35 protein-coding genes are annotated in these 44,165 nt (G+C 70.5%); 13 read left to right on the top strand and 22 right to left on the bottom strand.

Translation table 11 applies throughout. The features are described from left to right. Positions 1-460 (bottom strand): transglycosylase domain-containing protein (locus tag ABD194_RS01310; protein ID WP_343986327.1); only part of this gene is annotated, 460 nt, incomplete at its 3' end. A 307-nt stretch (positions 461-767) separates the two neighbouring features. On the opposite strand from ABD194_RS01310, the gene ABD194_RS01315 reads away from it, so the two are divergent. Further along, the gene (locus ABD194_RS01315) at positions 768-1,067 is read left to right on the top strand and encodes a WhiB family transcriptional regulator (protein WP_425579927.1); all 300 of its coding nucleotides are present in this window, start codon (positions 768-770) and stop codon (positions 1,065-1,067) included. 91 nt (positions 1,068-1,158) lie between these two features. Here ABD194_RS01315 and bagB read toward each other — a convergent pair whose 3' ends face one another. The 3 genes from bagB to ABD194_RS01330 form a co-directional block, all read right to left on the bottom strand. Next, the gene (gene bagB, locus ABD194_RS01320) at positions 1,159-2,334 is read right to left on the bottom strand and encodes an ArsA family ATPase (protein WP_343986330.1); all 1,176 of its coding nucleotides are present in this window, start codon (positions 2,332-2,334) and stop codon (positions 1,159-1,161) included. Continuing rightward, entirely contained in the window at positions 2,331-3,395 is a 1,065-nt protein-coding gene (bagA, locus tag ABD194_RS01325) for an ATPase BagA (protein WP_343986333.1), read from the bottom strand. Before bagA ends, bagB begins: the two co-directional genes overlap by 4 nt. A gap of 167 nt (positions 3,396-3,562) precedes the next feature. Further along, on the bottom strand, positions 3,563-4,309 hold the full coding sequence (locus tag ABD194_RS01330; protein ID WP_343986337.1) for an alpha/beta hydrolase: 747 nt from the start codon (positions 4,307-4,309) through the stop codon (positions 3,563-3,565). 72 nt (positions 4,310-4,381) lie between these two features. Between ABD194_RS01330 and sp36 the strand changes: the two genes are divergently transcribed. Genes sp36 through ABD194_RS01355 form a run of 5 tightly spaced genes read left to right on the top strand, consistent with a single transcriptional unit; the run spans position 4,382 to position 7,350 of the window. Beyond that, positions 4,382-4,537: a Sp36 family protein gene (gene sp36 / locus ABD194_RS01335; protein WP_142179199.1), complete on the top strand. Its 156-nt coding sequence runs from the start codon at positions 4,382-4,384 to the stop codon at positions 4,535-4,537. 26 nt (positions 4,538-4,563) lie between these two features. After that, a complete protein-coding gene (locus tag ABD194_RS01340) occupies positions 4,564-5,028 on the top strand; it encodes a RidA family protein (protein WP_343986347.1) in 465 nt (154 codons plus the stop codon). 5 nt (positions 5,029-5,033) lie between these two features. Next, the gene (locus ABD194_RS01345) at positions 5,034-5,873 is read left to right on the top strand and encodes an NUDIX hydrolase (RefSeq protein WP_343988154.1); all 840 of its coding nucleotides are present in this window, start codon (positions 5,034-5,036) and stop codon (positions 5,871-5,873) included. Between the two features lie 16 nt (positions 5,874-5,889). After that, positions 5,890-6,687 carry an MBL fold metallo-hydrolase gene (locus tag ABD194_RS01350; RefSeq protein ID WP_343986350.1) on the top strand — a complete coding sequence of 266 codons (798 nt, stop codon included), beginning with the start codon at positions 5,890-5,892 and terminating at the stop codon, positions 6,685-6,687. A 3-nt stretch (positions 6,688-6,690) separates the two neighbouring features. Further along, positions 6,691-7,350: a nucleoside/nucleotide kinase family protein gene (locus ABD194_RS01355; protein WP_343986353.1), complete on the top strand. Its 660-nt coding sequence runs from the start codon at positions 6,691-6,693 to the stop codon at positions 7,348-7,350. A gap of 61 nt (positions 7,351-7,411) precedes the next feature. Here the strand turns inward: ABD194_RS01355 and ABD194_RS01360 are convergent, their stop codons facing one another. The 3 genes from ABD194_RS01360 to gntA form a co-directional block, all read right to left on the bottom strand. Further along, on the bottom strand, positions 7,412-8,089 hold the full coding sequence (locus ABD194_RS01360) for a Crp/Fnr family transcriptional regulator (RefSeq protein WP_343986356.1): 678 nt from the start codon (positions 8,087-8,089) through the stop codon (positions 7,412-7,414). Between the two features lie 111 nt (positions 8,090-8,200). Beyond that, a complete protein-coding gene (locus tag ABD194_RS01365; RefSeq protein WP_343986359.1) occupies positions 8,201-8,887 on the bottom strand; it encodes a DUF1989 domain-containing protein in 687 nt (228 codons plus the stop codon). Next, entirely contained in the window at positions 8,884-9,810 is a 927-nt protein-coding gene (gntA, locus tag ABD194_RS01370; protein ID WP_343986362.1) for a guanitoxin biosynthesis heme-dependent pre-guanitoxin N-hydroxylase GntA, read from the bottom strand. The genes ABD194_RS01365 and gntA overlap by 4 nt, the downstream gene beginning before the upstream one ends. Positions 9,811-10,048: 238 nt before the next feature. Between gntA and nth the strand changes: the two genes are divergently transcribed. Genes nth through ABD194_RS01385 form a run of 3 tightly spaced genes read left to right on the top strand, consistent with a single transcriptional unit; the run spans position 10,049 to position 12,650 of the window. After that, positions 10,049-10,708, top strand: a complete 660-nt coding sequence (gene nth / locus ABD194_RS01375; protein ID WP_343988157.1) for an endonuclease III — start codon at positions 10,049-10,051, stop codon at positions 10,706-10,708. Beyond that, the gene (locus tag ABD194_RS01380) at positions 10,705-11,451 is read left to right on the top strand and encodes an NUDIX hydrolase (protein ID WP_343986366.1); all 747 of its coding nucleotides are present in this window, start codon (positions 10,705-10,707) and stop codon (positions 11,449-11,451) included. Before nth ends, ABD194_RS01380 begins: the two co-directional genes overlap by 4 nt. Beyond that, positions 11,448-12,650 (top strand): MarP family serine protease, encoded by a 1,203-nt coding sequence (locus ABD194_RS01385; RefSeq protein WP_343986369.1) that lies wholly within the window; start codon positions 11,448-11,450, stop codon positions 12,648-12,650. Before ABD194_RS01380 ends, ABD194_RS01385 begins: the two co-directional genes overlap by 4 nt. A gap of 257 nt (positions 12,651-12,907) precedes the next feature. Here the strand turns inward: ABD194_RS01385 and ABD194_RS01390 are convergent, their stop codons facing one another. From ABD194_RS01390 to ABD194_RS01405, 4 genes are read right to left on the bottom strand one after another with little or no spacing between them, the layout of a single operon-like run. Further along, on the bottom strand, positions 12,908-13,300 hold the full coding sequence (locus tag ABD194_RS01390; RefSeq protein WP_343986372.1) for a universal stress protein: 393 nt from the start codon (positions 13,298-13,300) through the stop codon (positions 12,908-12,910). Further along, a complete protein-coding gene (locus tag ABD194_RS01395) occupies positions 13,297-14,850 on the bottom strand; it encodes a tripartite tricarboxylate transporter permease (protein ID WP_343986375.1) in 1,554 nt (517 codons plus the stop codon). The genes ABD194_RS01390 and ABD194_RS01395 overlap by 4 nt, the downstream gene beginning before the upstream one ends. Further along, complete coding sequence (locus ABD194_RS01400) at positions 14,850-15,395, bottom strand: tripartite tricarboxylate transporter TctB family protein (RefSeq protein WP_343986378.1); 546 nt, start codon at positions 15,393-15,395, stop codon at positions 14,850-14,852. Before ABD194_RS01400 ends, ABD194_RS01395 begins: the two co-directional genes overlap by 1 nt. A 1-nt stretch (position 15,396) precedes the next feature. After that, complete coding sequence (locus ABD194_RS01405) at positions 15,397-16,464, bottom strand: Bug family tripartite tricarboxylate transporter substrate binding protein (RefSeq protein WP_343986381.1); 1,068 nt, start codon at positions 16,462-16,464, stop codon at positions 15,397-15,399. A gap of 100 nt (positions 16,465-16,564) precedes the next feature. Between ABD194_RS01405 and ABD194_RS01410 the strand changes: the two genes are divergently transcribed. Beyond that, positions 16,565-18,286: a sensor histidine kinase gene (locus ABD194_RS01410; RefSeq protein ID WP_343986384.1), complete on the top strand. Its 1,722-nt coding sequence runs from the start codon at positions 16,565-16,567 to the stop codon at positions 18,284-18,286. Beyond that, complete coding sequence (locus ABD194_RS01415) at positions 18,283-18,954, top strand: response regulator (protein WP_343986390.1); 672 nt, start codon at positions 18,283-18,285, stop codon at positions 18,952-18,954. The genes ABD194_RS01410 and ABD194_RS01415 overlap by 4 nt, the downstream gene beginning before the upstream one ends. Before the next feature lie 12 nt (positions 18,955-18,966). Here ABD194_RS01415 and ABD194_RS01420 read toward each other — a convergent pair whose 3' ends face one another. The 4 genes from ABD194_RS01420 to ABD194_RS01435 all read right to left on the bottom strand — a co-directional run bounded on the left by ABD194_RS01420 (position 18,967) and on the right by ABD194_RS01435 (position 26,066). Further along, positions 18,967-19,878, bottom strand: a complete 912-nt coding sequence (locus ABD194_RS01420; RefSeq protein ID WP_343986393.1) for a patatin-like phospholipase family protein — start codon at positions 19,876-19,878, stop codon at positions 18,967-18,969. 19 nt (positions 19,879-19,897) lie between these two features. Next, on the bottom strand, positions 19,898-23,836 hold the full coding sequence (locus ABD194_RS01425) for a S8 family serine peptidase (protein ID WP_343986396.1): 3,939 nt from the start codon (positions 23,834-23,836) through the stop codon (positions 19,898-19,900). A 281-nt stretch (positions 23,837-24,117) separates the two neighbouring features. After that, positions 24,118-24,603: an FMN-binding protein gene (locus ABD194_RS01430; RefSeq protein ID WP_343986399.1), complete on the bottom strand. Its 486-nt coding sequence runs from the start codon at positions 24,601-24,603 to the stop codon at positions 24,118-24,120. Beyond that, the gene (locus ABD194_RS01435) at positions 24,600-26,066 is read right to left on the bottom strand and encodes a ferredoxin reductase family protein (protein WP_343986402.1); all 1,467 of its coding nucleotides are present in this window, start codon (positions 26,064-26,066) and stop codon (positions 24,600-24,602) included. Before ABD194_RS01435 ends, ABD194_RS01430 begins: the two co-directional genes overlap by 4 nt. Before the next feature lie 61 nt (positions 26,067-26,127). Between ABD194_RS01435 and ABD194_RS01440 the strand changes: the two genes are divergently transcribed. Both ABD194_RS01440 and ABD194_RS01445 read left to right on the top strand, forming a co-directional pair. After that, positions 26,128-26,799, top strand: coding sequence for a response regulator transcription factor (locus tag ABD194_RS01440; protein WP_343986405.1), 672 nt, complete (start codon positions 26,128-26,130; stop codon positions 26,797-26,799). 23 nt (positions 26,800-26,822) lie between these two features. Continuing rightward, positions 26,823-28,046: a sensor histidine kinase gene (locus tag ABD194_RS01445; protein WP_343986407.1), complete on the top strand. Its 1,224-nt coding sequence runs from the start codon at positions 26,823-26,825 to the stop codon at positions 28,044-28,046. A 114-nt stretch (positions 28,047-28,160) separates the two neighbouring features. Here the strand turns inward: ABD194_RS01445 and ABD194_RS01450 are convergent, their stop codons facing one another. The 7 genes from ABD194_RS01450 to ABD194_RS01480 form a co-directional block, all read right to left on the bottom strand. After that, a complete protein-coding gene (locus tag ABD194_RS01450; RefSeq protein WP_343986410.1) occupies positions 28,161-30,521 on the bottom strand; it encodes a coiled-coil domain-containing protein in 2,361 nt (786 codons plus the stop codon). Positions 30,522-30,788: 267 nt separating this feature from the next. Further along, positions 30,789-37,694, bottom strand: coding sequence for an OmpL47-type beta-barrel domain-containing protein (locus tag ABD194_RS01455; RefSeq protein ID WP_343986413.1), 6,906 nt, complete (start codon positions 37,692-37,694; stop codon positions 30,789-30,791). Between the two features lie 170 nt (positions 37,695-37,864). Beyond that, on the bottom strand, positions 37,865-38,038 hold the full coding sequence (locus ABD194_RS01460) for a hypothetical protein (RefSeq protein WP_343986416.1): 174 nt from the start codon (positions 38,036-38,038) through the stop codon (positions 37,865-37,867). 294 nt (positions 38,039-38,332) lie between these two features. Then, complete coding sequence (locus ABD194_RS01465; protein WP_343986419.1) at positions 38,333-38,968, bottom strand: response regulator; 636 nt, start codon at positions 38,966-38,968, stop codon at positions 38,333-38,335. Then, on the bottom strand, positions 38,965-40,401 hold the full coding sequence (locus ABD194_RS01470) for a sensor histidine kinase (protein WP_343986422.1): 1,437 nt from the start codon (positions 40,399-40,401) through the stop codon (positions 38,965-38,967). The genes ABD194_RS01465 and ABD194_RS01470 overlap by 4 nt, the downstream gene beginning before the upstream one ends. Before the next feature lie 167 nt (positions 40,402-40,568). Then, the gene (locus ABD194_RS01475) at positions 40,569-43,310 is read right to left on the bottom strand and encodes an HYR domain-containing protein (RefSeq protein ID WP_343986425.1); all 2,742 of its coding nucleotides are present in this window, start codon (positions 43,308-43,310) and stop codon (positions 40,569-40,571) included. Between the two features lie 160 nt (positions 43,311-43,470). Continuing rightward, positions 43,471-44,165 (bottom strand): glycosyltransferase 87 family protein (locus tag ABD194_RS01480; RefSeq protein ID WP_343986428.1); only part of this gene is annotated, 695 nt, incomplete at its 5' end.

The raw sequence follows: 44,165 nt of genomic DNA on the forward strand, positions 1-44,165 counted from the left end.
GCGCGGAGTACTGGAGCGAGATCTTCACGTACTGCTGGGTGAGCGAGGAGGCGCCCGAGGTGGTGGCGCCGCTGCGCAGGTTGGAGATCGCTGCGCGCATCACGCCCTGCAGGTCCACGCCGCCGTGCTCGTAGAAGCGGTGGTCCTCGATCGCGACCTGGGCCTCGCGCATGATCGGCGCGATCTTGCTCAGCGGCACGATCGTGCGGTTCTGCTCCTGCGGCGTCGCGATGACGGTGCCGTCGGCAGCCAGGATGCGCGAGGTCTGTGCCAGCGGGTCGGTCGTGAACTCGCTGGGCAGCTCGTTGAACACGTCGACACCGCTGCGGGCGAGCGCTCCGGTGGCGCCCACCGCGGGCATGACCAGGCCGGCGGCGAGCAGTCCGAGCACCAGCGCGGACGCGAGGAACGCGCCGAGCAGGCTGACGACGCCACCGATCGAGGTTGTGCGTGAAGACATGGGCCCAAGGGTAACCGCACACCTTATGGCCACCGGTCCCCCGCGCGCAGTGGGTTCCCCGAACTGCGCGTCCCTGCGTGCACCGGGGTGGATGGCGCCCGCGGGAGTGCCCGGTGACCACCTCCGGGGCGATGGGGTGACTAGTCACCCCCTCAACTAAATGGTCCATAGAGGCTATGTCCGACCGAGGGTTCCCACTCCTAATGTCTCCTTTGGGCCTTGGGGGGCCCGATGGCCAGGACCGGTGGGACGGTCCGACGGTCAGCTCGGATGTCATGGGAGGCGCCGGGCGGGGAGGGGTAGTGCAATGAGTGCAGTCATCATGGTGGATCCGTGGGTGGACGAGTGGGCCAGTCAGGCCAAGTGCTCCGGCCAGGATCCTGATGCGCTGTTCGTACGGGGCAAGGCCCAGCACGACGCGAAGGCCGTCTGCAAGACGTGTCCGGTCCTCGCGCAGTGCCTGGCTGAGGCTCTCGACAACAGGACCGAGTTCGGCGTCTGGGGAGGGATGACCGAGCGCGAGCGTCGGGCCCTGCTGCGCAAGCGGCCCGACATCACGTCCTGGAAGTCCGCCCTCAAGGCGGGCATGGCCGCACAGGCCAGGTAGCACCCGGCGGCGGCAACCGGTCGAGCAGACTGCCGGTCGCGGCTTGCCACGATGTCGCAGGATCGCGGGGTCGTGACCACCTACGGGTGCGTCACGACCCCGCGAGCGCGTCACCGATCTCCCGCAGGCCCTCGAGGTCGTGGACGTCGCGCGCGAGCGCGGGCACCTGCACCACGGGTATGCCGGGGTGTGACCGTGAGAAGCGGTCGGCGAGCTCGCGCTGGCGCTCGCTCGTCGTCACGAGCGAGGCGTGCAGGCGCAGCAGCCCCGCGGCGTTGTCGGCCGACTTGGGCCCGCCGCTCTCCTCGAGGTGCTCGGCGGCCGCGAGCGCCCGGGACGGGGTGACCCCGGTCGCCGAGACGCGACCCATCCGGTTGACGACGAGGCCCGCGAGCGGCATACCGTCGGCCTCGAGGCGGTCGACGAAGTAGGACGCCTCGCGCAGCGCGTCGCGCTCGGGAGCCGCCACGACCAGGAATGCCGTGCCGCGCTCGGAGAGCAGGCGGTAGGTCTCGTCGGCGCGTTCACGGAAGCCGCCGAACATCGTGTCGAGGGCGTTGACGAACGTCTGCACGTCCGTGAGCATCTGCCCACCGAGGATCTTCGTCATCGTGGAGGTCACGAGCTGTATGCCGCCGGCGAAGACCTTGAGGCCCGCGCGGCCACCCGCCTTGGCCGGGGCGGTGAGCAGCCGGATGAAGCGGCCGTCGAGGAAGCTGCCGAGCCGGTTCGGCGCGTCGAGGAAGTCGAGGGCCGAGCGCGACGGGGGAGTGTCGACGACGATGAGGTCCCACGGCGCGTCCGGGCTGCCGGCGCTCGCCTTGAGCTGCCCGAGCTTCTCCATCGCCATGTACTCCTGCGTGCCCGCGAAGGAGCTGCTGACCGCCTGGTAGAACGGGTTGGCGAGGATCTGCTGGGCCTTGTCGGGGTCGGAGTGGGCGAGCACGACCTCGTCGAAGGTCCGTTTCATGTCCAGCATCATCGCGTGCAGGCTCCCGCCGGCACTCGTGTCGATGTCGGCGACGGGGCGCGGGGTGTTGTCGAGCTCGGTGAGGCCGAGGGACTGCGCGAGCCGGCGTGCCGGGTCGATGGTGAGCACGACGACCCTGCGCCCGGCCTCGGCCGCGCGAAGTCCCAGGGCGGCGGCCGTCGTGGTCTTGCCGACCCCGCCGGAGCCGCAGCAGACGACGATCGAGGTGGCGGGGTCGTCGATGAGGGCGTCGACGTCGAGCAGGGGCGGCGTCGGGGAGATGGGCGTCGGGCTCATGCCTGGACCGCCACCTCGACCGGGGGAGGAACCGAGGGCGGGACCGGGGAGGGGACGAAGAGCGGCATGAGGAGAGCGGCGAGCTCCCGGACGGAGCCGGCGTCGACGCCACCGGCGAGGGCGGGCAGCTGCACGATCGGCAGCCCGGTCGCCTCGAGGAGGGCGAGCTGCTCGCGCTCGAGGTCGATGCGCTGGGCGTGGTCGCGCGCCTCGTCGAGGAGGCCGTCGACGAGCTCGGGCGTCACGCGTACGCCCGCGTCGGCGAGCTGGGTGCGGATGGAGGCCTTGTGCAGCCGGCCGGCCCGGGCCTGCTCGAGTGCGAGGTCGTCGAGCAGCGGCTCACGGACCATGTTGACGAGGATCGCTCCCGGCCGCAGGGACTTGGCGCGCAGCTCGTCGATGGCGTCGAGGGTCTCCTGCACCGGCATCTCCTCCAGGAGCGTCACCAGGTGGACGACCGTCTGGTCCGACTCGAGCAGCCGGGTGATGGAGCCGGCCTGGGAGGCGATGGGGCCGACGCGCGCGAGGTCGGCGACCTCGGAGTTGACGGAGAGGAACCGGCCGATGCGCCCGGTCGGCGGCGCGTCGAGGACGATGCCGTCGTAGACGGGGGCGGCGTCGCCCTTGTGCCGGCCGTCGCGGCGGCGGCGGTTGGCCTCGTAGATCTTGCCGATGAGCAGCACGTCGCGCACGCCCGGCGCGATGGTGGTGGCGAAGTCGATGGCGCCGAACTTCTCGAGCAGCTTGCCGGCGCGGCCGAGCTTGTAGAACATCTGGAGGTACTCGAGCAGCGCGGCCTTGGCGTCGATCGAGAGGCCGACGATCTCGCCGCCGCCGGCGAGGCGCATGATCCGGGTCTCGTCGGTCCCGAGCGGCGGCACGTCGAAGGTCTGGCTGATGCCCTGGCGGCCCTCGACCTCGGCGATGAGCACGCGGGACGGCTCGGAGGCCAGGGCGAGGGCGATGGCGGAGGCGATCGTCGTCTTGCCGGTGCCGCCCTTGCCCGTGACGACGTGCAGACGCGGTCGCGCCCGGGGTGCGGCGTTCGGGTCCGTCGTCACGAGTCCCACCTTAGGCGGGGTGCGCTCGAAGGTCGCCGTCGCCCACGGTCCTCGCCGTACGCCGTACGTCACTGTTGCGCTGGGCGAAACAGTGTCGTAGCGGGTGGGTGGGTTTTGCGGGTGTTCGCTACGTCAGTGTTGCGGTGGCTGCAACAGTGACGCAGGGTTCAACGCGTCGGCATCAGGGAGCGGACCGCCTCGAGCACGGCCCCGAAAGCTGGGTGCGCCGGGTCGATGACCGCCATGTGGTCGGTGTTCGGCAGGACCTGCACCGTCACGTCGCCGCCGGCCACCGTCGCCTCGGAGACGTATGCGTCCGCAGCCTCCGGGGGCACCGTGTCGTCGTCGGCGCCGTTGACCAGGCGCACCGGCACCTTCGGCGGCAGGGTCGACATCGGGTCCGCCGCCGTCCACGACGGGGTCCCCGGGCCGGTGCCGACGAACTCCCGCGCCGCGTCCGACCCGAGGTGCAGCCGGTCGGAGGCGCCGAGGTCGACGACCCCGGCCAGCGACACGACGCCCGCGATCGCGCGCTCGACCGCCCACGGCTGTCCCGCCGCCCACGTGACCAGGTGGCCACCGGCCGAGTGGCCGACCAGGACCAGCGGCTTGGGGAGGTCCGCCTGCGAGGCGACGGACGCGAGGAGGTCGCGCACGTCCTCGAGCGTCCCGGGGACGCCGCCACCCGGCATACCTGCTCGGCGGTACTCGACGAGCGCCACGGGGAAGCCGGCCGCAGCGAAGGCGCGAGCCTCGGGCAGGGCGTGCTCGCGGTCGTAGCCTCTGCGCCAGAAGCCGCCGTGGACGACCACCACGGTCCCCGCGGCGGATGGCGCCTCCGGAGGAGGTAGCAGCACGTCGTAGACCTGCGCCGGGTCCTCGCCGTAGGAACGGGTCTCGGGGCTGCTCGTCATGCGCGTCATGGTGCCAGCCACGGCGGCCAGCGCACGTCAGGTGGGGCTCCTCCCGCTGAGTAGGGTGAGGCCATGACCCAGTGGGAATACCTCACCGCACCGCTCCTGATCCACAACACCAAGCAGATCCTCGACAACTTCGGGGCTGACGGGTGGGAGCTCGTCCAGATCGTCAACGGTCCCGACGGCACGAGCCTCGTCGCCTACTTCAAGCGCCCCAAGTCCTGAGCCAGTCCCTGAGGAGCCACCGCACCATGTCTGCTGTCGAAGACCGCCTGTCCGAGCTCGGCCACACCGTCCCGGAGGTCGTGCCGCCCGTCGCCGCCTACGTCCCCGTCGTCCGCGAGGGCGACCTCGTCTTCACCTCGGGCCAGCTGCCGATGGTCGACGGCGCGCTCGCCGCGACGGGCAAGGTGGGCGCCGAGGTCGACGCCGAAGCCGCGAAGGCGCTCGCCGAGACGTGCGCCCTCAACGCCATCGCCGCGATCAAGTCGGAGGTCGGCGACCTCGACTCGGTGACCCGCGTCGTCAAGGTCGTCGGCTTCGTCGCGTCCGACCCGTCGTTCACCGGCCAGCCCGGCGTCATCAACGGGGCGAGCGAGCTGTTCGTGAAGGCTTTCGGCGACAAGGGGATCCACGCCCGGTCTGCCGTCGGCGTCGCCGCCCTGCCGCTCGACGCACCGGTCGAGGTCGAGGTCATCGTCTCCGTCGCGAAGTGAGCTCCATGGGCCGCCGGTTCCCGCTGACCACGACGCCGGGCATCTCCGACGCGGCGACGCGCTGGCTCGCCGGCGAGCGCTGGGACGAGGCGACGCCACGGCGCGCGAGCACCGTGATGCTCGTGCGCGACGGGGCCGGCGGCCCGGAGGTCTTCATGCTGCGGCGCGTGCCCGCGATGGAGTTCGCGCCGAGCATGATGGTCTTCCCCGGCGGCGGGGTCGACGAGCGGGACGGTGACCCCACCCTGCCGTGGGTGGGTCCGTCGCCGACGGAGTGGGCCCGGCGGCTCGGCTGCTCGCCCGCCGAGGCGCAGATGTTCGTCGCCGCAGCGGTCCGCGAGGTGTTCGAGGAGTGCGGCGTGCTGCTCGCCGGCCCGTCAGCGGACGGGCCGCTCGCCACGGTCGACGGGCCCGAGTGGCTCGGGGTCCGCCGGGCGCTCGTGGAGCGCCGGGTCTCGCTCGACGACGTCCTGCACGACAAGGGGCTGGTGCTGCGCTCCGACCTCGTCGTCGCCAAGGCGCACTGGCTGACGCCGGTTTTCGAGCCCCGCCGCTACAACACGTGGTTCTTCGCCGCGCTCATGCCCGAGCAGCAGGTCGCCGACGGCGAGACCACCGAGGCCGACCACGCCGACTGGTTCGTCCCGTCGGAGCTGCTGAGGGCGTATGCCGCCGGGTCGGCCCTCATGCTGCCCCCGACCGTCGTGTGCGTGGAGGAGATCGCCGACGCCCGTTGCGCCGCAGACGTGGTGGTGCACAGCGATGTGCTCCCCCTCGTCATGCCACAGGTGGTCTCGGGGCCCGAGGGCGCGGCGATCGAGGTCGTCGAGGTGGTCGAGGCGTGAGCGCGGGTGAGGCAAGGTGAAGGGGACGGCGGCCGACCCGAGCTGGCACGGCGGGGTCACGAGCGAGCGCGCCGAGTGCGTGCTCTGCCGCAACCCCTCACCGATGACGCTCGACGGCACCAACACGTGGCTGCTCGCCGAGCCGGGGTCCGACGAGGTCGTCGTCGTCGACCCGGGACCGCTCGACGAGGAGCACCTGCAGAACGCCCTGCGCCGGGTGGCCGACTCCGGCCGCCGCGTGGCGCTCACCCTGCTGACCCACGGGCACGACGACCACGCCGAGAGCGCCGGCCGCTTCGCCGAGCTGACCGGCGCGCCGGTGCGGGGCTTCGGCCGCGGTCACGACGACCTCAGGGCGGGGGAGACCGTCCGCGTCGGCGGCCTCGAGATCCTGGCCGTCGAGACCCCGGGCCACACGAGCGACTCGTTCTCGTTCGTGCTCCCGGCCGACAACACGCTCCTGACCGGCGACACCGTGCTCGGCCGCGGCACGACGGTCGTCGCCTGGCCCGACGGCAGCCTCGAGGCCTACCTCGCCTCGCTCGAACGCATCGAGGCCCTCACCCGGGCCGGTGACGTCACGAGCCTGCTCCCCGGCCACGGGCCGTTCGTCGCCGACGCGGCGGCCACCGTCACCTTCTACCTGAAGCACCGCGCCGAACGGCTGGAGCAGGTGCGGGAGGCGGTCGCCCGAGGTGCGCACACGGCATACGCCGTCGTCGAGCAGGTCTACGCCGACGTGCCGCGCAGCGTGTGGCCGGCGGCCGAGCTCTCGGTGCAGGCACAGCTCGAGTACCTCCGCACCCACCCCTGACCCATGGATGCCGGCATCGAGCGCCTGGTCGAGGCGGCGGTCGCGCTCGTCGGTGCCCGCCGTCGGGTCGTCCTCGGCATCGCGGGCGCGCCGGGTGCGGGCAAGTCGACGCTCGCCGAGGCGCTCGTGCGCGCCGTCGGTGGCGCACAGGGTGAGGACTGGGTCGGGCACGTGCCGATGGACGGCTTCCATCTCGCCGACGCCCAGCTCGAGCGGCTGGGAGCCCTGTCCCGCAAGGGTGCTCCCGACACCTTCGACGCCGACGGCTACGCCCACCTGCTGCACCGCGTCGTCACGGACCCGGAGTCGTGGATCTATGCGCCCGGCTTCGACCGCACGCTCGAGCAGCCGCTGGCGGCAGCCGTGGTCGTGCCGCCGTCGGCCCGGCTCGTGGTCACCGAGGGCAACTACCTGCTGCTGCCGGAGCCGCGGTGGGAGCGGGCCCGGGCCCAGCTCGCCGAGGTGTGGTTCGTCGCCGGTGACGACGACGTGCGCCGCTCACGGCTGGTCGAGCGGCACGTGACCTTCGGCAAGAGCCCTGCAGCTGCGGTCGCGTGGGTCGAGCAGAGCGACGAGGCGAATGCCGTCGCGGTCGCGGCCACCGCCCACCGCGCGGACCGGGTCATCCTCAACGGCGCGGACGGCTGGTCGCTCGCGGGTTGACCTGATCCGCTGCCACCTCTCGCGGCGGGCCTACCTCAAACGGGTCGGAAGGCGGCGAGTGTCAGCGGGCGCGGCGCTTGAGCCGCTCGACGTCCTGGAGCAGGACGGCGCGGGCCTCGAGCCGCAGCCAGCCGCGGGTCGCGAAGTCGGCGAGCGCCTTGTTGACCGTCTCGCGGGAGGCGCCGACGAGCTGCGCCAGCTCCTCCTGGGTCAGGTCGTGGGAGACCATGATCCCGCCCTCGACGGGGCGGCCGAACCGCTCCGACAGGTCGAGCAGCGCCTTGGCGACGCGGCCGGGCACATCGGTGAAGACGAGGTCGGCGAGATGGGCGTTGGTGCGGCGCAGGCGCTGGGCGAGGGCCGCGAGCAGGGCCTTGGAGACCTCCGGGCGCCCGCTCAGGATGGCGGTGAGCGACTCGTTGCCCAGCCCGAGCAGCTGCGTCTCGGCGACGGCGGTGGCCGTCATCGTGCGGGGGCCCGGATCGAAGAGGCTGAGCTCGCCGAACATCTCGCCGGGGCCGAGGATGGCGACGAGGTTCTCGCGGCCGTCGGGGCTGCGGCGGCCGAGCTTGATCTTGCCCTCGGCGATGACGTAGAGCCGGTCCCCCCGGTCCCCCTCGTGGAAGAGCACGTCCCCGCGCTCCATGTGCGACCGGCTCATCTCGGACTGCAGGGCGGAGGCCGCCTCGTCGTCCAGAGCCTTGAACAGGGGCGCACGCCTCACCACGTCGAGATCCACGGGGTCAGTGTGCCACGTGGTGCGTGCCGATGCCCTGACAGCACAGGGCTTTCGGCACGGGCGTCGACGTGCTTGTCACCACACTGACCCCGTCGCCCGCCGAAATCGGGCTCAGTCGTCGATGCGGTAGTCGATGGGCTTGCAGACGCCGTTGTTGGACTTCTCGGCCGAGCAGGCGGTGAGGCCCACGACGAGGTCGGCCTCGGCGCGCAGGACGAAACGGTCACCGGCGCGCGACGTCGGCGGGTCGATGTGCAGCTCGCCGCCGCGCTCGTTCCACACGTTCATGAAGATGTTGAGCGTCGTGGAGATGCGGTCGGGGTCGACGCCGAACGCCGCCATGTTGGTGGCGAGGTTCTCGAAGCAGCTCGGGTGGTAGGCCCCGTGGAACTCCGGGTAGAGCAGGTCGAAGGTCTGCTGCGAGCAGGGGGTGAGCAGGATGTCGTGGTGTCCGCAGGTGTCCTCGACGACGGTCGCCATCGGCCGGCTGCGGTTGCTGTAGAGAACGCTGCCGGTCGTCACGGCGGTCGAGTTGGCGTAGTCGATGGTGCGGCCCGAGCTGAACCACTCGTCGCGGTCGTCGTCCATCACGGCGAAGAAGTCGCTGACCTGCTCGCCCGTGGGGTCGATCACCGTGAGGCGCTGGCCGGCACGCAGGAGGAAGGCGGTGCCGGTCTGCGGGGCCAGGCGGGTGAGCTCCATGCCGTCACCGTAGCCGCCGAGCGGCTGGAACACCGGGCCGCCGGGGCCGAACAGGCGGCCGAGCCTGGTGTGCTGAACGTCTTGCGAGATCGTCATCCCTCTTCCCCTGACTGGTCGGTCGCGCCGGAGCCGAACGGGCACCGGGTGGCATCGGTGGTCGTGCTGTCGCTGGGGGTCCGGCCGGTCCTGCCGCCGATGCGCGTGGTCCCGCTCGTCCCGCCCGTGCCGCTCGAACCGGCGGCTTCGGGCTCGCCGTGAACCTCGAGCGGCGGCTGCCAGCCGGCGGGATGCCGCCGTCCGGAGTACTGGAGGGCCTCGGTGCTGTCGCCGTGGTCGGCGACCATCGGGTTGACGAAACCCTGCAGGTCGATGTCGCGCCGGCGGATGGTCGACCGCATGTTCTCGAACCGGCCCTCGGCCCGCAGCTCCTCGAACTGGTCGTGCGGGTTGAAGACGAGCGTCGGCAGCGGCGCGCGTCGCGCCACGCGGGAGGCCGCGGGGTGCAGACCGACGATGAAGTATGCGGTGCCGCCCGCGCTGAAGGCGAAGTGCGGGTCGTTGGGGTCGGCTCCCACGCCGTCGGCCCAGGACTCCTCGTCCGCGTCGTGCAGCCGCTGGAGCAGCTGGAAGAGCGCCGCCTCGAAGCCGGCCTCGTCGCCCGGCACCGGCCCGCGGAAGGTCGCGATGAACGAGTGGAAGCCCTTCTCGCCCTCGATGTCGCTCGCGAAGGCCCGCAGCCGCTGCAGCAGGTCGGCGGCAACGTCGGGGTCGTTCATGTCGTCGAGCACCACGTGTGCCATGCCGCCGCGGCGGAAGACGGACTTGGCGCCGAGACAGGGGAACTCGGCATGCGTGACCATGAGGTCGAGGGCGCGGACGACGTCGCCCTCCGGAGCGCTCGCCAGGTCCATCCGGGCAAGGAGGTCGAGGGTCGACTCCAGGCCTCGTTGCTCCTCCACGGCAGGCAGAATCGTCGCCTCGGCCGGCGTGCGGGCATCGATGCTCGTATCCGTTGACATGTCGGACTCCCTCCGTGCGGGCACCACGTACCCACTCCGAGCGTCTTTGCTCGAAAGGCTTGACACGGGGGGCGGTTCGGCCACTCGCTCGCCGAGGTCGACGTGGGGCGGCTGCGGCCACCGGGCGGACGGTGGACCGCGCGACCCAGCGCGGCGGCATACAGTGTCGTGCGTGTCTCCCCGTGCCATCTCGACAGCCGACGAGAGCCCCGTGGCGCGGACCCGTCGTGCCCGGAAGATGTACCGCCTGCTGCACGAGCGCTACCCGTACGCCCACTGCGAGCTCGACTTCAGCAACCCGCTCGAGCTGCTCGTGGCGACGATCCTGTCCGCGCAGACGACCGACGTCGGTGTGAACAAGGTCACCCCGATCGTCTTCGCGAAGTACCGCACGGCCGCCGACTACGCGAACGCCGACCGCACCGAGCTGGAGACCATCGTCCAGCCGACCGGCTTCTACCGGGCCAAGACCGACTCGCTCATCAAGCTCGGCATCGCGCTCGTCGAGCGCTTCGACGGCGAGGTGCCGCCGCGCCTGAAGGACCTCGTGACGCTCCCCGGCGTGGGCCGCAAGACGGCGAACGTCGTGCTGGGCAACGCCTTCGACATCCCGGGCATCACGGTCGACACGCACTTCGGCCGCCTCGTGCGCCGCTTCGGCTGGACCGAGGAGGAGGACCCGGTCAAGGTCGAGCACGAGGTCGGGCGACTCTTCCTGCGCCGCGACTGGACGATGCTCAGCCACGTGCTGATCTTCCACGGCCGGCGCACCTGCCACGCGAAGAAGCCGGCCTGCGGCGCGTGCCCCGTCGCCCGGCTGTGCCCGAGCTACGGCGTCGGCGAGACCGACCCCGACAAGGCGGCGAAGCTGCTGAAGTACGAGCTGGCGCCGAAGTGACCAACGTCGTCAGTGGCATCGCGTATGCCGGCCCGTCGGGCGCCATCGACCCGTCCCCCGAGCTGGACGGCGGGACGGCGCCGCGCCCCGCCTGGCTGGACGAGGTGGCGGTGCGGCTCGAGAGCGTCGCGCCGCAGTACTTCTCCCGCTTCCTGCCCCCGGAGGAGGGCGGGCGCGAGTCGGCCGTCCTCATCCTCTTCGGGCCGCCGCCGGCGGGGGTCGAGGACGAGGGCGAACACGTCGTGCTCATCGAGCGTTCTCACACCATGCGCACCCAGCCGGCCCAGATCGCCTTCCCCGGCGGCTCGCGGGACCCCGGGGACGACGACCTCGTGGCGACCGCGCTGCGCGAGGCGCAGGAGGAGACCGGGGTCGACCCGGCGGGTGTCGAGGTCATCGCCCAGCTGCCCTCCCTCTTCTTGGCGCCGGCCCGGTTCGTCGTCGCCCCCGTGCTCGGCTGGTGGGCGAAGCCCTCGCCGATCGGCGTCCGCGACCCGGCCGAGGTGCACGACGTGCTGTCCGTGCCGGTCTCGCACCTCGTCGCCCCGTCGACGCGCTTCTCGGTGACGCACCCCTCGGGCTACGTCGGCCCCGGCTTCGACCTCGACCACCTCTTCCTCTGGGGCTTCACCGCCGGACTGCTGAGCAGCGTGCTCGAGCTCGCCGGTCTGTCCCAGCCGTGGGACGCCGACCTGATGCGGCCGCTGCCCGAGCGCTTCCTGCGGCAGGGGAGGCGCGCATGACCGGCAGCACCGTCCTCGACGTCGTGCTCGTGCTCCTGCTGCTCGCGTATGCCGTCTCGGGCTACCGCCAGGGGCTGGTCCAGAGCGTGTGCTCGCTCGTCGGCTTCTTCGCCTTCGCGATGCTCGCCGTCTGGCAGCTGCCCGGGATGCTCGCGCGGTGGCCGGCGGTGGCCGACGACGACCGCACCCGCGTCTTCGTGCTCGTGGTCGGTGTCGTCGGCTTCGGTTGGCTGGGGCAGTTCCTCGGCAGCCTGCTCGGCTCGCGCATCCGGCGGCGGATGGGGCAGACCTCGCTTCGCCGCCTCGACTCGGCGCTCGGCGCGGTCGTCGTCACCCTCGCTGCCAGCGTCATCATCTGGTTCGTCGGCGGCGCGCTGCGCACGGCCGGCAACCCGACGCTGTCGCGGGCGATGGCCGAGTCGAAGGTGCTCCAGGTCGTCAACACCGTGGTGCCGGAGCAGACCGGACAGGTCTTCGCCGGCTTCCGCGGCTTCCTCTCGAGCCAGGGTTTCCCGCAGGTCTTCGGCGGACTGGCGCCCGAGCCGATCACCCCGGTCCAGGGACCTGACCCCGGCGTCGCGCAGTCGCCGGCGATCCGCGCAGCCGGACGCTCGGTGGTCAAGGTGACGACCCAGTCCAGCTCGTGCCAGCGCGGGCAGGAGGGGACCGGCTGGGTCCTCACGCCCGGGCAGATCGTCACCAACGCGCACGTGGTGGCCGGTGCGGACGACGTCCAGGTCCAGAGCGGTGACCAGGTCCTGCGGGCCCGCGTCATCGTCTTCGACCCGCGCCGCGACCTGGCCGTGGTCAGCGTGCCGGGGCTGCTCGCACCGCCGCTGCAGCTCGGCGCGGAGCTGCAGCGCGGCGACTCGGCAGCGGTCCCGGGCTACCCGCTCGACGGCCCCTACCGCGCCGTCTCGGCCCGCATCCGCACCCAGCTCGAGGCGCGTGGCCTCGACATCTACGGCCGCGAGCACGTGGTGCGCCAGATCTACTCGCTGGCGACGACCGTCCAGCCCGGCAACTCCGGCGGTCCGCTCCTCGATACGAGCGGCCGGGTCGTCGGGGTCATCTTCGCCAAGTCTCTCGAGGACGCCGCCACCGGCTACGCGCTGACGCTCGCGGAGGCCAAGCCGGTGCTCGACGAGGCCACCTCGGCCGGCACGGAGGTCAGCACCGGCGCCTGCGTCGCCGGCTGACCCCACCCCCTTCAACCGTCGAGAGGCCACAAACCGGGCTCGCTTTTTCTTGAGCGGTCCCAGCTCGGCCCAGTTTGTGGCCTTTCGACGGGTGCTGAGACCCGGTTTGTGGCCTTTCGACGGTGAGGGGGTGGGGATGATCGGGGGCGTCTCGCGCCCTCTTGGCTGACCCCCGGAACGTCGAGTGGGCACTTTCCTGTGTTGGAAAGTGCCCACTCGACGTGGTGGTTCGGAGCCGCTGCCGTATGCCGTGTCGCTCAGTCCGCCTTGACGGCGAGGACCGGGCAGGTGGCGTCGAGCAGCAGGCGCTGGGCCGTCGAGCCCAGGAGCAGCTTGCCGACCGGGCTGCGGTGACGGATGCCGATGACGAGCATGCGGGGACGCTCGCGGTCGATGACCCCGAGGATCTGGTCGGCGGGGTCGGTGCCGTGCTCGATGCGCCGCACCTCGTGGGTCACGCCGGACTCGGCCAGGTCGTGGTCGAGCCGGTCGAGGTCCGAGCTCTCGGCGCGGTGGGCGTCGACGAGCTTGTCGTCCCGGCTCATGTTGAGCACGAGCACGGACTCGTCGTGCGCCTTGGCCTCGGCGATCGCCGCGGCGAGGGCCGCCTCGCCCTGCGGGGTGGGGATGTAGCCGACGAGGATGGTCATGCGGTCGCCTCCTCCTTGAGCTCGGCCATGATGCCCGCGCCGGTACCGCCGCGCCCGCCGTCGCCGCCGCGCGCCGCGCGGATGGCCTTGGCGATGAGCGGCCACAGGATGGTCAGAGCGATGATGCCGTAGCAGGCCCAGGCGACCGGGCCGCCCAGCAGGCCGCTGACCTCGCCGTGCGAGAGCTGCAGCGACCGGCGCAGGTGCAGCTCGGCGATCGGGGCCAGGATGACGCCGATGATGAGCGGCAGCACCGGGAACCCGAAGCGGCGGATCGCGAAGCCGAGGAGGCCGATGCCGAGCAGCAGGTACAGGTCGAAGGCCTGGCCGTTGACCGCCCACGCGCCCATCGTCGCGAAGAAGAGGATGCCCGCGTAGAGGTAGGGCCGGGGGATCTGGAGCAGCTTGGCCCAGAGCGGCGCCATCGGCAGGTTGAGCAGCAGCAGCAGCGTGTTGCCGACGAAGAGGCTGGCCACGAGCGTCCAGACGAGGACCGGCTCCTTCTCGATGAGCAGCGGGCCCGGCTCGAGGCCGCGACCCTGCAGGAAGGTGAGGATGATCGCGGCGGTCGCGTTGGTCGGCAGCCCGATCGCGAGCAGCGGCACGAGGGTGCCGGCGGCGGACGCGTTGTTGGCGGCCTCGGGGCCGGCCACGCCCTCGATGGCGCCGTGGCCGAACTCCTCGGGGTGCCGGGTCAGCTTGCGCTCGGCGACGTAGGACAGGAAGGTCGGGACCTCGGCACCGCCGGCGGGGATTGCGCCGAACGGGAACCCGAGGGCGGTGCCGCGCAGCCACGGCTTCCACGAGCGCCTCCAGTCCTGCCGACCCATCCACGGCTGGCCCACGGGGATGACGCCGGCGGCCTTGCGCCGGAGGTGGGCGGCGACCCACAGGGCCTCGCCGACGGCGAAGAGCCCGACCGCGACGACGACGATGTCGATGCCGTCGGCGAGCTGCGGGATGCCGAAGGTCATGCGCTGCTGGCCGGTGACCTTGTCGATGCCGATGATGCCGATGGACAGGCCGACGAGCAGGGACGCGAAGCCGCGCAGGCGGGAGGACCCGAGCACCATGCTCGCGCCGACGAAGGCCAGCAGGATGATGGCGAAGTACTCGGGGGAGCCGAGCTGGACGGCGAACGCGACGACCTGCGGCATGACGAGCACGAGCAGGGCCGTGGCGATGGTGCCGGCGACAAAGGAGCCGATGGCGGCGGTGGCGAGCGCCTGGGCGGCGCGTCCGGCCTTGGCCATCTTGTTGCCCTCGAGGGCGGTGACGACCGACGACGACTCACCCGGGGTGTTGAGCAGGATCGAGGTGGTGGACCCGCCGTACATGCCGCCGTAGAAGATGCCGGCGAACATGATCAGCGCCTGGGTCGTGTCCAGCGTGAAGGTGATCGGCAGGAGGAGGGCGACGGTCATGGCCGGGCCGATGCCGGGCAGGACGCCGACGGCCGTTCCGACGACGACGCCGATGAACGCGAACAGCAGGTTCAGCGGCGTCATGACGTTCGCGAAGCCGTCGATGAGGTGGTTGAGGTTGTCCATCAGAGGATTCCTTGGAGGATGCCGGCGGGCAGGTTGACCCCGAGCCCGATGGCGAATGCGTAGAAGGTGCCGAGCGAGATCGCGAGCCCGACGAGGACGCCACGGACGATGTGGCGGTTGCCGAGCGCGTACGCGCAGCCGGCGAACAGGAGCGTGCCGGCGATGACCCAGCCGAGCGGCTCCATCAGGGCGGCGCTCAGGGCGAAGATGACGACGAGCAGCCCGACGGTCTTCCAGTCCGCCTTGGCGCCGAGGTCGACGTCCTCGCCCTCGTCGGCGGCTCCGACGCCGCCGCGGTGGATGTCGACGGCGTAGAGGACGGAGACGACGAGCAGGAGGATCCCGAGGACGGTCGGGATGACCCTCGGGCCGAGCGAGTCGTTGCTGCTCGCCACGGGGGCGAGCTGGGCGGAGTTGACCAGCAGGACGATGCCGAGGCCGGCGAGGGCCGCGCACATGCCGTACTGTGCGCGGTCCCCGCCCCTGGTCTCGACGTCCTGGGCCGCGGGCTGTGGGTGCGTGCGGTCAGGGGTCACGTCAGACATGTCAGCTGGTCAGCCCCAGGCCCTTGAGGATGTCGGCGACGTCCTGGTCCTGCGCCTTGAGGAAGGTGCCGAACTGGTCACCGGTCTCGAAGGCGTCGGTCCAGCCGCGCTTCTCGAGCTCGGCCTTCCAGGCGTCCGACCCGTGCATCTTGGTCAGCGCGTCGACCCAGACCTGCTTGTCGCCGGCCGAGATCTCCGGCGGTGCGACGATGCCGCGCCAGTTGGTGAAGGTGAAGTCGATGCCCGACTCCTTGACGGTGGGCACGTCCGGCAGGGCGTCGATGCGCTTGTCGCTCGTGACGGCGAGGACGCGGACCGAGCCGGACTTGACCTGCTCGAGGAACTCGCCGAAGCCGCTGGCGCCGAAGCCGATCTTGTTGCCGAGGATGGCGGGGAGCAGCTCGCCGCCGCCGTCGTAGGAGATGTAGGACACCTTGGTCGGGTCGATCCCGACGGCCTTGGCCAGCTGCATCGGCAGGAGGTGGTCGGGGCCGCCCGGGCTGGAGCCGCCGCCGACGTTGATCTTCGAGGGGTCCTTCTTCCAGGCGTCGACGAGGCTCTTGAGGTCCTTGTAGGGCGAGTCCTTGGAGACGACGATGGCGCCGGCCTCCTCGATGAGCTTGGCGATCGGGGTGGTGTCGCCGAGGGTGGCCTTCGACTTCTGCGTGTAGGCCGCGCCGACGACGCCGAGGCCCATCTGCATGGCGAGCTTGCCGTTGCCCTTCTCGTTGACGACCCGCTGGAGGCCGACGGTGCCGCCGGCACCCGGCAGGTTGAAGACCTGCACCGAGCTGGTGATCTTCTGGTTGTCCATGACCTGGGCCACCGTGCGGGCGGTCGTGTCGTAGCCGCCGCCGGGGCTGTTGGGGACCATGATCTGCAGTCCCGTCGCCGGGCCGGCGGCGGCGCCGGTGGAGGCGGCGTCCTTCTTGGCGGTCGCGCCGCACGCCGACAGGGCGAGGGCTCCGGCGGCGGCCAGGGCCACGAGGGCGCCGACGCGGCGGCTGCGGGTGGGACGTGGGCTGCGGGCTCCGGGCGTGCCGGGACGGGCAGTGAGGTGGATGCTCATCGTTGAGATCTCTTTCGCGATCTTGGGCTGGAACGGCATGATCGTGCCCGCGTCCCGGACGGGTGTCGCCGTTGTGTCACCAATGAAGGTTGAGTTCGTTGTGGTCAAGCAGAGCAGGCGCCGGTGGTTCGGCCGGTGGTTCGGTGGGCTGACCCTCACGGGACAGCTGTTCGCCGTGCAGATGCTCATTCTCCTCGGCGTCCTCGTGGCGGTCGGTCTCGTCTCGCTGTCGCAGTCGGAGGCGACGTTCACGCGGACGGAGGGACGGCGCGTGTCGGCCATCGCCGAGCAGCTGGCGAGCACGCCGATCGTGCGCACCGAGATGGCGCCGGGCGGGGTGCCCAACGTCCTGCCGGGCCTGGTGCAGACGATCGTGACGCAGTACAACATCACGTCGATGAGCGTCGCCGACGCCGGCGAGGTCGTACGCGTGTCGTCCGACCCGACGCTCGAGCGGGCGCCGATGCCGCTCGGGTCGCCGAAGGTGGCCGACGGGGCGAGCTGGACCGGCGTCATGGAGCTCGGCGGCGAGCGGGTGATCGTCGCGCAGAGCCCGCTGCTGTCGGTGCCGGACCCGTCCGTCAAGGAGCCGCAGCTCCCGGTGGGCACCCAGCTGGGCACCGTCATGATCGCCGTGCGTATGCCGTCCGCCTGGGACCGCCTGCTCGGCAACTCCTCGTACCTGCCGACCTACCTCGGGATCGCGCTCCTGCTCGGTGGGGTCGGCTCGTGGCTCCTCGCCCGTCGCATCAAGCGCCAGACGCTCGGGCTCGAGCCGGCCGAGATCACGGGGCTCGCGGAGAGTCGTGAGGCGATGCTCTTCGGGCTCGCCGAGGGCGTGGTGGCGCTCGACACGAACGAACGGATCACCTTGGTGAACAACGTCGCCCAGCGACTGCTCGACCTGCCGGAGCACGCCGTCGGGATGCGGCTGGACGACCTGCCGATCGGCGCCAGGCTGCGGGACGTGCTGCGCGGCGTGACCGACGACGGCGTGACCGACGACGGCGAGCCCGAGCCCGACGCGACGGTTCCCCGGGACCAGGTCGTGCTGCGCCGGGGGCGGGTGCTCGTGATGAACCGCATGGAGGTCGACAAGGACGGCCGGCCGCTCGGCTCGGTGACGACGCTGCGCGACCGCACCGAGCTGGCCGACCTCGAGCGGGAGATCGGGTCCTTCCGCAGCACGACCGAGCTGCTGCGGGCGCAGGCGCACGAGTTCGCGAACCAGCTGCACACCATCTCGGGGCTGATCCAGCTCGAGGAGTACGACGAGGTGGTGGGTTACGTCGACTCCGTCAGCGAGCACCGGGCGCAGCTGGACCTGACCGTCTCGCGGCGCATCCGCGACACGGCCGTGACGGCCCTGGTCATGGCCAAGGCCGCGCAGGCGACGGAGCGCCGCGTCGATCTGCGGGTCTCCGACGACACCTCCCTCGGGCGCATCGGCTCGCGGGACTCCGCGGACGTCGCCGCCGTCGTGGGCAACCTCGTCGACAACGCGATCGATGCGGCCGCCTCGAGCGAGGGCGCCGACAAGTGGGTCGAGCTGTCGATCCGCCAGGACGCCAGCTCGCTGGAGATCAGCGTCGTCGACTCCGGGCCGGGGATCGCGCCGGAGGTGGTGACGGAGGTCTTCACCCATGGCTACACGACCAAGGCGGCGCGCGCGGGGGAGCGGGGCATCGGGCTGGCCCTGACCCGCCTCATCTGCCAGCGGCGAGGCGGCGAGGTCGAGGTCGAGAACAGCCCGACGGGGGCGAAGTTCGTCGCCCGCCTCACCGTCGAGGCGGCGCCGGTCCTGACGGAGGAGAAGCGATGATCCGCGTCCTCGTCGTCGACGACGACTTCATGGTGGCCCGCATACACCGCGGGTTCGTCGAGCGGGTCGACGGCTTCGAGGTCGTCGGCACGGCGCCGACGGGTGACGAGGCGCTCACGCTCGTCGGGTCGCTGCAGCCGGACCTCGTGCTGCTCGACCTCTACCTGCCCGACGCCTTCGGCCTCGACGTCGTGACACGGCTGCGTGCGGCCGGGCACACCTGCGACGTGCTCGTCATCACCGCGGCCAAGGAGGCCGACGCGGTGCGCGGGGCCGTGCGTCAGGGCGTCGTCGGCTACCTCCTCAAGCCGTTCACCTTCGCCGACCTCGAGCAGCGGCTGCAGACGTATGCCGCCGAGCGGGCTCGCGACCTCGGCGACGAGCTCACGCAGGAGCAGATCGACGCGGCGTTCGGGTCGCCGACGGTCGGACGCGCCGCCGTCGCGCTCCTGCCGAAGGGCCTCAGCACCGAGACGGCGGAGGCGGTGGGGACGGCTCTCCGCGAGGCGCCCGACACGCTCTCCGCCACGGAATGCGCTGAGGCCGTGGGGATCTCGCGCGTGAGTGCCCGGCGCTATCTCGAGTACTTCGTGGCGTCGGGCCGTGCGGACGTCACCCTGCGCTACGGCTCCACCGGCAGGCCCGAGCGCCGCTACCGCGCCCGCTGAGAGTCGCGCGGGTCAGCTCCAGAGTTCGGCGAGCCGGTCCGCGAGGGCGCGGCCCTGGGCGTAGCCCCCTCGCGCCGCCGGCGGACGAGTCGACGGGTCCAGGGCGTTGGCGTCGAACACCTCACCGGACCCGGCGTCGGGGAAGACCGTCATCACCCTGCTGCCTGCCGCCCTCAGCTCCTCCACCTGGGTGGCGAGGTCCATGCCCCAGCCCGACGGCATACGGGATCGGCCGCCGAAGGGTGACAGCACGAGCACGAACCCGTAGCCGGCGGCGAGGTCGGCGTTCTCGCTGCGGCGGTAGCCGCCGTTGAGGTAGCGGTTCTCACCGATGCGGTAGGGCGTCATGGCCGAGGTGCTGGCGGCGACGGCGTCGACGAGGTCGATCCCGCTGTGGCGGTCGAAGAGGACCGGAGCCCCGGTGCGGGCGTCGACGGCGGCGATGAGCACCCGCTGCTCCGGCCAGTCGTGCCCCGGAAGCCGTGCTGCGACGGTGTCGCGCCAGCGCGTCGAGAGCGAGCCGTCCGACCGGTCGAGGTCGAGTGCCGCGGCACCCATCCGCCGGCGCATGTCCGCCGCGTCGGCCGCTGAGGCGATGACCGCGTTCGACCACTCGAGGTAGCTCGGTCCGGAGATGGCGGGACGTGAGCCGGCGGGCCCGGCCGTGCCGGAAGGGCGCCGCGGCACCTCAGCCAGGATCGCGGCATACAGCTCGGCCGGCGTCCCGCCGCAGGTGATCTGGGCGGCGACCGTCGACCCGGCCGAGGTGCCCACGATGAGCTCCGCCCGGGTGAGGTCGACCCCGGCCGCGGCAAGCCCGGCGACGAGACCGATCTGCCAGGCGTTGCCGGCAGCGCCGCCGCCGGCGAGGACCAATGCGCGTTCGTCGGGGTGGGTGAGTGGAGCAGGTGGTGTGGTGTCCATGGAAGGTCCCCTCGGTGGGTCAGTAGGCCCTGACCGCGCGGCCCGGGCTGTAGGAGGCGGCGTGGTCGGAGTCCGCCGGCTTGTAGACCCGGTAGGTGAAGGTGCCGCGCGCCGACGGCTTGACCGAGAAGGCGTAGGCACTCGTCGTCCCCAACGCCTTGCTCGTCACCGTCGTCCACGTCCCACTGCCGGCATACCGCTGCAGGTAGACGCCCTGTCCGGCGTGGGTCGGGGAGACGGACCCCGACATCGTGAACGTCCCACCCAGCGCGAGCGAGCTGCGGCTGACGACGCCCGTGACCGCGGTGCGGACCGCGACCGCGCGCAGCGCGCTGCTCGAGCCCACGAAGCTCGTCGAGCCGCGGTAGATCCACAGGTACTCGACGGACGTCGCGGGCTTGTGGGCGAACGACACGGTGCCCGTCGAGCTGGAGGTCCGCGTCGTCAGGAGGTTCCACGTCGTGGTGCCGGGCTTGCGCCAGTAGAGCTGGACCGGGACGCCGACGACGGAGCCGCCGGTGTCGCGGTGGGTCAGCCGGCTGCTCACGGTGACGGAGCCGCCGTACGTCAGGGAGGTGACGTTGGAGGTCATCGTCTCCGCCGTCCCGACGAGCGTGCGCGATGAGGGCGCGCTGAGCTTGCCCGACCGGTCCTTCGCCCAGATGCGGAAGCTGTAGGTGGTGCCCTGGGTGAGGCCGGGAACGCTCGCGCTCGTGCCGGTGCCGGAGTAGGCGGCCGTGCCCGTGGTGACGCTGGCGGGAGGTGTCGAACCGGCCGCCATCCGCACGATGTAGCGGTCGAGGTCGTTGACCGTCGGGGCCTTCCACACGAGCGTGGCGGCGCGCAGCGCCCCGGTGGCCGTGAAGGAGCCCACGGCCGGGGGAGTGACGTCAACCGTCCGGAACGTGATGGAGTATGCCGTGGGCATCGTCGCGCCCGCCGTGTCCTTCACGCCTGAGACCGTGAGCCGGTAGGGCGCGTTGTCGTAGAGCGGCGTCGTGGGCTTCACCGTGGTGGTCCGCCGGGCCGCGTCGTACGTCACGGTGGCGGGGACGGCCGAGCCGGTGCGCCCGTTGAGCAGCCGCACGGTCGAGGCGCTCACCGTCGCGGCGTCGACGTCGCGGGCGAAGGTGACCGTCGGCGTGTAGGTCTGGGCGAGGGACGACGCGAAGTCGCTCGGCGTGGCGCTGCGCACCCACAGTGCCGGCCGGCCGGGCACGTTGGGCGTCGTCGCGTTGCGGAGCACCGCGACGCCGGTCCGCGTCATCAGGGCCACGTCAGGCAGGCCGTCCCCATCGAGGTCGCCGGTGGAGAGCTCGCCCTGGCGCGCCGGGAACAGGGAGTCACCCAGGCCGGTGGACGCGGGAGCGCCGAAGCCGCCGCCCGCCAGCCCCGGGAGGACCGACACCGTCGCGGGGTAGCCCGTCCCCGACGTGACGAGGTCGGGAATGCCGTCGCCGTTGAAGTCCGCGACGGCGAGCGTCTCGCTGTGGCTCGGCAGTGGCGTGGTGGTCGGGGGCTGCAGGGTGCCGTCGGCTGCCTGCAAGTACGTCGCGAACATGGACGTTCCGTCGTTGCTGCCCACGAGGGCCACGACGTCAATGCGTCCATCGCGGTTGACGTCGACGCTGCGGGCGGCGCCGACCCCCGAGGTGGAGGCCAGGTTCGTGCTGGCCGGATGCGTGGTCATGCGCCAGCCGGCCAGGTCATTGTGCAGGACGACCAGGTTTGCTCCGCTGGCTCCCAGGACGTCCGGCCGGCCGTCGCTGTCGACGTCGGCGATGGACAGGTCGGACATCGAGATCTGGGGGTGCGCGACCGTGGCGTACGAGCCGTCGGCCTGGTGGATCCTGACGTAGGGCGAGCCGTTGAGGGTGACCACGACGTCCGGGTGCCCGTCGCCGTCGAGGTCGCCCGTCGCGACGTTCTGCACCAGTGATCCCGAGACGCCGCTGAGGTACTGCGGCGCCGCGAGGGTCCCGTCCTGCAGCCGGTGGAAGACCTGCACACCGTCGTACGTGCCGGCCAGCACCTCGGCAGCCCCGTCCCCGTCGAGGTCGGCAACCGAGAGCCGCATCACCGGCGAGTCGCTCGCCGTCGGGTAGAAGGTGCCCTCATCGAGGTCGCCCGCCGTCGTCTGCGCGTACACGATGATCCCCCGCGGGGTCACGTCGTCGCTGTACTCGCCGAGTACGGTGACGACGTCGTCGCGGCCGTCGCCGGTGACGTCCCCGACGGCGGTGGAGCCGTCCTGCGGCGTCGGCTGGTCGAGCCAGGACGGTGAGTTGAGGAGCGCACCCGTGTGCCGAGCGAGCGAGACGGTGTAGGGGCGCGCGTCGCGGGCGCCGTTGAAGTTCTCGATCCTGACGTAGGAGGTGCCGGGAGGGGCGGTCCAGCCGACGAGCTCGGCGTCGCCGGGGCCGTGGTGGTCGGCGGCCGCGACCGACCGCAGGGCGGCGTCGTAGACCGACACCACCGGGTCGCTGTTCTGGGCGATGTTCGCGTCGTAGGCCGCCGGCGTGACGGTGACCGAGAGGGGCTGGGTGGTCGTGGTGTCGACGCGGTACCAGTCCACGTCGCCCTCGACCGAGAGCGTTCCCGTCGTCGTCCCGGTGAGCAGCGTGGCCCGGCTCGGCACGTCGTTCGGCTCGCCCGCGCCCATGGCGGGGAAGCCGAAGTCGGTGGCCCAGCCGCCACCGAGGGCGTTGGTGGCGTCCACGACCCCGGCGCCGTAGTAGGGGTCGAGCCCGCGAGGTCCGGCGTCGCGGGCGGTGGACTTCAGACGCGAGAGGACCTGTGCGGGAGTCAGCGTCGGGCTTTGCGTGCGGACCAGGGCCGCCACCCCTGAGACGATGGGCGCCGAGAACGACGTGCCGTCACCGTAGAAGTAGTCGTTGCCACTGGAGTCCGGGATCCCTGTCGAGACGATGCCGTAGCCGGGTGCGGCGACGTCGACCCAGGAGCCGTAGCTGCTGAAGTCGGTGAGCACCCCGTTGCTGTCCGTCGCCGAGACGGCCACGGCCTCCGGGTAGGCGGCCGGGTACTCGGGCACGTCGTCACCCGAGTTGCCCGCGGCGACCACGACCACGGCACCCTTGGCGACGGCGTCCTTGACGGCGTCGTGCAGGGCGGGGCTGTCGCCGTCACCGCCGAGGGAGAGGTTGAGGATCCTGGCGCCGTGGGAGACGGCCCAGTGGATGCCCTCGACGATGTCGGAGTCGGCGCCGCTGCCGGTCTGGTCGAGCACCTTGACCGGCATGACCTTGGCGTTCCAGGCCACCCCGGCGATGCCCTCGCCGTTGTTGGTCCCGGCCGCGATGATGCCGGAGACCATCGAGCCGTGACCGTTGTCGTCGCTCGCGGCGCCGGCGGCGATGCCGACGTTGGTGATCGCGTTCCAGCCGGCGACCGTCCGCCCGGCCAGATCCGGGTGCTTGCCGTTGACGCCGGTGTCGATGACGGCGACGACCTGGCTGACGGATCCCTTCGACCGATCCCAGGCGGTGGGCACCCGGACCGTGTCGAGGTAGTGCTGGTAGGGGAAGGCCGGGTCGTTGGGGGTGGCGGATGCCTTGCGCACGTAGTCGAGAGAGACCTCGGCGACGGTCGGGTCGGCCTTGAGGCGCCGCGCGAGGTCCTCGGCGCGACCGCTCGTCGTGACCTTCACGAAGCCGGTCCCGGGAAGCGCCTGCGCGACACGGCCGCCGTGGGAGGTGACGGCGTGGTCGCGTCCGGCCTTCGGGGCGGAGGTCCGGAACTTCACGAGCACGGTGTGTGGTTCGTGCGCGCGGGTGTGGGCCTTCTCCCGCGTCGGGCGCGGGAGGTGTCTGGCCGCGATCCGCTTCCCCGTGGTGGACGGGGCAGGGGCCGCGGAAGCGGCGGGGGAGGCGATGAGCGCCGTGACCGGTGCGACGAGCGCAAGGGTCAGGGCCGCGGCGAGAGGCCGGCGACTGAGCATGAAGGAGCCCCTGTGGGAAGTGGTGCTGCAAGCGCCGTCTGAAGGGACGGCGCGAGCGCATCATCGCAGAGCAGAGGGTGCCGTATGCCCGAATTGCGCAGCCTCTCATGCAACTCCCAGCCGGGCTTCGCGGGGGCGTCCCGCGTACCGCGGCACACGGCATACGACAGCGCTCGACCGGCTGGACGGCGCGCCCGACGCTGGAGGAGAACGGGAAGTTCGACGGAGCGGCCCGCCGACCCCAGGGGAAGGTCGACGGGCCGCGTTCGTGGGGGGCTGCGTCAGCCCAGGTGTGCGGCGTCGATCGCCGACTGGAGGCTCTGCTGGTAGGCCTCGCTGGTGTAGGTCGCGCCGCTGACGACGTCGATCTGCGCGGACTGCTTGTCGAGCGCTTCCTGGCGCAGGGTGGGCGCAGCGTCGGCGCTGATGGACACCGACGTGCCGGAGCTGTCGGTCAGCTTCAGGGCGTGGACGTTGGTGATCTTCTTGCCCTGGAACGTGATGCGCACCTGGACCGAGCCGTACTGCGTGTCGACGACGGCGCCGTCGACCGACCCGGACCGCGGGGCGGCGGACTTCGTCGACGTCGTGGACTTCGACGACGAGGGCTGCGGTGGGGCGCCGGCGACGGGCGTGCCGGCCCTGGCGGGCGTGGCGACGTGGATGCCGTTGACCGCGTGGTGCTTCGGGGCCAGGCCGCTGGCCCAGGAGGCGCCGACCGTGACGATGCCGGCGAGGCCGACGACGACTGCTGTGGTCTTCCTCACCAGGAGAACCTCTCGTCGTGGATGTGGGTCTTGGGGATGCCGCCCTCGCGGAGGCTGTGGTGGACGAGGTCCATCCACGTGCCGGGGCCGCAGACGTACGCCTCGTGGCGGGCGAGGTCGGGCACGAGCCCCGCGAGCCGCCTTGCGTCCGAGGGCTGCTCGCCCTTCCGTCGGGTGGAGCCGGCCGGCAGCCAGGAGCCCTGGACGGGCGGCCCGACGAGCAGGAGCAGCCGGTGGCCGCCGACCTCGGCGAGGTGCTCGAGCTCGTGGCGCAGGGCCAGCTCGGCCTCGGTGTTGGCGCGGTAGACGACGGTGACGTCGCCGGGGCCGGCGTGGCCGTGGCGGACGAGCTCCTCGAGGATGGAGCGCACGGGGGTGACGCCGATCCCGGCGGCGAGCAGCAGGACGCGGCGGCGCACGCGGTTGCGGGACGTGAAGGCGCCGTAGGGGCCCTCGAAGAGCACCCGCGTGCCGGGGCGCAGCCCCGCGAGGCGGCTCGAGTGGTCGCCGAGGTCGCGGACCGTGATGCGCAGGTGCCGGCCGTCCGGGGCGCTCGACAGCGACCACGGGTGGGCGCTCGCGAACAGGCGCGGGCTGAGGAAGCGCCAGTTGAGGTACTGCCCGGCGCGCACCGGCAGCCGGTCGAGGTCGCGCCCGGTCATCCGGACCGACCACACGCCGGGGCTCTCCTCGACGACGTCGCTGACGCGCAGGCCGTGGCGCAGGCTGCGGGCGACCGGCACGAGCAGGCGCCACCACACGACGCTGGCGGCGACGAGGACGAAGAGCGTCCACCAGTAGGTGCGCGCCCACGCGGAGGCGGTGAAGTCCGAGCCCATCGAGAGCTCGTGGGGCACGGCGAGGACGACGGCGGCATACGAGGTGAGGTGCACGACGTGCCACCACTCGTAGGACGCCTTCCGGCGCGCGATGCTGACGGACGTCACCGCGACGACGACGAGCAGCGCGGTGGCGCCGAAGGCGAAGAGCAGGTCGCTGCCGCCGGTCAGCAGGCGGAAGGTCTCCACGACGGGACCGAACGGCCCGTGGAGGGCGTCGCGGACGGCATACCCGAGGATGATCGCGCCGACGTGCACGAGGACGAGGGGGACCGTGACCCGCCCGAGGATGCGGTGCGCCTTGAGCGCGCGGTCCATCCCGTAGACGCGGTCGACCCACGGCACCCGCGCGGCCAGGAGCAGCTGGATGAGCAGCAGGTCCATGGCGACCAGGCCGGTGAGGCGCCCGACGGCGACGAGCATGGTGCTGCCCGTGCCGGCGACGAGGTCGTGGCTGCCGCCGCCGAGGAGGAACTGGGCCACGACGGCGAGCAGGCTCGCGATCGCCAGGGTCTCGAGGAGGTCTCCGGTGCGGGCCTGCCAGCGGCGGAAGTCCGCTCCGGCGCGCAGGGCGCGACGGACCCGGCTCGGGGTCCCGCGGTGTGGTGCGATGGTGGTGCTCACGTAGACGATCGTCGTGAGGCGATCTCAGAAAGTTATGAGACGGGTCGAGGAGTTTGACCGCATGACCGTGCCGACCTTCCGCCCTCGCCTGCTCCTCGTCGAGGACGACCCGGACCTGTCGCAGATGCTCGCCGAGCTGCTCGACGAGGAGGGGTATGCCGTCACGGCCGTCCGCGACGGACAGGCCGGGCTCCATCGTGGCCTCGTCGACGACTGGGACGTGCTCGTCGTCGACCGGGGGCTGCCCGGCATCGAGGGGGTCGACCTCGTGACGCGGCTGCGCTCGCGGGGGTTGAGGGCGCCCGTGCTGTTCCTGACGGCGCGCGGAACGGTCGCCGACCGGGTGGAGGGGCTGGACGCCGGGGCCCAGGACTACGTCGTCAAGCCGTTCGACGTCGAGGAGGTGCTGGCGCGGCTGCGGGCGCTGCTGCGGCCCGTCGGTGGCGGGGCGAACGAGCTGGCGGTCGGTCCGCGGCGGCTGCTCGTGCGGGAGCAGCGGCTCGTCGGGGACGGCGACGAGGTGATGCTGTCAGGCCGCGAGGCGCGGCTGCTCGAGACGCTGGCGCGGCGCCCGACGCGGGTCTTCACCCGGGACGAGCTGCTCGCGACCGCCTTCGACCACGCCGACACGCTCGGCGCCGTGGACACGTACGTCTACTACCTGCGCCGCAAGCTCGGGAAGTCCGTCATCGAGACCGTCCACGGGGTCGGCTACCGGCTCGGGACGTCGTGATGGCTCCTCGGTCGAGATCGGCCGTGGCGGAACGGGATCCGCTGCAGCAGGCGTCGCGGTCGGTGGCCCTGCGCGTCGGCGCGACGACAGCGCTCGTGGTGCTCGTGGCCATCGTCGGAGCTGCGGTCCTCTTCGACCGGCAGCAACAGTCGGAGGTCCGTGGGCGCACCGAGACGACGGCGCGCACGGCCGACGACGTCGTCGACGCGCCGCCGGGGACGTGGCTCGCGAGGATCTCGGGGCCGACGCACGAGGTGACGCGCACGATGCCTCCCGACCTGGCGGCCGCGGTGGTCGCGACCGGTTCGGACGTGTCGGGGGCGACGAGCTACGACGTCGACGGGCGCACCTGGCCGGCGTGGGTGGACCGCCGCTCGGACGGCACCTACGTCGCCGTCTACGACATCCGGCTGCACTCCGGTGAGGAGCAGCGGCTGGTCGTGTCGACGGCGGTGGCCGGCGGCCTCGGCGTGCTGCTGGCGGCCCTGACCGGACTGCTGGCCGGGCGCCGGGCGGTGCGCCCGCTGGGTGAGGCGATGGAGCTGCAGCGCCAGTTCGTCGCCGACGCCTCGCACGAGCTGCGCACCCCGCTCGCCGTCATCAGCACGCGCGCGCAGCTGCTGCGCCGGCACGTGGCGGCGGACGCGTCCGGTCGGGAGGGTGACCCGGCGGCCGCCCGGCGGCTCGCGGAGGTCGACCAGCTCGTCCACGACACGCAGGCGATGGCCGACGTCGTCTCTGACCTGCTGCTGTCGGCGCAGCTCGAGCACGTCGACGAGGCCGCCGAGAAGGTGGATCTCGCTGGGCTGGCGTCCGAGGTCGTGACGTCCCTCGGGCCGTATGCCGCCGAACGCGGCGTCACGCTCGTCGACGAGGGCGCGAGTGCTGGGGAACGGTGCCTGGTGCAGGGGGTGGCGCCGAGCCTGCGACGCTCGGTGCTGGCCCTCGTCGACAATGCGATCGCGCACTCGGAGCCCGGGTCTCGGGTGGAGGTGCGGTCCTCTGCCGGGGACGGGCTGGTGCGGGTCGACGTCGTCGACCACGGCCACGGCGTGGACGTCGAGGACGTCGAGCGGCTCACCCGGCGCTTCTCCCGCGGCGACGGTGCATCGGGTGGCCGGCGCGTTGGGCTTGGGCTGGCGCTGGTGACGCAGATCGTGCGCTCGCACGGCGGCCGGCTCGACGTCACCGAGACGCCCGGGGGTGGAGCGACCTTCACGCTGGTCATCCCGGCCGCCCACGCCTGACGGAGGTCACCGGTATGCACAGAAGTCGACAGGGAAGGGCCCCGAGCCGTGGCTCGGGGCCCTTCGCGTTCAGCACGTCCAGGTCGCGTCGGCGCGTCGCTCCGACGTGTTCGGTCAGACGACGCAACCGCCCACGGCAATGCTGCCATCGATGGCCTTGATCTGGTCCTGCACCGCGCCGAGCTTCTCCTGCAGGCTCTTTACGGTTGCGGTCTGGGCCGCGATGGCGTCCTTGTTGCTCTTCTTCTGGGCCTGCAGGTCGCGCAGTGTGTCCTGCGCGCTGGTGACCTGCTGGTCGAGCGACGTCAGCTGGGTCTGGAGCGAAGCCAGCTGAGCCTCACTAGCCGTGACCTGTGCGTTGAGCTGGTTCAGCTGGTCCAGCAGTGGAGTGACGCGGCCCTCCAACGCCAGGATGTCTGCCTCGGCAGCCTTGATCTGCGCGTTCACGTCGGCGAGCTCGGCCACGAGAGAGTCCATCTCGCTGTTGAGCGTGGTGATCTCGTTCTGCTTCGACGTCACGGCCGCGTTGGCGTCGTCCACTGCAGCCTGCAGACCCGGCAGCTGAGCCTCGAGGCCGGCGAGCTCCGCCTTCTGGTCGTCGACGGCCTTGGTGGCCGCAGCGAGCGCGTCCTGAGCCTTGAGGAGGTCGACCTTGAGACCGTCGAGCACCGCCTGCTGGTCTGCGATGGCCTGCTTGGCGGCGTCGACGTTGTCCTGGAGGCTGGGGAGCTTGGACTCCAGGTCATCGACGGCCTTCTGCTGCGCGGCGACCTTGTCGTTCGCGTCGTTGACCGCCGACTGCAGCGCCGGCAGCTGGCCCTTGAGCGTGTCGAGCTCGCCCTGCTTGGTGGTGACCGCCTGGTCGGCCGCGGCCACGGCGCTCTGCGCGCTCGGGAGCTGGTCCTTCAGGGTGGTGATCTCGCCCTGCTTGGTCGCCCCGGCCGCCTTGTCGGCGTCGAGCTTCCTCTGGAGAGCGGCGCCCTGCTTCTGCAGGTCGCTGCTCTGGCTCTGCTTGGCGGTCAGCTGCGAGTTCAGGTCCGCCACCTGAGCCTGCAGAGCCGCGAGGTTGCCCTGGTAACCGCTGATCAGCGCAGTCTTGTCCGAGACCTGCTTGTTGACCGTGTCGAGCTGGACCTGGAGAGCATCTCGCTGCGCGGTGAGCTTCTTGCCTTGGCCGTTGTTGGCGTCGGCGATCTGCTGGTTGAGGTCGGCGATCTGGGCCGTCAGGTTCGACTTCTGTGCCTGCAGTCCGGCGAGGTCGCTCTGCGCTTGGGCAAGCTGTGCCTGCACGCCCGCGATTTGGGTGTTGACGTTCGAGATCTGTGTCTGCAGCTTGGCGATGTCAGCGGTGTTCGAAGCGATGGCCGCCTGGATGGCGTCGTACGCGTCCGAGTCGGTCTTCAGGGTCGCCTGCAGGGCAGCGAGCGCGTCCTGCGCCTTGGCGATCTCGGCCTGCTTGGCCGTGACGGCGTCTGCCGCGCTCTTGGCAGCGGCCTGCAGGGTGCCGAGCTCGCCCTGGGCCTTGGTGACCTCGGCCTGCTTGGCGGTGAGGGCGCCTGCGGCGACGGTGGCGTCGGACTGCAGCGACGCGAGGGTCGCCTTGGCGTCGTCCACCTTGGTCTGCTGCGCGTCGAGTTCGGCCTGGGCGGCGGTGCCGCTCTCCTGCAGCTGCGTCAGCGTGGCTTCGGCGTCGGTGACGGCCTGCTCGGCGTCGTGGACGGCGGTGGCTGCGCCAGCGGCGGCGGAGGTCAGGGACGCCAGGTCGGACTGGCCCCGGGTGATCTCGCCCTGCTTCGCCGTCAGGGCGTCGGCGGCAGACGCAGCCGTGGTCTGGAGCGCCGCGAGGTCGGTTGCTGCGTCGGCGATCGCGACCTGCTTGGCGTTGATCTGGGCCTGGACGTTCTGCAGCTGCTGGGAGAGCTCGGCGGACCTCGTCAGCGCTGCGGCCACGTCCGCCTTCAGGTCGCTCAGCTGTGACGCGAAGTCGCCCTGCTGCACCTGCAGCGCATCCAACATCTGCTCGCCGTCAGCGATCGCGCCTGTGACGGTCGCCTGCTGCGCCGTGAGCATGGCGAGCTCGTCCTTGGTGGACTTGATCTGGGCATCGAGGCCTGACTCCTGCGCCTGGAGGTCGGCGAGCTTCTGGTTTGTCTGGTCCACCTGAGCCTGCAGGTCCGTGCTCTGGCCCTGCAGGGCCGTCCGCTGCGCCGTCAGCGCTGCAATGAGGTCCGCGTTCTTCTTCGCCGCGGCCTTGAGCAGGTTCTCCTGGACGCTGCCGCGGTGTGCGAGCTGGTTCACGACGCCGTTGCAGATGCCGCCGGTCGCGGCTGTGGACGTGGTGCCGGCTTGCGCCGGGCTGCCGGCGAGAACCAGGCCGGCGAAGGCGACTGGGATCACCAGGGCCTTGGCGGCTCGACGGGCGTGCGTCGACTGCTTGGCGAAGAACGACTGACCGGTGAACGTGGAACGCGACATCTGTTTATTACTGCCTCTCATCGTGGCAAACCCCTGGTTGAGCTGGCCCCCACGAAAGAGCCTAGGAACCGTGAAGGGTGATTACGACCGTTTTGGCGTTCAACGTGGCAAACGCACCGTTCAAGCGTCTAAACGCCCGAAAGTCGCATTCCGGCGCGGGACTCCTTTACGTCAGGGGGCCTCTTTGGCCCAACCTGCTCGACGAGAACGGGCGCACCACCTACTGGTGGTGCGCCCGTCCGGTCCTACTGGTTGTTGCCTACTGGTTCACCGGAGGCCGATGTTGACGTAGTACGTCTGGCCGTCGTCGAGCGTGACCCCCACTCTCCAGTAGCTGCCGGCCTGCGTCTTGTCGGTCTTCCAGTTGTACTGGTACTGCGTGCCGTCCCAGGTGTACGCCCCGCCCACCGTCTCCGTCGCGGTGTACGCCGCCCCGTTGACCGCGGCCGCCGTGCTGCCGCCCTTGACGGGAGTCAGCCACTTCGGGGCGCTGCCGGCCTGGACGACCTGGCCTGCGGCGTTCTTGAGCTGGAACTTCATCGGGATGCTCTGGCCGGCGTTGAACACGCTGGTCGACAGGCCCGTCTGGTGCGCCGTGTCGTTGACCGGCTGGAGGAACAGCGTGGTGCCGTAGCCGTAGACCACCTTGTAGGTGACCGTGGCGGTACCCGTGTTGCCGGCCTTGTCGGTCGCCGTCGCGGTGTAGGTGAAGGTGCCCACGCCGTTGGCCGTTCCACCGGTCTTGGTGCCCGTGGCGGGCGCGGCCAGTCCGCTGGTGCCGTCCGTTGCGCTTGCCGTGGCGGTCGGGACCGCGCCGACGGTGTAGACGGCGCCGTCCTTGACCCCACCGATGGTGATGCTCGGGGCGACCGTGTCGACGTTAATGCCGTCAAGGGTGGTGGTGCCCTTGTTGCCCGCGTTGTCGACCGCCGTGCCCGTGGCGGTGTTCGCGCCCTGGGCCGACAGCGTTGCGTCGGGCTGGCAGCTCGCGATGCCGCTGACCGAGTCCTTGCAGTCGAACTGCACCGTCACCGGAGCGTTGTACCAGCCGTTGCCGTTCGGGCTCGTCGTGGCCTTGCCGGTGATCGTCGGCGCGGTCTTGTCGACGAGGACCGTCACGGTCTGCGCCGTCTCGGCGTTGCCAGCCTGGTCCACACTCCAGTAGGCGATCTGGTGGGTGCCCTCCTTGGAGACGGTGACTGTGTCCCCGGACTGCTTGGCCCCGCCGTCGACCGTGTAGTAGGTGCCGTCCACGCCCGACAGGTTGTCGTCCGCCGAAAGCTTCACCGTGGCGTCGCTGTTCTGCCAGCCGCCGGGTGCGGTGGCCGTCGTGCGCGGCGCCTTGCGGTCGATCTTGATGCCCGCGACGGTTGCACCTGTGGTGTTGCCGGCCTTGTCGGTCACCGAGGCGCCCGCCGAGAGGTTGTCGCCTTCGCCGGTGATGGTGCTGCTGGTCGGCCTGTCGCCGTCGAGGCCCGAGAGGGCGTCGGAGGCGCTCCACTTGACGGTGACGTCGTCCTTGTACCAACCGTTGCCGTTCGGGACCGTGGTGGCGGTTCCGCTCAGGGTCGGGCCGGTCTTGTCGACGTTGATCTCGCCGATGGTGAACGGGTCGCTCGGGTTGCCTGCCGCGTCGACGGCGGTGCCGCCGGCGCTCTGGGCCTCACCGTCACCCAGCGTCACGGGCGTCGGGCAGGAGATGACGCCCGACAAACCCTCCTGGTCGGCGCAGGTGAACGTCGCCGTGACGTCCGACTTGAACCATCCGTTGGCGTTGGGCTCGGCCGACAGGCTGCCGGTCACCGTGGGCTTCGACTTGTCGATGCTGACCGTTGCCGGGTCGGTGGTGCTGTTACCGGCCTGGTCGACCGCCTTGCCTACGACCGACTGGTTCTGGCCGTCCATTGCGACCTTCTGGTCGCCTGTGCAGCTGGCGATGCCAGAGCCGCCGGTGTTGTCGGTGCAGGTGAAGGTGACGGTGACGTCGCTGTTGTTCCAGCCAGCCTTGTTCGCCTCGGGCGACTGGGTGTGGCTGATGCTCGGCGCCGTCGTGTCGATCTTCACCACGATGTTCTTCTGCGCCTCGACATTGCCCGCGACGTCCACGCTCCACACCTGGAGGGTGTGGAGGCCCTCAGTGTCGATGGTGACGCTGGTGCCCGTGGCGGCGGGGTCGTTGTCGAGCTGGTAGTACGTAGCCGCGACGCCGGACAGGTTGTCGCCCGCGGTCAGCTTCACGGTGACTGCGCTGTTGCTCCAGTCGGAGACGTCCGACACCGTGGTGCTCGGGGCGTGGCGGTCGATCTTGACCGGGGCGCTTGTGGCCGAGGTGGAGTTGCCCGCCAGGTCGCTCACCGAGGCGCTGGCCGTGAGGCCCTCGCCCTCGCCGGTGATCACGCTGTCGGACGGAGCCGCTCCAGCGCCGATGCCCGACATCGTGTCGGCCGCGGTCCAGTGAACTGTGACGTCGCTCTTGTACCAGTGAGCGCCGTTCGGGTCCGTGGTCGGTACCCCGCTCAAGGTGGGAGCGCTCTTGTCGACGTTTATCCCGCGCACCGTGGCGTCGGCGGTGTTGCCGGCGTCGTCAGTCGCGGTGCCCTTGGCCGTCTGCGCCTTGCCCTCGCCCAACGTGACAGGCGACGAGCAGTCTGCGATCCCGGAAAGGGCGTCCTTGCATGCGTAGCTGATGGTGACGTTCCCGGCGTACCAGCCGTTGTTGTTCGGGTCGCGGTCGGCCTTGCCGGTGATGGTCGGCTTGACCGTGTCGATGCTGACCGTGGCGTTGTCGACCTGGGTGTTGCCCGCGTTGTCCACGGCGGTGCCGGGGACTGCCTGGTCCTGGCCGTCGGTCGAGACCTTGGCGTCTGCCGGACAGGTGGCCACGCCGGAGAGCTTGTCGTCGCACTGGTACGCGACGGTTACCGGAGTGTTGTTCCAGCCCTTGGCGTTCGGGGCCGGGGCGACAGTGTGGTCGATGGTCGGCTTGGTGAGGTCGACCTTGACCGTGGCGGTCTTGGCCTCCTCGACGTTGCCGGCCTTGTCGACGCTCCAGTACTTCAGCGCGTGCACGCCCTCGGTGCTGATGGTGAGCGACGTGCCGCTGGTCACGTTCTTGTCGTCGACCTGGTAGTACGTGGCGGCAATACCGGAGAGCCCGTCGCTCGCGTCGAGGCTCACCGTGACGGCGCTGTTGTTCCAGCCGGCCGGTGCGTTTGCGCCGGTAACCGGGGCGTGGCGGTCGATGTTGACCACAGCGCTGTCGGCCGTGGTGCTGTTGCCGGCCAAGTCTGCCACCGTTGCGGTGGCCTTGAGGCCCTCGCCCTCGCCGGTGATGGTGCTGTCGGCAGGAGCCTCGGCAACGCCGGAGCGGTCGTCGCCGGCCACCCACTTGACCGTGACGTCGTCGTTGTACCAACCGTTGGGGTTCGGCTTGTAGGCGGGTGCTCCGCCCAGGGTGGGTGCTGTCTCGTCGACGTTGATGCCACCGACGGTGGCGCTGTCCGAGTTGCCGGCCATGTCGACCGCAGTGCCCTCGAGGGACTGGTTGCTGCCCTCACCGAACGTCTGGTCCTTCGTCACGCCAGCGAGGCCAGAGCGCTCGTCATCCGCGTCGAAGTGCACGGTGACGTCGGTGTTGTTCCAGCCGAAGTCGTTGGCGGCCGGGGTGCGGCTGCCGCTGATCGTCGGCCTGGTCTTGTCGAGGTTGACGGTGGCCTCGTCCGTCGCCGAGTTGTCGGCGTTGTCCGTTGCCGTGCCGGTGACCTTCTGTGCGGTGACCTCCTTCGTGACCTTCTCGGGGTCCGTGCAGCTCTTGATGCCGGAAAGGCCGGCCTGGTCGGTGCAGGTGAAGGTGACCGTCACGTCGGCGTTGTTCCACCCTGCCCCATTTGCGGCAGGCGAGAACGAGTGCTTGATGGTGGGAGCCGTCTTGTCGATCTTGACGGTGGCCACCTTCCACGCCTCGGCGTTGCCCGCGATGTCAGTCGAGCGGTAGGAGACCGTGTGGGTTCCCTCGGTCGTGAGCTTCACCGCGGTGCCCGTCTGCACCGAGCCGCCGTCGACCGTGTAGACCGTCGACGCAACGCCGGAGAGGCCGTCGGAAGCGTTCAGCTTCAGCTCCAGGCTGTTGTTGATCCAACCTGCAGGAGCGGAAGCCGTGGTGAGCGGCGCGGTCTTGTCGATCTTGACGGGCTCGCTCGTCGACGACGTGACGTTGTCTGCCTTGTCCGAGACAGAGGCCGAGACGGTCTGGCCCTCACCCTCGGTCGAGATGACCGAGTCGGCGGGCTGGTCACCCGCGAGGCCGGAGCCGGCGTCGTCGGCCGACCAGGTCTCGGTGACGTTGGTGTTGTACCAGCCGTTCTCGTTGGGGCTCGTGGTGGGAGCGGCGCTGAGGGTCGGCGGGGTCTTGTCGATGTTGATCCCGCTGACCGTCGTGCTGCTGGGGTTGCCGGCGTTGTCGGTCGCCGTGCCCGTGACGCTCTGGTCTTTGCCTCCGGTGAGGTGCTGGGGGCCGGTCACGGTGTCGATGCCGGACCCGTTGTCGGTCCCCTTGAAGGAGACGGTGACGTCGTCCTTGTACCACCCGGCGGCGTTCGCCGGCCGGTCGGTGGCGCCCGTGATGGTCGGGGCCGTCTTGTCGATGTTGACCGTGGCGGTGGCGTCGGTGCCGTTGCCGGCGTTGTCGGTCGCCGTGCCCTTGATCTGCTGGCCCCTGCCCTCGGTGGAGACGGTCACCGGAGCGGTGCAGTCCTTGAGGCCCGACAGGTCGGTCTGGTCGTCGCACGCGAAGCTGACCGCGACATCGGTGTTGTTCCAGCCGTTGGTGTTCTGTCCTGGCGACTGGCTCGGCGTGATCGTGGGGGACGACAGGTCGAGCTTCACCGTGAAGCTCTTGGCGTCCTCCTTGTTGCCGGCGCTGTCGATCGAGTAGTAGCTCACGGTGTGGACGCCCTCAGCGCCGATCGTGACGCTGTCGCCCTTCGTCGGTGTGGATGCACCGTCGACGGAGTAGTAGGTGGAGTCGATGTCGGACAGGTTGTCGTTGCCCTTCAGGCCCACGGTGATGGGTCCGTTGACCCAGCCTGACGGCACGCCGGAGGCGGTCGTCGAGGGGGCGGTGCGGTCGATCTGGATGTTGTCGACCGTCGCAGTCGAGGTGTTGCCGGCCTTGTCTCTCACGGAGGCGGAGGCGGACAGGCTGCTGCCCTCTCCCTTCACGACCGTGTCGGCCGGGCAGGCCACGACGCCGGACAGGTTGTCGTCGCAGGTCCAGTGGACCGTGACGTCACCGGTGAACCAGCCGTTGGCGTTCGGAGTGCCGACGACGTTGCCCTTGATGGTCGGGTCGGTCTTGTCGACGCTGATCGACGGGGTGGTCACCGAGGCGTCGTTGCCGGCGGCGTCGGTCGCCGTTGCGGTGGCCGTCTGGTTTGCCCCCTCGCCGAACGTGTGCGCCTTGTCCTGGGTCTTGACGCCGGAGAGGCCGTCGGTCGCAGTGAAGGTCGCGGTAACGTCGGTGTTGTACCAGCTGTTGTCGTTGGCCTTGGGAAGCGTGTCGACGGTGATGACCGGCTTGGTCTTGTCGATGCTGACCAGAGCCGGGTCGGTCGCGGAGTTGCCCGCGTTGTCCGTGGCGGTTCCGGTGACCTGCTGGCCCGCCGCCTCGGTGCTCACCGTCTGCGCTGATGTGCAGCTGGCGATGCCCGAGACCGCGTCGGAGCAGGTGAAGGTGATCTTGACGTCGGTGTTGTTCCAGCCGTCGTCGTTGGCCGCAGGGGCCTGGGTGTGGCCGATGGTGGGCGAGGTCTTGTCGATGCCGAAGCTGACCGTGTGGGCGGCCTCAGTGTTGCCGGCGTTGTCAACGCTCCAGAACTTCAGCGTGTGGTTGCCCTCGGCGGTGACCGGGATGCTTGTTCCGGTCTGCTGGATGCCGCCGTCCAGCACGTAGTACGTCTTGCCCACTCCGGAGAGTGCGTCGTTCGCGACAAGGGTCAGCGTGACGTCGCTCTTGTTCCAGGCCGGCGGAGCCGTCACCGTGGTGGTTGGCGCAGTTCGGTCGATCTTGACCGGGGCGCTCTGTGCGGTCGTCGAGTTGCCGGCTTTGTCCGTGGCGATGGCGCTCGCGGTGAGGTCCTGCCCCTCGCCGCCGATAGTGCTGTTGGCGGGGTTAGATGTGCCCGACACGGCGTCAGTGGCGGTCCAAGACACAGTGACGTCGCCGTTGTACCAGCCGTTGGCACCGGCATTCGTGGTCGGCTTGCCCGACAGCGTCGGCGCGACCTGGTCGATGTTGATGCCACTGACCGTGGTGCTCGCGGTGTTGTCCGCGTTGTCCGTGACGGTGCCGGTGACCGACTGGTTCCCGCCGTCGGTGCTGAGGGTCACGGGGGCGCTCGAGGACTTCACGCCGGAGGTGGCGTCAGTCGGGGTGAAGGACACGGTGACCGGCGTCTTGTTCCAGCCGTTGCTGTTCGGAGCCGGGGTTGCCGAGCCGACGATGGTGGGCGCAGTCTTGTCGAACTTGACCTGGACCGATGCGGTGCCGGTGTTGCCGACGTTGTCGGTAACGGTGGCGGCCTTGGTGACGGTGCCGTCCGTGCTGACGGTGTCCGTCGTCGGGGTGACGGTCTTGACGCCCGAACCGCCGGTGTCGGCACCGGTCCAGGTCACCGTGACGTCGGACTTGTTCCAGCCGGCGCCGTTGGGCGCTGGGCTGACAGCTCCGGTGGCAGTAGGCGCGGTGTTGTCCAGCGTGTAGGCAGCGGACTGCACGCCGAACGTCTCGTTCTGGTTCGCGACGCAGTTGCCGTTGCCATTCACGTTCCGCCATGCCTTGAACGTGTAGGCCACCACACCGTCCCCGCTGCCGGCAGTGAGCCAGCTGTACGAAGGGCCGCTGAAGGTCCAGGTGTTGGAGTTGCTCCCGGACTTGGTTGCGACGGTGTTGCCGTTGCCATCAATGACATCGACACAACGGGTGTTCCCATCGGTGTTGACAGTCAGGCTGAGCACGGCGCCCTGCTTGGCATACACCTTGCCGTTGGCATCCGTATAGGAGCCGCCGCTGAAGCTGGCCGAGGTGACTGACGCGGCATACGCATGGACGCTGGCCCCGGTGGACAGCATCGTGATGGTGGCAGCCGAGGCAGCCAGAAGCCTTCTTCCAGGCATGGATGGGTTCCTCCCCTAAATGGTCGACGGCCTCGCCCCCGCGAGTCGACGTGAATGAAATTAAGCGCTCAGAGCGGCTCTTGTCCGGTGAATCAGCATTCGCCGGGATACCTTGCGGAAAGCCATATCCGAAATGTCAGTTTTGGGTGAAAAGGATGCTTTGGGGCTCTTCAGAGCGTCAGCTTCACGAGGGCTGTGCCGAGCGCTGCCGCCGCCGCGAGCGTGAGCTCGGTGGCTCCGATCAGCACCACCGGCCCGTCCTGACGTCCCGACTCCGGGTCGACCGACATGCACAGCTGTGCGTGCAGGCCGTCGACGACGGGCAGCGGCTTCCCAACGTGCACCCAGTCCTCCTCGCCCTGGTGGACACCGTGCTCGGTGACGCACCAGGAAGGGCAGCGCCAGGCGGAGTCGGAACCGACCCCCGATGCAGCCGTTCGTCCCGACTTCGCCATGGCACCTCCCCTTTGAACGACCTCGGCCGCGTTTCGACAATCCCCTCCGATGGCGAGTCCACGGCCGGGTGTATCCCGAAGAAAAGGTTACGAAGGGACGAGGAGTGCGAATGCCAATTTGCCGTTCAATCAGGCAAACGCGGAGTTCAACTCCCTAAACGGCGTCTACTCCGCAGACCAGCCTCATTCGTCGCGCAGGAGCCTGAAGGCGCTCTCGCGGTCCTTGACCCGCAGCTTCTTCAGCACGGAGGACACGTGCACACGCACGGTCGTGGGCGAGAGGAAGAGACGCTGCGACACCTTCTCGGTGGACAGGCCCTCGCCGAGGAGCTGCATGACCTCCCACTCGCGGGCGCTCAGCTTGGCGGCCGCCACGCTGCGGCGCGCGAAGCGTCGCTTTGCCGGCGCGCGGAACTCGTCCATGATCCGAGCCACGAGCCGCGGCGGCATGGCGGCCTCACCGTCGAGGACGCCACGGAGCTTGTCCGCCAGGGTCGCCGGGTCGGTGTCCTTGAGCAGGTAGCCCGACGCTCCGGCCCGCAGCGAGTCGAAGAGGTCGTCGTCCTCCGCCGACTGGGTCAGCATGACGACAGCCACCTCAGGCGCGGCCTTCGTGATGTCCCGCGCAGCCTGTATGCCGTTGCCGGGCATGTGGATGTCGAGCAGCGCCACGTCGGGGCGGTGCTCCACCGCCAGCCGCACGGCGTCCCCGGCGGACGCCCCTTCGCCGAGGATGTCGCAGCCGCTGGCCTCCAGCGCAGCACGGACACGCCCGCGGATGCGGGCGTGGTCGTCGGCGATCACGATGCGCAGGCTCACCAGGTCACCGCCACCGTCGTGCCGCGCCCCGGGACGGAGTCGATGTTGACCGACCCGCGCAGGGCGGAGGCGCGCTCCTCCATGCTGGTCAGGCCGTAGCCGGTCGTGTTGCGCTTGACGGTCGCCGGGTCGAAGCCCTGACCCTCGTCCAGCACGAGCAGCCGGCGCCGGTGCTGGTCGCGCTCGAGCCGGAGCCGCACCCGCTCGGTGCGGCCGTGCCGGATGGCGTTGGAGACCGCCTCCCGGGTGATCCGGACGAGGGCGTGCCGCTGCTCGTCGTCCGCGTGCACGGAGTCGTCGAGCTCGACCTCGAGGCTCGCGTTGTATCGGTCGGCGACCTGCCGCGCGGCGCGGTGCAGGACGAAGCCGAGCGGCTCGTCGGTGCTGCGTCCGAGTGCGTCGATGGCGGCGCGGGCCTCGTCGAGCGCACGGTCGCACGCGGCGACCATTCGCTCGCGGTCCTCCGGGTCACCCACTGCCGTATGCGTTTCCACGCGGATGTACGCGAGCTCCTGCACGACGCCGTCGTGCAGCTCACGAGCGAGCCGGCGGCGGTCCTCGAGGACGGCGGCGCGGGCTTGAGCAGACCAGTAGCGGCTGATCTCGCGGGCGGCGCCGACGAGGAGGACGGCATACGAGCCCGTGCGCAGCAGGTCGCCGGTGTAGAGCCAGTCGCTGTAGAGCGAGGGGAAGAGCAGGTAGTTGAGGCGGGCGAAGGCCGCGAGCCCGAAGGCGGGGCCGAGCCACCGGAGCAGCTCGTCCTGGCCTCGTGAGCGCTGGGCGGCCTTGCAGGCGAAGAGGACCGACGCGACGGCGAAGCACACCGCGGTGAGGCCGTGGGCGACGAGGAGGGCCGGGTGGCCGGTGATGACGGGGTGCTCGGCCGACACGGGCGGCGTCGCGGCCAGCGGGACGGGCAGCGAGCCGCGCAGCAGGTAGGTGAGCAGGAGGCCGAGTGCGACGGTCGCCCAGGGAAGGGCCGTGAGCACGCGAGCCCAGCCGTCGGGGACCCGGCGGACGCCCACCACGGACGCGGTGAGGACCATCAGGGCGCCGACGACACGGATCGCGACGGGGAGCCAGACGTCGGCGCGGCCGTCCTCGAGGCCGAGCAGGTGCAGGCCGAGGGCCATGCCGATCCCGCCCACAGCGAGGAGCAGCAGTCCGCCGGCGAGCAAGAGGTCCTGGAGGCGGCCGCTGCGCCGGTAGCGGCCCCAGATCAGAAAGGCGACCAAGAGCGCGACGCCGGTGTCGGCGGAGTCAAGGACCAGGTGCAGCTGCGGGTCGTGGTAGGCGAAGAGCAGGTACGGCGTGCCGAGGATGGCCGCCGTGACGGCGATGCCGGCGGCCCAGCCGGCAACGGTCGGGAGTATGCGTGTGGCGACCACCCCACGGCCCGGTCGGCTGCGACCGGGCGCCACCAGCTGCGCCATGCTCGGAGTGTAAAAGCACCCTCTGTCCCAGATGGGTCATTCGACGTGATCAGGTCTACAAACGGTAAAGAAGGGCGTTCGCGGTATCGGGACACAACGGGATCAGAGGGGCAAAAGGACGGGCGCACCACCTTTCGGTGATGCGCCCGCCGTTGTGACTGGTCCGACTACTTCAGCTTGAAGAACGCGCTGATGGTCGAGCTGTCCTGTGCGGTCATGGTGACCTGGTAGCAAGCGCCGGCCGTCTTCGGCGTCTGCCAGTTCTGGATGAACTGGCCGCCCGTCGAGTCGTAGCGCAGGGTCGTCCCACCGGTGCTCGTTACCTCGACGTCGTCGGTCGCCGCCGAGGTGAGCGTCCCGCAGCTGACCGACTTCGCCGTGAAGGACTTCACGGCCGAGACGTTCGTCAGCTCCGTCGTTCCGCTGAAGATCTCGAACTTGAGCGGGACGGTTGAGCCGGCCTTGACGGTGTTGACGACGCCGCCCATGTCGACCGGCTGGTAGAAGCCCTTCAGCCCCCACCTGACGACGGTGTAGCTGCGCGTTGCGTGCGACACGTTGCCGGCAGCGTCCGTCGCGGTGGCCGTCAGCGTGTGCGTGCCGATGCCGCCGTCATAGCCGATGACCGAGCACGGCGCCGGTCCGGAGACCAGGTCCGTGGCGACGCACGACGGGGTCGGAACGCTGCCGTACGGGTAGGAGCCGCCAGCCGCCGGGGCGATCCAGGAGATCACCGGGCCGGTGGTGTCCTGCACCTTGACCGAGAACGAGCCGTGGCCGACGTTGCCGTGCGCGTCGGTCGCTGCGCAGGTGACGGCAGTGGTCCCGAGGGGGAAGGTGGAGCCGGAAGCCGGCGCGCAGGTGGAGGTCACAGCTCCGTCGACGATGTCGGTCGCGGAGGCGCTGAACTCGACGACAGCACCGTTCGGTCCGGTGGCCTCGGTCGTCACATCCTTCGGCACCGTGACCGCGGGAGGCGTCGTGTCCCGCACCGTGGCCGTGAAGGAGCCGGTCGCCACGTTGTGGTGCGCGTCGGTCGCCGTGCAGGTGATCTTGTGGGCACCGAGCGAGAGGACCGTGCCGGTGGCCACGTCGCAGGAGGGCTCGACGGCCCCGTCGACGATGTCCATGGCGGAGGCCACGTAGGTGACAGCGGCGCCGTCCGGACCGGTGGCCTCGACCGCGAAGTCGGCCGGCATGGTCAGCTTCGGAGCCGTCGTGTCCTGAACCGTAACGGCGAAGCTCGTCGTGGCTGCGGGGTTGCCGTGCTTGTCCGTGGCGTTGCAGTTCACCTGGGTCGCGCCCAGCGGGAAGGTGCTGCCGCTGGCCGGCGTGCAGGTCGCCTTGAAGGTGCCGTCGACCAGGTCCTCGGCCTCGGCCGTGTACGTCGCCGTGGCGCCGTCGGGGCCGGTGGCCTCCAGGACCATGTCGGCCGGAACCGTGATGGTCGGCGGCGTCGTGTCCTGGACGGTGACGGTGAAGCCCGCCCTGTCCTCGTTGCCAGCGGCGTCTGTGGCGGAGCAGTGGACGGTCGTCGTGCCCAGCGGGAACGTCGAGCCGGAGGTGGCGTCGCAGACCGGCTTGACCGCACCATCGACGAGGTCCGATGCGGAGACCGCAAAGTCCGCGGCTGCACCGTCGGGGCCGGTGGCCTCGACCGTGATCGGGTCGGGCACGGTCAGGTCAGGTGCCGTCGTGTCTTGGACCGTGACGGTGAACGAGCCGGAGGCCGCGTTACCGGCCTTGTCCGTCGCGGCACAGCGCACCGTTGACTTGCCCAGGGCGAAGGTGCTGCCCGACTTCGGGTCGCAGACCGGCGTGACCGCACCGTCGACGACGTCCGCGGCCGACGCGACGTAGCCGACGGCTGCGCCGTCGGGGCCGGTTGCCTCGGCGGTGATGTCGGTCGGAAGGGACAGGACCGGCGCCTTGGTGTCGCTGACCGTGACCTTGAAGGAAGCCGTGCCGGTGTTGCCGGCGGCATCGGTGGCGGTGCAGCTGACCGTCGTCGTGCCGACGGAGAAGGAGGAGCCGGATGCGGGCATGCATGTGACGTCACGGGATCCGTCGACTGAGTCGGTCGCCGTCGGTTGGTCCCAGCTGACGGCCGTGGACGAACCCGTCGCCTCAACCGAGATGTCGGCAGGAAGGGTGACGACCGGGGGAGTGGTGTCCTTGACCATCACGGTGAACGAGCCAGTCGCCTTATTGCCTGCCGCGTCGGTGGCGGAGCAGGAGACGGTCGTCGTGCCGAGCGGGAACGTGGCGCCGGACGCCGGGTCGCACGTCACTGTGGGGTTGGCTGGCGCCGCGTCGGTGGCGGTGGCGTTGTAGTTCACGACCGCACCTCCGGCGCTGGTCGCCTCGACCGTGAGGGCGGCGGGTAGGTGCAGGGTCGGCGGCGTGACGTCGCACTGGCCTGGGGTCCAGCTGAAGGCGATGGTGTTGGTGCCTGAAACGTCGCCACCGCTCCGGTTGTGGCCCTGGTATGCCAGCTTGGCGCTGCCACTTCCACTCGACGTCTGGGGTGGCAGCGTGAAGGTGACCTTGACCATGTCGGTCGTGAGGGTGTTGGTGGGCGAACTGGCCCAGTTGCTGGGCACGTTCACCGTGTCCTTGTCGAGCTTGGCTGTCAGTGGACTCGACACCGAGTCGATCGCGACTGTGACGGAGGAGTCGTTGGCGAAGACGTTGTCGTCTTTGGTGCCAGGCTGCCCGTTTCGGCGGGCGGCGATGAGAACGTCGAAGGTCGTGGATTGTCCGGAGCAGGCCTTCACCGTGAAGTTGCCGCTGATGGGCTGGAGATTGTCTTGAACGAAGTCGAGACCGTCGGCGTAGGCGATGCCCGCGCCGGCGGCCCCTAGTGTCACGGCTGCCGTCAAGGCAGCCAGAAGCGAGCGAGCTCTCATGCTCGAATGTCCCCTCCTGCAAGAAGTGCCGTTCGTTCCCCCGAGACGGCAATGCACACGTTAGGGCGCTTCTGCAGTTTGGGAGAGGTAATGCAATGAGTTCTTAAAGAAAAAGTAAAAAGTCCATTTCGCACCTTTCTAACGTTATGGGCGATTGGCCTCATATAGATACCGAAGAAGAGGGCGTCGACTCGACGGGATCGTTGGCTCTTGGCTGGTCCAGTGTCTCCTGCTGGAGACCATCGCCGCTCTTTCTGAGCACCACGTCGACCAGGATGGTGACGCCGGCGAGCACGTAGACGGCGGAGAGCAGAGCCTTCCACCAGGGGAAAGCGAGCGACTCGAGGTTGTCGCCCGTGTAAAGCATCCACACGATGGGAAACCAGAACACCAGGAGAACCACGGCTGCCCGGGCGCGCTCTCCGCGGCCGGCAAACACGGCCAAGACGACGACCACCCAGACCCAGTGATGTGTCCACGAAACCGGTGACGCGAGCAGTCCACCGAGAGCTATCCACGCCACGGCCTCCACGTCTGAACCGGGACGGGCGCTGGCGAGACTGCGCCCTGCAGCAAGTGCGCCGAGTCCAGCGCCACAGAGCGCAAGGAGGACTTGCACCGCCAACGGCACCTCGGGGCGCCCAAGCAGACGCAGGGCTGCTGCGAGCAGCGACTGGTTGTGCGTGCCGACGACCGTCTGCGCACCGAACTTGCCTAGTTCCGCGAAGCCGCCTCGCCAATAGGACAGGCTGCTGGAGCCCGAGACCGCGAAACCGATGAGAACACTTCCCAAGAAGCCGCCGCCCGCCCGGGCTGCCGACGACCAGTCCTTCTTGAGCAGGAAGTAGATGACGA

It is taken from the genome of Terrabacter terrae (assembly GCF_039529575.1).
Taxonomy (GTDB): domain Bacteria; phylum Actinomycetota; class Actinomycetes; order Actinomycetales; family Dermatophilaceae; genus Terrabacter; species Terrabacter terrae.

What these genes read in the sequence shown, in the direction of transcription:
- ABD194_RS01315 (WP_425579927.1), top strand. Translation starts at nt 768, where the DNA reads ATGAGTGCAGTCATCATGGTGGATCCGTGGGTGGACGAGTGGGCCAGT.
- bagB (WP_343986330.1), bottom strand. Translation starts at nt 2,334, where the DNA reads ATGAGCCCGACGCCCATCTCCCCGACGCCGCCCCTGCTCGACGTCGAC.
- ABD194_RS01330 (WP_343986337.1), bottom strand. Translation starts at nt 4,309, where the DNA reads ATGACGAGCAGCCCCGAGACCCGTTCCTACGGCGAGGACCCGGCGCAG.
- sp36 (WP_142179199.1), top strand. Translation starts at nt 4,382, where the DNA reads ATGACCCAGTGGGAATACCTCACCGCACCGCTCCTGATCCACAACACC.
- ABD194_RS01340 (WP_343986347.1), top strand. Translation starts at nt 4,564, where the DNA reads ATGTCTGCTGTCGAAGACCGCCTGTCCGAGCTCGGCCACACCGTCCCG.
- ABD194_RS01345 (WP_343988154.1), top strand. Translation starts at nt 5,034, where the DNA reads ATGGGCCGCCGGTTCCCGCTGACCACGACGCCGGGCATCTCCGACGCG.
- ABD194_RS01355 (WP_343986353.1), top strand. Translation starts at nt 6,691, where the DNA reads ATGGATGCCGGCATCGAGCGCCTGGTCGAGGCGGCGGTCGCGCTCGTC.
- ABD194_RS01365 (WP_343986359.1), bottom strand. Translation starts at nt 8,887, where the DNA reads ATGACGATCTCGCAAGACGTTCAGCACACCAGGCTCGGCCGCCTGTTC.
- gntA (WP_343986362.1), bottom strand. Translation starts at nt 9,810, where the DNA reads ATGTCAACGGATACGAGCATCGATGCCCGCACGCCGGCCGAGGCGACG.
- nth (WP_343988157.1), top strand. Translation starts at nt 10,049, where the DNA reads ATGTACCGCCTGCTGCACGAGCGCTACCCGTACGCCCACTGCGAGCTC.
- ABD194_RS01385 (WP_343986369.1), top strand. Translation starts at nt 11,448, where the DNA reads ATGACCGGCAGCACCGTCCTCGACGTCGTGCTCGTGCTCCTGCTGCTC.
- ABD194_RS01390 (WP_343986372.1), bottom strand. Translation starts at nt 13,300, where the DNA reads ATGACCATCCTCGTCGGCTACATCCCCACCCCGCAGGGCGAGGCGGCC.
- ABD194_RS01395 (WP_343986375.1), bottom strand. Translation starts at nt 14,850, where the DNA reads ATGGACAACCTCAACCACCTCATCGACGGCTTCGCGAACGTCATGACG.
- ABD194_RS01400 (WP_343986378.1), bottom strand. Translation starts at nt 15,395, where the DNA reads ATGTCTGACGTGACCCCTGACCGCACGCACCCACAGCCCGCGGCCCAG.
- ABD194_RS01405 (WP_343986381.1), bottom strand. Translation starts at nt 16,464, where the DNA reads ATGAGCATCCACCTCACTGCCCGTCCCGGCACGCCCGGAGCCCGCAGC.
- ABD194_RS01415 (WP_343986390.1), top strand. Translation starts at nt 18,283, where the DNA reads ATGATCCGCGTCCTCGTCGTCGACGACGACTTCATGGTGGCCCGCATA.
- ABD194_RS01420 (WP_343986393.1), bottom strand. Translation starts at nt 19,878, where the DNA reads ATGGACACCACACCACCTGCTCCACTCACCCACCCCGACGAACGCGCA.
- ABD194_RS01425 (WP_343986396.1), bottom strand. Translation starts at nt 23,836, where the DNA reads ATGCTCAGTCGCCGGCCTCTCGCCGCGGCCCTGACCCTTGCGCTCGTC.
- ABD194_RS01440 (WP_343986405.1), top strand. Translation starts at nt 26,128, where the DNA reads ATGACCGTGCCGACCTTCCGCCCTCGCCTGCTCCTCGTCGAGGACGAC.
- ABD194_RS01450 (WP_343986410.1), bottom strand. Translation starts at nt 30,521, where the DNA reads ATGTCGCGTTCCACGTTCACCGGTCAGTCGTTCTTCGCCAAGCAGTCG.
- ABD194_RS01455 (WP_343986413.1), bottom strand. Translation starts at nt 37,694, where the DNA reads ATGCCTGGAAGAAGGCTTCTGGCTGCCTCGGCTGCCACCATCACGATG.
- ABD194_RS01470 (WP_343986422.1), bottom strand. Translation starts at nt 40,401, where the DNA reads ATGGCGCAGCTGGTGGCGCCCGGTCGCAGCCGACCGGGCCGTGGGGTG.
- ABD194_RS01475 (WP_343986425.1), bottom strand. Translation starts at nt 43,310, where the DNA reads ATGAGAGCTCGCTCGCTTCTGGCTGCCTTGACGGCAGCCGTGACACTA.